The 56,444-nt window shown below is 66.6% G+C and carries 57 protein-coding genes and 3 pseudogenes (2 of these 60 cut by a window edge); 43 read left to right on the forward strand and 17 right to left on the reverse strand.

Annotation, left to right across the window (positions count from 1 at the left end; all coding sequences use genetic code 11):
- Positions 1–275 carry the 5' end (the start) of a peptide chain release factor 2 gene (gene prfB, locus D3H54_RS20900; protein ID WP_149380795.1) on the reverse strand. 844 nt of this gene lie to the left of the window's left edge, so only the first 275 of its 1,119 coding nucleotides appear in the window; the start codon lies at positions 273–275; its stop codon lies off the left edge, out of view.
- Between the two features lie 195 nt (positions 276–470).
- On the opposite strand from prfB, the gene D3H54_RS20905 reads away from it, so the two are divergent.
- On the forward strand, positions 471–1,844 hold the full coding sequence (locus D3H54_RS20905) for an FAD-dependent oxidoreductase (RefSeq protein ID WP_149380797.1): 1,374 nt from the start codon (positions 471–473) through the stop codon (positions 1,842–1,844).
- Positions 1,845–1,901: 57 nt separating this feature from the next.
- On the opposite strand, the gene D3H54_RS20910 is transcribed toward D3H54_RS20905, so the two are convergent.
- Positions 1,902–3,092, reverse strand: a complete 1,191-nt coding sequence (locus D3H54_RS20910; RefSeq protein WP_149380799.1) for an MFS transporter — start codon at positions 3,090–3,092, stop codon at positions 1,902–1,904.
- A gap of 94 nt (positions 3,093–3,186) precedes the next feature.
- Between D3H54_RS20910 and D3H54_RS20915 the strand changes: the two genes are divergently transcribed.
- From D3H54_RS20915 to D3H54_RS20925, 3 genes are all read left to right on the forward strand, one after another.
- On the forward strand, positions 3,187–3,735 hold the full coding sequence (locus tag D3H54_RS20915; protein ID WP_149380801.1) for a TetR/AcrR family transcriptional regulator: 549 nt from the start codon (positions 3,187–3,189) through the stop codon (positions 3,733–3,735).
- 42 nt (positions 3,736–3,777) lie between these two features.
- Entirely contained in the window at positions 3,778–5,016 is a 1,239-nt protein-coding gene (locus D3H54_RS20920; RefSeq protein ID WP_149380803.1) for an MFS transporter, read from the forward strand.
- A 109-nt stretch (positions 5,017–5,125) separates the two neighbouring features.
- The gene (locus tag D3H54_RS20925) at positions 5,126–6,112 is read left to right on the forward strand and encodes an IS481 family transposase (protein ID WP_149378248.1); all 987 of its coding nucleotides are present in this window, start codon (positions 5,126–5,128) and stop codon (positions 6,110–6,112) included.
- Here the strand turns inward: D3H54_RS20925 and D3H54_RS20930 are convergent, their stop codons facing one another.
- Together D3H54_RS20930 and D3H54_RS20935 are read right to left on the reverse strand one after the other, a co-directional pair.
- A complete protein-coding gene (locus tag D3H54_RS20930) occupies positions 6,113–6,520 on the reverse strand; it encodes a PPOX class F420-dependent oxidoreductase (RefSeq protein WP_149380805.1) in 408 nt (135 codons plus the stop codon).
- 7 nt (positions 6,521–6,527) lie between these two features.
- Positions 6,528–6,872 (reverse strand): hypothetical protein, encoded by a 345-nt coding sequence (locus D3H54_RS20935; RefSeq protein ID WP_149380807.1) that lies wholly within the window; start codon positions 6,870–6,872, stop codon positions 6,528–6,530.
- 52 nt (positions 6,873–6,924) lie between these two features.
- Between D3H54_RS20935 and hisN the strand changes: the two genes are divergently transcribed.
- From hisN to D3H54_RS20950, 3 genes are all read left to right on the forward strand, one after another.
- Positions 6,925–7,719, forward strand: a complete 795-nt coding sequence (gene hisN, locus D3H54_RS20940) for a histidinol-phosphatase (RefSeq protein ID WP_149380810.1) — start codon at positions 6,925–6,927, stop codon at positions 7,717–7,719.
- A gap of 137 nt (positions 7,720–7,856) precedes the next feature.
- The gene (locus tag D3H54_RS20945) at positions 7,857–9,239 is read left to right on the forward strand and encodes an acyl-CoA dehydrogenase family protein (protein WP_149380812.1); all 1,383 of its coding nucleotides are present in this window, start codon (positions 7,857–7,859) and stop codon (positions 9,237–9,239) included.
- A gap of 44 nt (positions 9,240–9,283) precedes the next feature.
- Positions 9,284–10,498: an acyl-CoA dehydrogenase family protein gene (locus D3H54_RS20950; RefSeq protein WP_036339847.1), complete on the forward strand. Its 1,215-nt coding sequence runs from the start codon at positions 9,284–9,286 to the stop codon at positions 10,496–10,498.
- On the opposite strand, the pseudogene D3H54_RS20955 reads toward D3H54_RS20950, so the two are convergent.
- A pseudogene (locus tag D3H54_RS20955) lies at positions 10,499–11,349 on the reverse strand (oxidoreductase).
- Positions 11,350–11,537: 188 nt separating this feature from the next.
- Between D3H54_RS20955 and D3H54_RS20960 the strand changes: the two are divergent.
- On the forward strand, positions 11,538–11,906 hold the full coding sequence (locus D3H54_RS20960) for a MarR family winged helix-turn-helix transcriptional regulator (RefSeq protein ID WP_286198956.1): 369 nt from the start codon (positions 11,538–11,540) through the stop codon (positions 11,904–11,906).
- Between the two features lie 3 nt (positions 11,907–11,909).
- On the opposite strand, the gene D3H54_RS20965 is transcribed toward D3H54_RS20960, so the two are convergent.
- The 4 genes and pseudogenes from D3H54_RS20965 to D3H54_RS20980 form a co-directional block, all read right to left on the reverse strand.
- Positions 11,910–14,192 (reverse strand): molybdopterin-dependent oxidoreductase, encoded by a 2,283-nt coding sequence (locus D3H54_RS20965; protein WP_286198957.1) that lies wholly within the window; start codon positions 14,190–14,192, stop codon positions 11,910–11,912.
- Positions 14,193–14,231: 39 nt separating this feature from the next.
- Positions 14,232–14,897, reverse strand: coding sequence for an FMN-binding negative transcriptional regulator (locus D3H54_RS20970; RefSeq protein WP_149380816.1), 666 nt, complete (start codon positions 14,895–14,897; stop codon positions 14,232–14,234).
- A gap of 56 nt (positions 14,898–14,953) precedes the next feature.
- Positions 14,954–16,234, reverse strand: a complete 1,281-nt coding sequence (locus D3H54_RS20975; protein WP_149380818.1) for a cytochrome P450 — start codon at positions 16,232–16,234, stop codon at positions 14,954–14,956.
- A pseudogene (locus D3H54_RS20980) lies at positions 16,231–16,445 on the reverse strand (ferredoxin). Before D3H54_RS20980 ends, D3H54_RS20975 begins: the two are co-directional and overlap by 4 nt.
- A gap of 138 nt (positions 16,446–16,583) precedes the next feature.
- Between D3H54_RS20980 and D3H54_RS20985 the strand changes: the two are divergent.
- Positions 16,584–17,183 carry a TetR/AcrR family transcriptional regulator gene (locus tag D3H54_RS20985; protein ID WP_149383659.1) on the forward strand — a complete coding sequence of 200 codons (600 nt, stop codon included), beginning with the start codon at positions 16,584–16,586 and terminating at the stop codon, positions 17,181–17,183.
- On the opposite strand, the gene D3H54_RS20990 is transcribed toward D3H54_RS20985, so the two are convergent.
- The 4 genes from D3H54_RS20990 to D3H54_RS21005 all read right to left on the reverse strand — a co-directional run bounded on the left by D3H54_RS20990 (position 17,176) and on the right by D3H54_RS21005 (position 20,584).
- Positions 17,176–18,015, reverse strand: a complete 840-nt coding sequence (locus D3H54_RS20990) for a mycofactocin-coupled SDR family oxidoreductase (RefSeq protein ID WP_149380820.1) — start codon at positions 18,013–18,015, stop codon at positions 17,176–17,178. The two genes, D3H54_RS20985 and D3H54_RS20990, sit on opposite strands and share 8 nt — an antisense overlap.
- A 120-nt stretch (positions 18,016–18,135) precedes the next feature.
- A complete protein-coding gene (locus D3H54_RS20995) occupies positions 18,136–18,936 on the reverse strand; it encodes a carboxymuconolactone decarboxylase family protein (RefSeq protein ID WP_432246370.1) in 801 nt (266 codons plus the stop codon).
- Positions 18,936–19,745 (reverse strand): mycofactocin-coupled SDR family oxidoreductase, encoded by an 810-nt coding sequence (locus tag D3H54_RS21000; protein WP_149380824.1) that lies wholly within the window; start codon positions 19,743–19,745, stop codon positions 18,936–18,938. The genes D3H54_RS20995 and D3H54_RS21000 overlap by 1 nt, the downstream gene beginning before the upstream one ends.
- Before the next feature lie 8 nt (positions 19,746–19,753).
- Positions 19,754–20,584: a mycofactocin-coupled SDR family oxidoreductase gene (locus tag D3H54_RS21005; RefSeq protein WP_149380826.1), complete on the reverse strand. Its 831-nt coding sequence runs from the start codon at positions 20,582–20,584 to the stop codon at positions 19,754–19,756.
- Between the two features lie 74 nt (positions 20,585–20,658).
- Here D3H54_RS21005 and D3H54_RS21010 point away from each other — a divergent pair, with 74 nt between their 5' ends.
- Both D3H54_RS21010 and D3H54_RS21015 read left to right on the forward strand, forming a co-directional pair.
- Positions 20,659–21,252, forward strand: coding sequence for a TetR/AcrR family transcriptional regulator (locus tag D3H54_RS21010; RefSeq protein WP_149380828.1), 594 nt, complete (start codon positions 20,659–20,661; stop codon positions 21,250–21,252).
- Between the two features lie 38 nt (positions 21,253–21,290).
- Positions 21,291–22,289 carry an oxidoreductase gene (locus D3H54_RS21015; RefSeq protein WP_149380830.1) on the forward strand — a complete coding sequence of 333 codons (999 nt, stop codon included), beginning with the start codon at positions 21,291–21,293 and terminating at the stop codon, positions 22,287–22,289.
- Positions 22,290–22,352: 63 nt separating this feature from the next.
- Here the strand turns inward: D3H54_RS21015 and D3H54_RS21020 are convergent, their stop codons facing one another.
- Positions 22,353–23,336, reverse strand: a complete 984-nt coding sequence (locus D3H54_RS21020) for an esterase family protein (protein WP_168214931.1) — start codon at positions 23,334–23,336, stop codon at positions 22,353–22,355.
- Between the two features lie 191 nt (positions 23,337–23,527).
- Here D3H54_RS21020 and D3H54_RS21025 point away from each other — a divergent pair, with 191 nt between their 5' ends.
- The 5 genes from D3H54_RS21025 to D3H54_RS21045 are packed head-to-tail and all read left to right on the forward strand — an operon-like array spanning position 23,528 to position 28,332.
- Positions 23,528–24,652 (forward strand): homogentisate 1,2-dioxygenase, encoded by a 1,125-nt coding sequence (locus tag D3H54_RS21025; protein ID WP_149380832.1) that lies wholly within the window; start codon positions 23,528–23,530, stop codon positions 24,650–24,652.
- Positions 24,652–25,836, forward strand: coding sequence for an alpha/beta hydrolase family protein (locus D3H54_RS21030; protein WP_149380834.1), 1,185 nt, complete (start codon positions 24,652–24,654; stop codon positions 25,834–25,836). The genes D3H54_RS21025 and D3H54_RS21030 overlap by 1 nt, the downstream gene beginning before the upstream one ends.
- Entirely contained in the window at positions 25,837–27,048 is a 1,212-nt protein-coding gene (locus D3H54_RS21035; RefSeq protein WP_149380836.1) for a CaiB/BaiF CoA transferase family protein, read from the forward strand.
- Positions 27,045–27,950, forward strand: a complete 906-nt coding sequence (locus D3H54_RS21040; protein WP_149380838.1) for a hydroxymethylglutaryl-CoA lyase — start codon at positions 27,045–27,047, stop codon at positions 27,948–27,950. The genes D3H54_RS21035 and D3H54_RS21040 overlap by 4 nt, the downstream gene beginning before the upstream one ends.
- Before the next feature lie 16 nt (positions 27,951–27,966).
- Complete coding sequence (locus tag D3H54_RS21045) at positions 27,967–28,332, forward strand: RNA-binding S4 domain-containing protein (RefSeq protein ID WP_149380840.1); 366 nt, start codon at positions 27,967–27,969, stop codon at positions 28,330–28,332.
- 14 nt (positions 28,333–28,346) lie between these two features.
- On the opposite strand, the gene D3H54_RS21050 is transcribed toward D3H54_RS21045, so the two are convergent.
- On the reverse strand, positions 28,347–29,228 hold the full coding sequence (locus D3H54_RS21050; RefSeq protein ID WP_168214932.1) for a cyclopropane mycolic acid synthase family methyltransferase: 882 nt from the start codon (positions 29,226–29,228) through the stop codon (positions 28,347–28,349).
- 222 nt (positions 29,229–29,450) lie between these two features.
- Here D3H54_RS21050 and D3H54_RS21055 point away from each other — a divergent pair, with 222 nt between their 5' ends.
- The 23 genes and pseudogenes from D3H54_RS21055 (at position 29,451) to D3H54_RS21165 (ending at position 51,173) form a co-directional block, all read left to right on the forward strand.
- Positions 29,451–30,110: a TetR/AcrR family transcriptional regulator gene (locus D3H54_RS21055; protein ID WP_149380842.1), complete on the forward strand. Its 660-nt coding sequence runs from the start codon at positions 29,451–29,453 to the stop codon at positions 30,108–30,110.
- Positions 30,111–30,128: 18 nt separating this feature from the next.
- Positions 30,129–31,373 carry an acyl-CoA dehydrogenase family protein gene (locus D3H54_RS21060; RefSeq protein WP_149380844.1) on the forward strand — a complete coding sequence of 415 codons (1,245 nt, stop codon included), beginning with the start codon at positions 30,129–30,131 and terminating at the stop codon, positions 31,371–31,373.
- Between the two features lies 1 nt (position 31,374).
- On the forward strand, positions 31,375–32,346 hold the full coding sequence (locus D3H54_RS21065; RefSeq protein ID WP_149380846.1) for a phosphotransferase family protein: 972 nt from the start codon (positions 31,375–31,377) through the stop codon (positions 32,344–32,346).
- Positions 32,343–32,699, forward strand: a complete 357-nt coding sequence (locus D3H54_RS31880; RefSeq protein WP_149380848.1) for a DUF6285 domain-containing protein — start codon at positions 32,343–32,345, stop codon at positions 32,697–32,699. The genes D3H54_RS21065 and D3H54_RS31880 overlap by 4 nt, the downstream gene beginning before the upstream one ends.
- A complete protein-coding gene (locus D3H54_RS21075; RefSeq protein ID WP_149380850.1) occupies positions 32,696–33,079 on the forward strand; it encodes a nuclear transport factor 2 family protein in 384 nt (127 codons plus the stop codon). The genes D3H54_RS31880 and D3H54_RS21075 overlap by 4 nt, the downstream gene beginning before the upstream one ends.
- A 23-nt stretch (positions 33,080–33,102) precedes the next feature.
- A complete protein-coding gene (locus tag D3H54_RS21080) occupies positions 33,103–33,624 on the forward strand; it encodes a YceI family protein (RefSeq protein ID WP_149380852.1) in 522 nt (173 codons plus the stop codon).
- A 51-nt stretch (positions 33,625–33,675) separates the two neighbouring features.
- The gene (locus tag D3H54_RS21085; RefSeq protein WP_149380854.1) at positions 33,676–34,080 is read left to right on the forward strand and encodes an Rv3143 family two-component system response regulator; all 405 of its coding nucleotides are present in this window, start codon (positions 33,676–33,678) and stop codon (positions 34,078–34,080) included.
- 162 nt (positions 34,081–34,242) lie between these two features.
- A complete protein-coding gene (locus tag D3H54_RS21090; RefSeq protein ID WP_149380856.1) occupies positions 34,243–34,602 on the forward strand; it encodes an NADH-quinone oxidoreductase subunit A in 360 nt (119 codons plus the stop codon).
- Positions 34,593–35,147 (forward strand): NuoB/complex I 20 kDa subunit family protein, encoded by a 555-nt coding sequence (locus D3H54_RS21095; RefSeq protein WP_083120991.1) that lies wholly within the window; start codon positions 34,593–34,595, stop codon positions 35,145–35,147. The genes D3H54_RS21090 and D3H54_RS21095 overlap by 10 nt, the downstream gene beginning before the upstream one ends.
- Positions 35,148–35,182: 35 nt before the next feature.
- Complete coding sequence (locus tag D3H54_RS21100; protein WP_286199308.1) at positions 35,183–35,809, forward strand: NADH-quinone oxidoreductase subunit C; 627 nt, start codon at positions 35,183–35,185, stop codon at positions 35,807–35,809.
- Positions 35,809–37,107, forward strand: coding sequence for an NADH dehydrogenase (quinone) subunit D (gene nuoD / locus D3H54_RS21105; RefSeq protein WP_149380860.1), 1,299 nt, complete (start codon positions 35,809–35,811; stop codon positions 37,105–37,107). The genes D3H54_RS21100 and nuoD overlap by 1 nt, the downstream gene beginning before the upstream one ends.
- Positions 37,108–37,114: 7 nt before the next feature.
- On the forward strand, positions 37,115–37,849 hold the full coding sequence (gene nuoE, locus D3H54_RS21110) for an NADH-quinone oxidoreductase subunit NuoE (protein WP_149380862.1): 735 nt from the start codon (positions 37,115–37,117) through the stop codon (positions 37,847–37,849).
- A complete protein-coding gene (gene nuoF, locus D3H54_RS21115) occupies positions 37,846–39,171 on the forward strand; it encodes an NADH-quinone oxidoreductase subunit NuoF (protein WP_149380864.1) in 1,326 nt (441 codons plus the stop codon). The genes nuoE and nuoF overlap by 4 nt, the downstream gene beginning before the upstream one ends.
- Positions 39,171–41,635: pseudogene (locus D3H54_RS21120) on the forward strand (NADH-quinone oxidoreductase subunit G). Before nuoF ends, D3H54_RS21120 begins: the two are co-directional and overlap by 1 nt.
- The gene (gene nuoH, locus D3H54_RS21125) at positions 41,632–42,858 is read left to right on the forward strand and encodes an NADH-quinone oxidoreductase subunit NuoH (protein ID WP_149380866.1); all 1,227 of its coding nucleotides are present in this window, start codon (positions 41,632–41,634) and stop codon (positions 42,856–42,858) included. Before D3H54_RS21120 ends, nuoH begins: the two are co-directional and overlap by 4 nt.
- On the forward strand, positions 42,851–43,378 hold the full coding sequence (gene nuoI, locus D3H54_RS21130) for an NADH-quinone oxidoreductase subunit NuoI (protein ID WP_149380868.1): 528 nt from the start codon (positions 42,851–42,853) through the stop codon (positions 43,376–43,378). The genes nuoH and nuoI overlap by 8 nt, the downstream gene beginning before the upstream one ends.
- Positions 43,375–44,121: an NADH-quinone oxidoreductase subunit J gene (locus D3H54_RS21135; RefSeq protein ID WP_149380870.1), complete on the forward strand. Its 747-nt coding sequence runs from the start codon at positions 43,375–43,377 to the stop codon at positions 44,119–44,121. Before nuoI ends, D3H54_RS21135 begins: the two co-directional genes overlap by 4 nt.
- On the forward strand, positions 44,118–44,417 hold the full coding sequence (gene nuoK, locus D3H54_RS21140) for an NADH-quinone oxidoreductase subunit NuoK (RefSeq protein WP_036339939.1): 300 nt from the start codon (positions 44,118–44,120) through the stop codon (positions 44,415–44,417). Before D3H54_RS21135 ends, nuoK begins: the two co-directional genes overlap by 4 nt.
- A gap of 1 nt (position 44,418) precedes the next feature.
- Entirely contained in the window at positions 44,419–46,302 is a 1,884-nt protein-coding gene (nuoL, locus tag D3H54_RS21145) for an NADH-quinone oxidoreductase subunit L (RefSeq protein WP_149380872.1), read from the forward strand.
- Between the two features lie 5 nt (positions 46,303–46,307).
- Entirely contained in the window at positions 46,308–47,873 is a 1,566-nt protein-coding gene (locus D3H54_RS21150; protein ID WP_149380874.1) for an NADH-quinone oxidoreductase subunit M, read from the forward strand.
- A gap of 35 nt (positions 47,874–47,908) precedes the next feature.
- A complete protein-coding gene (nuoN, locus tag D3H54_RS21155; protein WP_286199309.1) occupies positions 47,909–49,432 on the forward strand; it encodes an NADH-quinone oxidoreductase subunit NuoN in 1,524 nt (507 codons plus the stop codon).
- Complete coding sequence (locus D3H54_RS21160) at positions 49,432–50,190, forward strand: enoyl-CoA hydratase (RefSeq protein WP_168214933.1); 759 nt, start codon at positions 49,432–49,434, stop codon at positions 50,188–50,190. Before nuoN ends, D3H54_RS21160 begins: the two co-directional genes overlap by 1 nt.
- Positions 50,191–50,279: 89 nt before the next feature.
- On the forward strand, positions 50,280–51,173 hold the full coding sequence (locus tag D3H54_RS21165; protein ID WP_286198958.1) for a DUF4344 domain-containing metallopeptidase: 894 nt from the start codon (positions 50,280–50,282) through the stop codon (positions 51,171–51,173).
- A gap of 16 nt (positions 51,174–51,189) precedes the next feature.
- Here D3H54_RS21165 and D3H54_RS21170 read toward each other — a convergent pair whose 3' ends face one another.
- Both D3H54_RS21170 and D3H54_RS21175 read right to left on the reverse strand, forming a co-directional pair.
- On the reverse strand, positions 51,190–52,077 hold the full coding sequence (locus D3H54_RS21170) for an SDR family NAD(P)-dependent oxidoreductase (protein ID WP_149380882.1): 888 nt from the start codon (positions 52,075–52,077) through the stop codon (positions 51,190–51,192).
- Between the two features lie 13 nt (positions 52,078–52,090).
- Positions 52,091–52,693: a TetR/AcrR family transcriptional regulator C-terminal ligand-binding domain-containing protein gene (locus D3H54_RS21175; RefSeq protein WP_149380885.1), complete on the reverse strand. Its 603-nt coding sequence runs from the start codon at positions 52,691–52,693 to the stop codon at positions 52,091–52,093.
- 42 nt (positions 52,694–52,735) lie between these two features.
- Between D3H54_RS21175 and D3H54_RS21180 the strand changes: the two genes are divergently transcribed.
- The 4 genes from D3H54_RS21180 to D3H54_RS21195 all read left to right on the forward strand — a co-directional run.
- Complete coding sequence (locus D3H54_RS21180) at positions 52,736–53,875, forward strand: phosphotransferase family protein (RefSeq protein WP_149380887.1); 1,140 nt, start codon at positions 52,736–52,738, stop codon at positions 53,873–53,875.
- 6 nt (positions 53,876–53,881) lie between these two features.
- Entirely contained in the window at positions 53,882–55,021 is a 1,140-nt protein-coding gene (locus tag D3H54_RS21185) for an Rv3169 family protein (RefSeq protein ID WP_149380889.1), read from the forward strand.
- An 87-nt stretch (positions 55,022–55,108) separates the two neighbouring features.
- Positions 55,109–56,089 carry a TIGR03617 family F420-dependent LLM class oxidoreductase gene (locus tag D3H54_RS21190; protein ID WP_149380891.1) on the forward strand — a complete coding sequence of 327 codons (981 nt, stop codon included), beginning with the start codon at positions 55,109–55,111 and terminating at the stop codon, positions 56,087–56,089.
- 91 nt (positions 56,090–56,180) lie between these two features.
- On the forward strand, positions 56,181–56,444 hold the start of the coding sequence (locus D3H54_RS21195; RefSeq protein ID WP_432246372.1) for a flavin monoamine oxidase family protein. The gene runs 1,074 nt beyond the window's last position; 264 of the gene's 1,338 nt are visible here — the first part of the coding sequence; its start codon is at positions 56,181–56,183; its stop codon lies beyond the right edge, outside the window.

The raw sequence follows: 56,444 nt of genomic DNA on the forward strand, positions 1-56,444 counted from the left end.
CCCGCGCCCTCTTCTTCGGCGGCCATCTCGTAGAGCACCGGCAGATCGTCGAGACGGCTACGCAAGCCTTCGACGCGCCGCAGTTCGCCCTGGGCGTGGGAGAGGTCGCTGGTGACCCGCTGAGCGTGGCTCTGGTCGTTCCACAGATTCGGGTCGGCCGCTTCGTGTTCGAGCTTCTCGATCTTGGCGCGCAGACCGTCGACATCGAGCACTCGCTCCACTGTGGTGAGGGTGGTGTCGAGTGCGGCGATATCTGACTGACGATCGAGGTCCACGGGTCCTCAGGGTACCGGCGTCGCGACACGTTGTGATCCACGGCAGCTGCTGAGACTTCTGGGGTTGTTGAGCAGCTTGCGCGTCTAACATCACTTTCGTAACCAGGATGTGGCGCCGCACAGCCCATAACGGCGCTTCTCGACTGCGACGCGACAGCCCCTGCGCGCAGCCGGGTCCGGACAGAAAGCGCGAGGATGCGTCCTTACTATGTCGCGATCGTTGGTGCAGGCCCCTCCGGATACTTCGCGGCGGCGTCGCTGCTGAAGTTCGGCGACAGTTCCGTCGCCGCCGGCGGTCCGGATGTCCGCGTCGACGTGCTCGAGATGCTCCCGACCCCGTTCGGTCTGGTGCGCTCCGGAGTGGCACCCGACCATCCGAAGATCAAGACCATCAGCGCCCAGTTCGAGAAGACCTCGCTTGACGAGCGGTTCCGGTTCTTCGGCAACATCCGCATCGGCGAGCATGTGCAAGCCGAGGAGCTCGCCCAGAAGTACGACGCCGTGGTGTACGCGATCGGGGCGCAGTCGGACCGTCCGCTCGGCATCCCCGGCGAAGAGCTGTCGGGCAGCGTCGCCGCCGTCGACTTCGTCGGTTGGTACAACGCGCACCCGCACTTCGCGGAGATGACGCCTGACCTCTCGACCGGGCGCGCCGTCGTGGTCGGCAACGGCAATGTGGCACTCGACGTCGCGCGCATCCTGGTCAGCGATCCCCGCGAGCTCGCGAAGTCCGACATCGCCGACCATGCGCTCGACCTACTGCACTCCCAAGGGGTCGAGGAGGTCGTGGTGATCGGCCGCCGCGGCCCCCTGCAGGCCACGTTCACCACGATGGAGCTGCGCGAGTTGGGCGACCTGGAGGCCATGGCCGACGTCGACGTCATCGTCGACCCCGCCGACTTCGAATCCATCACCGACGAGCAGCTCGAGGCGGCGGGTAAGAGCGCGAAGCTGAACATCAAGGTGCTGCGCGGGTATGCCGAGACCCCACCGCGAGGAGCCAGGCGCCGCATCGTGTTCCGCTTCCAGACCTCGCCCATCGAGATCAAGGGCGACGGCCGGGTGGAATCGGTGGTGCTGGGCCGCAACGAACTCGTCGACGAGGGCGGCCGCATCGTCGCCAAGGACACCGGTGCGCGCGAGGAACTGCCCGCACAGCTCGTGGTGCGTGCGGTCGGTTACCGCGGCATCCCGACACCGGGCCTGCCGTTCGACGACCGCTCGGGCACCATCCCGCACACCGACGGCCGCGTCGAGGGCAGCGCGAACGAGTACGTCGTCGGCTGGATCAAGCGCGGCCCGTCGGGCGTCATCGGCAGCAACAAGAAAGACTCGGCGGACACCGTCGCGACGCTGGTCGCCGACCTCGACGGCCGCGAGCTCGGCGACTTCGCCGACGACCACGGCGAGACGCTCGTGAGGTGGATGCTGTCCCGCCAGCCCAGGCTGGTCACCGACGACCACTGGAAGGTGATCGACGCCCACGAGCGCGGCGCCGGCGAGCCGCACGGGCGACCGAGGGTGAAGCTCACCAGCGTGGCCGACCTCCTGCGGATCGGGCACGGCTGACGACGATCAAGCGAGGCACGAGCGTTGAGAAGTCAGCCAATTCAGCACGGCTAGCGATCACACCTCGCAGGTGTCCGGCTCACGCTCGCGGGACAGCCCGCCGACGGGACCTGCGGTGCGCGCGATCAGCGGCGTGCACGCCGCGGCCATCGCCAGGGCGGCCGACACCATGATCACCGCGAACGGGCTGTAGCTGTCCACGACGACACCGCCGATCGCGGTGCCGATGGCTCCGCCGACCAGCGCACCGCTGTTGAGCCAACCGAATGCTTCCGCGGTCGAGTGCGCGGCGATCTGATGCGAGACCATGACGTAGAGCGCGGCCAGCGCGGGCGCGAAGCCGAGCCCGGAGGCGAACAGCGCGGCGAGCTGTAGGCCGTAGCCGTCGGCAAGCCCGAACAGCACGGTGCCGGCAGCGACGATCGCCATGGACATCGACAGACCGCGGACACCGAGATGGCGGTGGCCGAACAGCACGCCGCCGAGCAGCGATCCGACGCCCGTTGCCGCGAGCGCGATGCCCGCCGAGAGGTTGTGGTTGCCGAACAGGGCGAGGACGCCGACTTCGAGCGCCGTGAACGACGCGACCAGCGCGAGGCTGGCGGCCATGGCCAGGATGACCGCACGGTTGGCCAGCACCTTGCCGAACGCGACCGTGCTGCTGACGATGGTCGGCCGAAACTGGCGGGCACTGAGCAGGAACCACACGGTCCCGACGATCGTGACCGCGGCGGAGAACAACAGCGGAATCGCCGTCGAGATCGCCGACGCCAGGAATGTCGCAGCGACCGGACCGATCACCCAGATGAGCTCCTGGGCGGTGGTGTCGAGCGCGAACAGCGCCCGTAGCCCCTGGCCGGGGACCATCTGCGGGTACAGCGCGCGCACCGCAGGCAGCAGCGGCGGCACCGAAGCGCCGATGAGGAACCCCAGCACCATCAGGAATGTCGCGGGGACATGGATGAAGGCCAGCGCCAACATGCTGACGCCGTTGATCAGCGCAGCCGACACCAGCGTCGGCATCATTCCGATCCGGCCGAGAAGGCGCGCCGTCATGGGCATGGCCACCGCTTCACCGATGCTCGTGCACGCCACGACGGCGCCCGCCACCGCGTACGACCCGGTACGGGCCTGTACGTGCAGCAGGATCGCCAGCGACAGCATGCCCAGCGGCAGCCGCGCGAACAGCTGTGAGGCGGTCACATTGACCACGCCTGGAACTCGAATGAGCTCTGCGTAGGCGCGCACGGTTATCTCTCCATCGAATGAGGTTCGGGTACTGCACAATCTCCCCAACTGTACCGTCCGGACGGTACAGTCCGAAAGTCGATAAACTCGGCCGATGACGACCTCGCGCGAGCGCATCCTCGATGCCTACGCCGACGCGCTGGCCGTCGACGGCGAGCGCCTCGCCACGCTCGATGCGGTGGCTGCCCGGGCCGGCGTGTCCAAGGGCGGACTGCTCTACCACTTCCCGTCCAAGGACCAGCTCGCCGAGGCACTCTGCGAGCGACTGATCGCGCTGGCCGCCGACGACGTCGACAAGATGCGCAACGCCGCGGACGGGCCCGCGCGGCACTACATCCGCACCTCGCATTACGCCAACACCCCCCTGGACCGCACGCTGGTCGCGGTGGCACGGCTCCAGCAGGCCGGTGACCCGCGCGCGCGGGCGGCCATCGAGATGATCTCCGATCAGTGGCTGAGCGTGCTGACCGAGGCGCTCGGTGACCGTGACGTCGCGCGGACCGTCAAGCTCATCGGCGACGGGCTGTACCACCACGCGTTGTTCAGCGTGCTCGGCGGACCGCCGCGCACTGAACTCGACGAGGGACTGCTGGCGGTCATCGATCGGCTCATCGACCAGAGTTCGGACGCGCCGCGACCCTGAGTGCCGGGTTGCACACAGGCAGGGTCGGCACAATGTGACCCAATGGCGAGCACCGATCGGCGACCATCGACACGATCGCTGCGCGCGCTCGATGGGCTGAACTTCTTCCTCGCCGATGTGCGCGACGGCCTCGGCCCGTATCTGGCCATCTACCTGCTCGCCACCCGTGGTCCCGCACACGGCTGGGACGAGGCGACGGTCGGCAGCGTGATCACCATCTCCGGCCTGGTCGGCCTCGTCGTCCAGACGCCCGCGGGTGCGCTGATCGACCGAATACCGCACCGCCGAATGGTTCTCATCGTCGCGGCTGTCGTCGTGACGGCCAGTTGCCTGTGCCTGCCCGCCGTGCACGGCTACGTCGCGGTGACCGCGACCCAATCGGCCGCGGCCGCCGCCGCGACCGTCTTCGGCCCCGGCATCGCGGCGATCAGCCTCGGGCTCGTCGGCGGCCGGCTGCTGACGCGCCGGATCGCGCGCAACGAGGCGTTCAACCATGCGGGCAATGCGGCGTCCGCCGGCATCGCTGCCCTGCTGGCCATCCAGTTCGGTCCGGTGGTGGTGTTCTGGCTGATGGCGGTGCTCGCTCTACTCAGCGTCGCCTCGGCCGCCCGTATCAGGGACGCGGAGATCGACGAAAGCCTGGCGCGAGGCCTGACCGCCGACCACACGGTCCACCGCCGCGCCAGCAGCTGGAAGGTGTTGTTCACCAGCCGAACCCTGCTGGCCTTCGCCGCCGTGGTGTTCGTGTTCCACCTCTCCAACGCGGCGATGCTGACCTCGGTCAGCCAGCTCCTGGTTCGGGTCGCGGGCAAGGACAGTGCCACGTCGTTGACAGCGCTGTGCGTACTCGCCGCGCAGCTCGTCATGGTTCCGGTCGCGATCGTCGTCGGGCGCACCGCCGACTCGTGGGGCCGAAAGCCGATCTTCGTGGCGGGTTTCGCCGTGCTGGCCGTGCGCGGCGTGCTCTACACCGTCTCGGACAACCCGGTGTGGCTGGTTGCCGTGCAGACGCTGGACGGCGTGGGCGCCGGTATCTTCGGGGCCCTGTTCCCGGTGGTGATCGCCGATCTGACCGCGGGTACGGGTCACTTCAATGTGACCCAGGGAGCTCTGGCCACGATTCAGGGCGCCGGGGCCGCGATCAGTGCCGGACTGGCCGGGGCGTTGATCGTCGCCGCCGGCTACCACACGACGTTCATCACGCTGTCCGTCATCGCGGTCGCCGGGATGGCGCTCTACCTCACCGCGGTCCCCGAGACGAGGCCGCCGGCGCAGCGCTAGTTGTACTGACCACGGACGTTAAGTACGGCGTGGCGTAGTGACATGACGAAGACCTCCGAGTGAAGTGCGAGCTGCTTAAGGAACGCACCAACTCACTCCGGAGGTCTTCATGGTCCACCGTAATGCCCCCTTGTCCGAAACCGGTCGTCTGCGGCTGGCACGTTGCGTTGTCGAGGATGGCTGGACGCTGCGACGGGCGGCCGAGCGGTTCCAGGTTGCGGTCACTACCGCTGCGCGCTGGGCCCGCCGCTACCGCGAACTAGGCGAAGCCGGCATGGCCGACCGCAGCTCACGCCCACATCACAGCCCTAATCAAACCCCCACACGCACCGAGCGGCGCATCATTAAAGTCCGAGTACTTCGACGTTGGGGACCGGCTCGCATTGCTTATCTGCTGGGACTGAATGTCTCGACTGTCCACAACGTGTTGAGGCGCTACGGCCTAGCCAAGCTGCGGTGGCTGGACCGGCCCACCGGGCGAGTTATCCGGCGGATGGAGTCAGCCAGCCCCGGCGACCTGGTGCATGTCGATGTCAAGAAGGTAGGCAAGATCCCGGCTGGCGGCGGATGGCGCATGTTGGGCCGCAGCGCAGGAAATCATCACTCCCGCAAGGACAGAAGCATAGGAACTGGCAGCGACCGTTCCGGGCGGCGTGGTTATCACTTCTTGCACACCGCCATCGACGCTCACTCCCGGCTGGCCTACTCCGAACTGCTAATCGACGAACGCAAAGACACAGCTGCTGACTTCTGGCAAAGGGCTAACGAATGGTTCAACGCATGCGGCTTCACCGTACGGAAAGTGTTGACAGACAACGGCTCCTGTTACCGATCCCACTCATTCCGAGATGCACTCGGGCAGATCGAACATCGTCGAACCAAACCCTATCGACCCCAGACGAACGGCAAGGTGGAGCGATTCCACCGAACCCTTGCCGATGAATGGGCATATGCGCGGCTCTACACCAGCGACGCCGAACGGTGCGCGGAGTTCCCTCGCTGGCTGCATACCTACAATCACCATCGCGGCCACACCGCACTCGGCGGCCAACCACCCGCCACCCGCGTACCTAACCTCTCAGGTCAGTACAGCTAGTCAGCCACGGGCCGGCGTGGTGATCGACTCGGCGGCGATGGTGACGATGACGCGCGTCTCATCGGGATTCCCACTGAAGTTCGGATACGGGATGCCGAGGTACTTCTGCGAGATCTCGTCGATGCTTTCGCGGCCCCCCTCGGTCGTCGTCGACAACACCCGACCGCGGACCGCGTAGAAGCGGTTGACGTCGTCGGGATCGACGACATTGACCGCGACGCGCGGGTCGCGGGCCAGGTTGCGGGCCTTCTGCATGCCCTCGACGATGTTGATGACGACATGCTCGCCGTCGGTGGTCACCCACGTTTCGGTCAGCTGCGGCGAACCGTCGGGCATGAGCGTGGCCACGAAACAGGGGCTGGGGCGCCGCAACAGCGCGAGGAGCCCGTCGGGAAGGGGTTCGGACATCGGGTTCCTAACTGTAGGACTGCGGGGGCGCCGGCTGATCCGGCGGCGCCACGAACCAGTTGTCCGGGTTCTTCGGCGAGTACACCACCGGGATGAGTTGGCCCATGGTCGGCCAGCTGTCCACATCGACCGCCATCCGCTGGTACACCACATGCTCATTGACAGTGGGTCCGTTGATGACACCACTGATCGTGACGAACTGGTCGCCGGTGGCGTCCGGGCGCGGACTGACCCCGGTGACCAGCAGCGTGCCCTGGACCACCTCGCCGCGCGGGCCGCGGCGCATCAAGCGCGGCGCCAGAACCAGGACCAGCGCACCGACGATCAGCAGTATCACCGCGAATTCCCACATGCGGCCATGGTAGGACTGCTGCCATGAGCGAAACTTTCGGTGCGAATCAAGAATGAGCGGCCAGGATGTGCAGGCAGACCTGTCGGTGGCGTTGCAACTCGCCGACCGCGCCGACGCGATCACCCTCGACCGATTCGGGGCGCTGGATCTGCGGGTCGACACCAAACCGGACCTCACCCCCGTCACCGACGCCGACGAGGCGGTCGAGGCCGATGTGCGCGCGGGCCTGTCCCGCGATCGCCCGGCCGACGCGGTGCTCGGTGAGGAGTACGGCGGCACAGCGGAATTCCACGGCAGGCAGTGGGTGATCGACCCGATCGACGGCACCAAGAACTTCGTCCGCGGCGTACCGATCTGGGCGACCCTCATCGCGCTTCTCTCCGACGGTGTGCCGATCGTCGGCGTGGTGAGCGCGCCGGCCCTGAACCGGCGCTGGTGGGCCGGCCTGGGGTTGGGCGCGTTCGCGCGCACCGGGGACGGGCCGGCCCGGCCGTTGTCGGTCTCCGGGGTAGCCGACCTGGGTTCGGCCAGCCTGTCGTTCTCCAGCCTGTCCGGGTGGGCGGATCGCGGGCTGCGTGAGCAGTTCATCGGGTTGACCGATGACGTGTGGCGGGTGCGCGCCTACGGCGACTTCTTCTCCTACTGCCTGGTCGCCGAGGGCGCGGTCGACATCGCCGCCGAACCCGAGGTCAAGCTATGGGACCTGGCGCCATTGGACATCCTGGTGCGCGAAGCCGGAGGCAGCTTCACCAACCTCGACGGACAACCCGGCCCGCATGGCGGGCATGCCGTGGCCACCAACGGGCTGCTGCACGCCGCAACGCTCGCGAGCCTGACCGGCTGCTAGTAGCCGGCTGGCGGCGCTGGTGTGACAGACCCAACAGAATTCGCGATGCGAAGCGCTTCCGGCGCCTACCTTACTTTGGAGTAAGATAGGCTCAGCGAGATCTGACCAGCACGCCCACCATCGACGAGGCTGCCACCATGACGAACACTCTTCCCCCGAAATCCGCCAGTGCACGGGCCCGCGACAGCGCGGTCGGGCAGTACAAGCACAAGCGCTCCCTCACCGACATCGGGCTGGCGCTTGTCACCCCGCTGATGGGGCAGGACTTCCTGGACCGCTACCACCTGCGCGACCCGCTGAACCGCGGCCTGAAGTACGGGGTCAAGCAGGCGTTCTCCACCGCAGGCGCGGCCACCCGGCAGTTCAAGAAGGTTCAGGGCATCGGCAAGGCGCCGGCCCGGCTGCGACCCAGCGGCGCAGACTATTTCGACCTCACCCCCGACGACGACCAGAAGATGATCGTCGCGACGGTCGACGAGTTCGCCGAGGAGATTCTGCGTCCGGCCGCTCATGACGCCGACGACGCCGCGACCTATCCCGCCGATCTGATCGCCAAGGCCGCCGAGCTCGGCATCACGGCCATCAACATCCCCGAAGACTTCGACGGCATCGCCGAGCAGCGCACCACCGTCACCAATGCCTTGGTGGCCGAGGCACTCGCCTACGGCGACATGGGCCTTGCGCTGCCGATCCTGGCGCCCGGCGGTGTCGCCTCGGCACTGACCCATTGGGGCAGCGCCGACCAGCAGGCCACATATCTGGCCGAGTTCGCGGGCGAGAACGTGCCGCAGGCGTGCGTGGCGATCGCCGAACCGCATGCACTGTTCGACCCGACTGCTCTGAAGACGACCGCGGTGCGCACCCCGAGCGGCTACCGCCTCGACGGCGTGAAATCGCTGGTTCCCGCCGCCGCGGACGCCGAATTGTTCATCGTGGCAGCGCAACTCGACGGCAAGCCGGCGTTGTTCATCGTCGAAGCCTCCGCCGCCGGCTTGACCGTCACCGCCGACCCCAGCATGGGGATCCGGGCCGCGGCGTTGGGCCGGGTGGCATTGGACAAGGTGTCGGTACCGCTGTCGGCCCGCCTCGGCGAGGACGGGGCCACCGACGCGGACTATTCCGAAGCAATTGCGTTGTCCCGCTTGGGCTGGGCCGCGCTCGCGGTCGGCACCTCGCACGCGGTGCTCGACTACGTGATCCCCTACGTCAAGGAGCGCGAGGCATTCGGCGAGCCGATCGCCCGCCGCCAGGCCGTTGCGTTCATGTGCGCCAACATCGCCATCGAACTCGATGGCCTGCGGTTGATCACCTGGCGCGGCGCCGCCCGCGCAGAGCGTGGCCTGCCGTTCGCCCGCGAGGCCGCGCTGGCCAAGAAGCTGGGCACCGACAAAGGCATGCAGATCGGCCTGGACGGAGTGCAGCTACTCGGTGGCCACGGCTTCACCAAGGAGCACCCGGTGGAGCGCTGGTACCGCGATCTGCGGGCCATCGGCGTCGCCGAGGGTGTCGTTGTTCTCTGAGGTCTCTGTAACCGCCGACCGGCTAACGAACGGAAAAGACTGACATGGCAATCAATCTCGAACTGCCGCGCAAGCTGGAAGCCGTCATCGAGAAGGCACACCAGGGCGCCGCGGAGATGTTGCGGCCGATCTCACGGAAGTACGACGTCGCCGAACACGCCTACCCTGTCGAATTGGACACGCTGGCAACGTTGTTCGAGGGAATCTCGGAAGCCAACACGATCTCGTTCGCCGGCACGGAGGCATTCCGCGACAGCGACGACGGCCCGAAGGGAAACATCAACGGCGGCAACATGTCCGCGTTGCTCAATGCCCTGGAGATCTCCTGGGGTGACATCGCGCTGCTGCTGTCCGTACCCCGCCAGGGTCTCGGTAACGCCGCGATCTCCGGCGTGGCCACCGACGAGCAGTTGGAGCGGCTGGGCAAGAACGTCTGGGCTGCCATGGCGATCACCGAACCGTCATTCGGCTCGGATTCGGCGGCGGTGTCGACGACGGCGGTGCTCGACGGCGACGAATACGTGATCAACGGCGAGAAGATCTACGTCACCGCCGGTTCCCGGGCCACCCATATCGTGGTGTGGGCGACGCTGGACAAGTCCAAGGGCCGGGCGGCGATCAAGTCGTTCATCGTGCCGCGCGAGCACCCCGGGGTCACCGTCGAGCGTCTCGAGCACAAGCTCGGCATCAAGGCCTCCGATACCGCGGCCATCCGGTTCGAGAACGCCCGAATCCCCAAGGAGAACCTGCTGGGGAGCCCGGAGATCGAGGTGGAGAAGGGCTTTGCCGGGGTCATGGAGACCTTCGACAACACCCGGCCGATCGTGGCCGCGATGGCGGTCGGAGTGGCCCGTGCCGCCCTGGAGGAACTGCGCACGATCCTGACCGAGGCCGGCGTGGAGATCTCCTACGACAAGCCCGCCCACGTCCAGAGTGCGGCCGCCGCGGAATTCCTTCGGATGGAAGCCGACTGGGAGGCCGGCTACCTGTTGACCGTGCGCTCGGCGTGGCAGGCCGACAATGCGATCCCGAATTCCAAGGAAGCCTCCATGGGCAAGGCCAAGGCCGCCCGCGTCGCCAGCGACATCACTCTCAAGGCAGTCGAATTGGCCGGAACCGCAGGCTATTCCGAGCAGACGCTGTTGGAGAAGTGGGCTCGCGACTCGAAGATCCTGGACATCTTCGAAGGCACGCAGCAGATCCAGCAGCTGGTGGTCGCCCGCCGCCTGCTCGGGCTGTCCTCGACCGAACTCAAGTAGTCACGCGACCGCGGTCAGCTCGCGCTGGGTCTGTTCGTCGAGTTCGATCCCGGCGACGGCGAGGTTCTGCTCCAGGTGGTCCAGCGAGGACGTCCCGGGGATGAGTAGCACGTTGTCGGCAACGCCCAGTGTCCATGCCAGTGCGATCTGCGCGGGCGTGTGACCCAGCCGTTCGGCCGCGCCGGTGATGAGGGGATGCGACAGCACCGGATTCACCTCGTGGAACGCCGAGCCGAGCGGGAAGAACGGGACGAACGCGATGCCGCGGGCCACACATTCGTCCAGCACGGGCTGCGAAGATCGGTCCACCAGATTGAACGGATTCTGGACACACACGATGTCGGTGAGTTCCAGCGCGTGCAAAAGCTGCTCGTGCGTGACGTTGCTCAGTCCGACTCCGGCGATCAGGCCCTCGTCGCGGGCGGTGATCATCGCACCGAGCTGATCGGTGAACCGCGCATCGGGTTCTGACTCCATCACCCGCAGATTGACCGCGGCCAGCCGCTCGACACCTAGGGTGGTCAGGTTCTCCTCGATCCCCGCGCGTAGCTCATGCGGCTGGTTGTAGGGCAACCAATCCCCTGGTCGTCCCGGCGTGCACCGACCTTGCTGACCAGGGCCAGGTTCTCGGGATACGGATGCAGCGCCTCGCGGATCAGTTCGTTCGCCACATCGGGCCCGTAGAACTGCGAGGTGTCGATGTGATCGACGCCGGCGTCCACGGCGCGGCGCAACACGGCCAGTGCCTGCTCGCGATCCCGCGGCGGGCCGAATACGCCGGGCCCGGGCAGCTGCATGGCGCCGAATCCGACGCGGTGGACGTCATAGCCGGCCAACGCAAAACGTGTCATGGGGATCCTCCAGTCGGAAAGAATAGATTGAAGTCAAATTGTTTGATCTCAAACTATCTTGCTGGCGCGTTACGCTTCCTGTCAACCCAGGGAGGTGAAGCCACATTCCACACTCAGCACACGGCGCCGAATCCCGTCAGCGCGCCGCCGCCCTCGCCGACGCCTTCGGCCGCGCCGGCAAGACATTGGTGCGCGCCCTCGACGAGCGGCTCGGTGACCACGGTGTGTCCACCCCACGATCAAAGGTGTTGTTCGAGGTGGATCGCTGCGGTCCGGTCCGGCTTACCGACCTGGCGCGCACCGTCGGCATCACTCAAGGCACCGCCTCCACCCTGACCGACGCGCTCGTCCGGGAAGGTCTGATCGAACGCTGCGCCGACGACTCCGATCGCCGGGTGACCCTGCTGAAGACCACACCCACCGGCCGGCAGCAGGCGCAAGCCTGGGCGAGCGCGTACACCGCCGCTGCCGAGGAACTGTTCGGAATCCTCTCCGGCGAGGAGCAGCTGGCCCTCACCGAACTGCTGCAACGCCTTGCCGACTCGATCGACGGCTGAACCTCAGCCCGTCGCCCGGACCTGACAGGGCACCCCGTTGACAACCTGAGTGTTGCTGGGGACGTCGAGCAGATCAGGCGGGTTGAGCAGGTTGGAGTTCACGCCGGGATGTTCGTTGGCGACGCCCAGTCGGCTGCCCGGCAGGCCATGTCCCCAGCCGTGCGGCAGGGACACCACCCCGGGCATCATGTCGTCGCTGACCTCCACGGGCACAACCACTTTCCCTTCCGATGTGCTGATCTCGGCCAGCTCGCCGTCACCGATCCCGACGCGGCGGGCATCGTCGGGGTGCATCAGCAGCGTGCATCGGTCCCGCCCACGCATCAGCGCTGGCACATTGTGCAGCCACGAGTTGTTCGACCGCAGATGCCTGCGACTGGTGAGCAGCAGCGACTCCTCGGCGCGGTCTATCCGCGCCCGCAATCGGGGCACGTCATCGGCGAACAGGTCGTGCATCAGCTCGATGGCCCCCGACGGCGTGGTGACGGCTGAGTCCAGCCGGCCGTCCTGCAGTTCGCCCAGCCGCAGGCCGTCGGGGTGCGTGCGCACCTCGTCGAGGGTCAGGCCGTCGGGATTGGCGCCCAGACCGTCACCCCAGGGACCGAGTCGGATGTAGAGATCGTATATACGCTCGGGCCCTTGACCTTTCAGAATGCTCATCACCTCGGCCGGATCGCGTCCGCTCAGCGGAGTGCCCGGCTGAGTGCACATGGTGGCGACCAGACCACCGGTGTAGAGGTCGTCCATCGCCGGGACGTCGACGTCGGCCATCGGGGTGCCCAGCAGTGCGCCCGAAAGACGTAGCAGCACTTCCCATTCCATTGGCCGAGAAGGATCCGGCGCAAACAGCGGCTCCGACCACTTCAGGCAGGAGGCGACGGCGTAGATCCAGTACAGATCGTCGGCGTGCGGACGCTCCAGCGGCGAGAGCCCAGGGAAGATGACGTGGGCATGCCTGGTGGTCTCGTTGAGCCAGTTGTCCACGCAGATAAGGGCATCCAGGGACGCCAGCGCCTCGTCGAGCCGCCCGGCCGCCGGCGCAGAGATCGCCGGGTTGCCCGCGACCGAGATCATGGCGCGAATGCGCCCGTCGCCCGGGGTGAGGATCTCCTCGGCCAGGCAGCTCACCGGGAATTGGCCGAGCACCTCCCCGACCCCGCGCACACGCGACGCGAAGCGGCCGAACTCCCAGCGCGGGCCCGGCTGATCGGGTGGCTTCATGAACATCGGCGAGTACACCGCCGGGGTCGGGAACACCGCTCCCCCGCGCCGGTCGACCGCACCGAGCGCGGTGTTCAGCACGAACACCAGCCAGGTGGACAAGGTGCCGAATTCCTGGGTACAGGCCCCGATGCGGCTGTACAGCACGGGATTCGACGCCGATGCCAGATCGTGTGCGAGCTCGCGGATCGTCTCGGCCGGGATTCCGCTCGGCCCTTCAACGGCTTCCGGGGTGAACGGGTCGGCCAGGGCGATCACCTCGTCGAGCCCCTGGACCCGGCCGTCGAGATGCGGATGGGCACGCAGCAATCCGTCGGCAGCCAGCGTCCGCAGAACCGCGAAGAGCACCAGGGCGTCGGTGCCAGGACGGATCGGCACCCAGTCGGTGGCGCGCTGCGCGGTCTCGGTGCGGCGAGGGTCGATGACCACCACCCGACCGCCGCGGTTGCGGATGCCGGTCAGATGACCGACGACGTCGGGCGCCGAGAGCATCGATCCCTGCGAGGCCGCGGGATTGGCGCCGATGACCACGAGGTGGTCGGTGCGGGCCAGGTCCGGGATCGGTGCGTTCCACATCCCGCCGAAGAGCAGGGTGCCGACGACGTTCAGCGGCCACTGGTCGACCGTGCCCGGCGAGTAGTACGCGCCCATCCCGGCCGCCGCGCCCATCCCGACCAGGGCGCCGATGTACGAACTCAAACCCAGGTTGTGCGCGACCGGATTGCCGACATACACCGTGACCGCCCGCGCGCCGTCGCTCTCCAGCACCGGACGAAGCACCCGCTCGGCTTCGGCGAACGCCTCGTTCCAGGAGACGGCGACGTGAGTTCCGTTCGGCTGCTTGACCATCGGCGACCGCAGCCGGTCCGGATCGTCGTGCAACTGCCCGAGGACCGTGCCCTTGGGGCAGATGTGCCCTGCCGACCACACGTCGTCGGGGTTGCCGCGGATGTCGGTGACCCGGTCCTCGTCGACCGTGACTCGCAACCCGCACATGGCCTCGCAGAGCGGGCACGTCACCCGGTGGACAACGCTGCCGGCCTGACCCGACTTGTGTCTGGACACCTGTCCATGTTAGGCCGCCGTGTCAGCCCGGCACAATGGTCAGGGCTGTCCCCGACCGGCACGCCAGTCGCCGATCGCCGACAGTCGCCGCCGCTGCTGGGCGGCGGCGCGGGCGTCCAGGGCGCGGTCGCGCTCCTCGAGGCGGCCGATCACCCGCTCTCGATGCTCGACGGGATTGGCGTCGTCGTACTTGAACTTGGCCTCGACTCGCTCGACCGCGAGTCGCACGCCGCGGATGCCGGGCAGCATCCGGCCGTACGGGTCCTGAGCTTCGGCCACCTCGGCATGGCGGCCTTCGGGCTGAAAGTCGGCAAGCTGAGACCGGAGGATCTCGACCTTGCCGTGCGGATCATCGATGATCGTTGGGCGACAGACGAATTGGACGGATGCGTAGTAGCTGGTCGGCACTCCGTCCTCGTCGGGACCGCCGGCCTTCGCACGCCAGTAAGTCGGGATGTAGGCGTAGTCGCCGATCACCGCGACTCGCACCTCGGCGGCTGCTTCCAGATGTGGCCAGACCGGATTGGGCCGCGCCAGGTGGATCAGCAGCTCCGCACCGGCCACCGTGAAATGGGTGGGCACCAGCACGGGGGCCTGCGCGGGGTCGACGTTGTTGACCGCGAGGACTCCGAATCGGTCGGTCGACGCCAACCAGTCCCGCCATTCGGCGTCGTCCAGCGCGGCATCCCAGGGATGGATCAGCATGTCCACCATTGCATCAGGCAAGGCAAGAGATTTACAGCTGGACGGGTTCCCCGCCTTCAGTCGACGGGCGCGAAGGTGAGATGCAGCTCGCTCAGGCCGCGCAGCAGAAATGTCGGCTCGTACCGGTATCGACGGGCGCCGGCGGGTCCGTGCTGGGTCTCGTCGATGGCGATGTCGGTCATGCGGTCCAGCAACCGGTTCAGCGTGACCTTCGCTTCAACACGGGCGAGCGGCGCGCCGGCACAGGTGTGGATGCCGCGGCCGAACGTGATGTGTTCGCGGATATTCCGGCGATCTAGGTGGAACTCGTCAGGTTGGGAGAACTTGCGCGGGTCACGGTTGGCCGCACCCAGGCAGAGCATCAGCACGGTGCCTGCCTTGATCTCGACGCCGCCGAGAGTGGTGGTCTTGCGGGCCAGCCGGAAGTCGACCTTGGTGGGGCTTTCGATGCGCAGCGACTCCTCGATGAAGTTGCCGATCAGGCTGCGGTCGGCGCGCAGCTTGTCCTGGAGGTCCGGACGCTCGGCCAGCACCCGGGTCGAGGCGCTGAGCAGTTTGACGACGGTCTCCTGGCCGGCGGCGAACAGAAATGTCGCCGCCCGTACCACGTCGACGACGTCGGGCGTCGTACCGTCCGGGTACGTCGCTGCGGCAAGGGAATTCAGTACGTCCTCGCGGGGATGCTGTCGCCGGTCGTTGATGTAGCCGGTGAACTTGCCGTCAAGCCACTCCAGCGGGTTGACCGCGACAGGTGTGTGATCCAATGCGCCGACGGCACTTCCGGGTTCCTTGCCGGCGCCGAGGCTCGCCCGGAACTCCGCCCGGTCATCCTCCGGCACACCCAGCAGGTCGGCGATCACCAGCGTCGCGAACGGCTTACCGTACTCGGTGAGCAGCTCACACCTGCCGTTGCCGATGAACTCGTCGAGCTGGCGATCGGCCAACTCCCACATGAAGTCCTCGTTCTCTTTCAGTCGCGCGGGGGTCAGCAGGCGGCTCAGCAGCGAGCGGGCGCGCGTGTGCGCCGGAGGATCCATCACCACCATCATTTCGTTGATGGGGAACAGATGTCGGTGCGCTTCGATCTGTTCGGAGATGTCGTCTCCCTCAGGCTCGAATGGCAACGGCGGGAACGGACCGCCGATGGCGTTGACCGCCGAGAATGTCTCATAGTCTTTGAAGGCCGCGACTGCCTCGTCGTAGCCGGTCACGGCCACGACTCCATAATTCGGCTCGCGAAACACCGGGTTCTGCGCACGCAGGTAATCCAAGTACTCGTAGGGATCCTGGGCGATGTCCTGGTCGGAGAAGTAGTCCGCTGTCGCGAAATCGGTCATTTTTGGCGGCCTTTCATGATGCTGATGGCTTGGCGGGGGCAGGCCGCCACCGCGGCCTCGACCCGCTCGCGGGCGCCATCCGGGGGGTTTCGACGCACGTGGCCAGGTCGTCGGATTCGACGTCGAAGACATCCGCAGCCAGCTCGACACACAGCGCATGGCCTTCGCACAGGTCCCGGTCCACCCGTACGCGCCAGTGAACAGCGGCCAGCGAGCACCCCTTCCATATTTGATCGATCGATCAAATTCCGCATTGGGTCATGCTTACCACGCCCGGAAATCGGGGGTCAAGAGCCGCGCCGAATGGCCTGCTGGCCAAGCGAGTAACTCTCCTGAGAAGATGACCGCTATGGCGCCGACACCGAAGAGTAAAGACAAGGACGCCGGCGCGCGGGAACGCCTGATGGAGGCGACCGCTCACATCATGCGCGAGGAGGGGTACGCCGCCGCGACGTCGCGGCGCGTATCGGCGCGTGCGGGGGTCCGATCCGCATTGGTGTACTACTACTTCCCGACGATGGACGACCTGTTCGTCGCCGTGCTACGGGCGGGGTCGGATGCGTCGCTGGCGAAGATGCGTCAGGCGATCACCGCCGACGAGCCGCTGCGTGCGTTGTGGTCCATCAACACCGACCCGCGGTGGACCGGCCTGTACGCCGAGTTTGTCGCACTGGCCAACCACCGCAAGGTGATCAGCGCCGAACTCAAGTCCTACGCCGAACGCGTCCGGGACATCGAAACCGCCGCTGCGACGGTCGCTCTGCGCGCACGTGGCATCGACCTCACCGAGTTTCCGCCGGTCGCGATCTCGATGCTCGTTGCCCAGACTGCGCGCAGCCTGTGCAACGAGAGCGCGATCGGGATGACCGAGGGTCACGAGGAGCTACGAGAACTGGTAAACCGCTACCTGGATCTGGTCGCCTCTACCGATGGGGCGCAAGCTACTTGAGCATGCTTCCGCCGTCGACCGTCATCGGCAGGCCGGTGACGTAGCGTGACTCGTCAGAAGCCAAGAACAACACCGCATTACTGATGTCGACCGGCTCGACCCACCCGATCGGCAGCACGTGCATCATCTGGGCCACGACGGCCATGTCGTCGGCGCCCGGGTTCTCCAGGTCCGGGCGGAACAGCTTCATCGTGCCCTCGTTCATGAACAGCGGGGTGTTCACATTGGTCGGATGCACCGAGTTCACCCGGATCGAGTGGTGCCCTAGCTCGACGGCGAAAGTCCGCATCAGCCCGACCACGCCATGCTTGGCGGCGATGTAGTGGCCGGTGTGCGGGTAGGCCTTCAGACCGCCGACCGAGCTGGTCAGGATGATCGAACCACCGCGGCCACCCGAGATGAGATGCGGAACAGCCGCTTTCACGCTCTTCCACACGCCGGACAGGTTGACGTCGATCATGTCGTTCCAGTCGGCTTCGCTGGTGTGGTCGAGTGTCTGGCCACCGTTACCGATGCCGGCATTGGCCACGATGACGTCGAGGCGGCCCAGCTGCTCGACTCCGCTGTCCACGGTGGCCTTCACGGCTGCGTAGTCACGAACATCGACCTCTGCGGTGACCACCCTGCGGTTGAGGTTCTTCACCAGATCGGCCGTCTCGGCCAGGTCGTCCGGCGTCGGTGCCGGGATGTCCTCATTGCTGCTGATGCGCTTGCACACATCGATCGCGATGATGTCAGCGCCCTCCTCCGCCAACCGGACCGCGTGGCTGCGGCCCTGGCCGCGCGCAGCGCCGGTGATGAAAGCGACCTTGCCCTCGACTCTTCCAGCCATGAAAACCCTCGTCTCCGAAGAACCTGACGCGCACCCCGCGCCGGACGATTATTCGACGATCAGAAATTTGATCGATCGATCAATACTGTGGCAGCGGGGCGTGCTCGTGTCAAGGTCAGCTCACGACGAACCGGCTTCGCTGCGCCGCTCCTCGAGCACCCGTTGTTGTTGATCTGCGATGGCCTGATTGAGACGAGATGCCTTGGGCCAGCCGTAGTACGCCGCGAAGTGCAGCGCCAGTTCGTCCATCTCGGCGAACGACAGGTCACGGCTCTTCAACGCGGCGTACACGTGGCTGAGGATCGGAACCTCAGCGTCCTGGAACGCCACGCACGCCAGCGTGATCAGTCGGCGTTCCCTCATCCCGAGTCCGGGGCGCAGCCACATCTCACCGAAAACGAAGTTCAGGATCCCCGCTCCGGAGTACGGGTTGTCGCGGATGGGCGCGAACGGAATGCAGTTGATCTCCTTGAAGGACTGCTCTCCGACCACCAGCCGAATCTCGGGATCGCTCGGCGTAATCAGCGGCAGCAGTGGGTCCGGCGGCGGCGGAGCCTGGCCACGGTCTCGATGGATCCGCTCCCACTGGTCATCGACCACCATGTTGAACCACGACGCTTTCGGCCAGCCGGCGTACACCGCGAAATGCAACACCGCTTCCCGCATTTCGGTGATCGATACATCGCCGCTGTTGAGAGCGGCGTACACGTGGTCACGCAATGGCGCCTCGGCATCGGCCGCCGCCACGCACGCCAGGGTGACGAACCGCCGGTCGCGGCGGCTCAACCCGGGACGGCGCCAGACCTCGCCGTAGACGAAGTCGATCAGCCCGGTCGCGGCAGGCGTGTCATCCTGCGGCGCAGCGAAAGTCATCACCTCGGCGAACGCACGCCGACCACGCTCGCGTCGGTCGGCGTCCATCATCGGATCGTCACGCCGGCGTCGACCTTGAGCTCGGTTCCCGTCACGTAGCGGGATTCGTCGGAAACCAGGTACAGCACCGCATTGCTGATGTCGATCGCGTCGACCATTACCACCGGCATCGCATTCAGGAAGATCGGGACCAGATCGGGTCGCCCTTCGCCAAGCACCCGGTGAAGTGACTCCGGGCGCATACCCGTCTCGACGCCGGTCGGATGCACCGTGTTCACCCGAACACTCACCGCGGCAAGCTCATTGGCCAACGCTCGACTCAACCCGACGACACCGTGCTTGGCAGCCGTATATGGCAGATGCAGGGGGGTACCCTTCAGCCCCGCTGCCGAGCTGATGTTGACCAGACTCCCACCATGCGTGACCAGGTGCGGCAGCGCCGCGGCACACGTGTTCCACGTACCGATGAGATTGACGTCCAACACCGTTCGCCACTGCTGCGGGGTGGTGGCATCCCAGGCCCCCACCGTGAGCACGCCCGCGTTGGACACCGCCGCATCCAGCCCGCCGAGTTGCGCCACCCCGTCGTCGACTGCAGCGGCCAGCGCTGCGGCATCGCGCACGTCGACCACATGGGTGACCGCCCGCCGGTCGTGTTGCTCCACGAGCCGGGCCGTCTCCTGCAGGTCTTCGCGCGAGGACAGCGGATACTCCAACTCCGGCAACGATTCACAGATATCTACCAGGATCAGGTCGGCACCCTCTTCGGCCAGCCGCACCGCATGGCTGCGGCCCATCCCACGAGCAGCCCCGGTGACCAGGATCCGCTTACCGGCGACCCGTCCACTGTGTTCCACAGAAGCTCCTAGAGTTTGTTGGTGAATCCCGCATCGACGGGGAAGGTCACCCCGGTGACGTATTTGGCCTCATCGCTGACCAGGTAGGCGATCGCCGCGCTGATGTCCTCCGGTTCCAGGAGGTCTACCGGCATGGGGTTCTGCAGGTGCGGTCCGCCGTCGGGGTAATTCTCCAGAAAGGCGGTCATCGCGGGATTGACGGCCATCATGGTGCGTACCGCGGTCGGATGCACCGTATTGACCCGAATGCTCTGCGGTGCAAGCGCATTGGACAATGTGCGCATCAATCCGACGAGACCGTGTTTGGAGGCCGCGTATCCCAGTCCGCCACCTTGCACTCCACCGAATCCCCGCAGTCCGGCCGTCGAGCTGGTGAACACGATCGACCCGCCCCGCTGCCCGGCGAGCAGGTGCGGGATCGCGGCCTTGGCGGTGTGAAACGCACCTGCCAGGTTCACGTTGAGGACATCGGTCCACTGCTCGAGCTCTTCGTCGATCGTCAACTCACGGAAGGCCATGGTGGCGATGCCGGCGTTGGCACACACGATGTCGAGGCGGCCGAACTGCTCGACACCGGCATCCAGCGCGGCATTAACCGCGTGGAAGTCGCGGACGTCGGCAACCGCGGCAATCATCCTGCCCCCCTTGGCTTCCACGAGTCCGACGGTTTCGTCGAGCTCGGTGCGGCTGGCCATCGGGTAGCCGTTGGAGGGGATGTCGGCACAGATGTCGATGCCGATGATCCGGGCCCCCTGCTCGGCCAGGCGGATGGCGTGACTGCGGCCCTGGCCACGAGCAACACCAGTGATGAACGCGACCTTGCCGTCGAGAGATCCCACTTGATCCGCCTCCACTCAGTAACCAGGTTACTGCGGTACAGTAACCTGGTTACTCACCGACGGCAAGGGCATCCGTGGACAAGGCAGAGAAGACGAGCGGGACCGATGTCGACAGTCGCGACCGGATCATCGACATCGTCGTCGACATCCTGGAGACCGAGGGATACGACGCGGTGCAGCTGCGCGAGGTCGCTCGGCGATCCCGCACGTCGCTCACCACGATCTACAAGCGCTATCCCACCCGGGACCACTTGATCCTTGCCGCGCTCGAGTCGTGGATGGATGAGCACCGCTACGCCGGCCTGAGCCAGCAGCACCACGATCCCGCCGAGTCCGTCTACGACGGGATGATGCGCGTGCTCGGCACCATCTTCGAGCCGTGGGAACGGCATCCCGAGATGCTCAAGGCCTATTACCGCTCCCGGTCGGCCACCGGACGCGAACTCCTGCTGCACCGCGGGCTCGACAACGTCGTCCCCGCGGCGATGGAGGTACTCGACGGCGTCGACGAGGACTTCGTCGCCGATCTCGACACCGTCTTGGCCACCGTGATTTTCGGCCTGTCCGGACGCTTTGCCGCCGGTGAGATCGCGATCACCGACATCCTGCCCACCATCGAACGAACTGTCCGGTGGTTCACCGCCGGCTACGAGGCGACCCGCGAGTAGCCCGTCTGTGGCTCGTCGGTGGGCGCTACCGTCTTGGCATGGATTCTTTTCAGGCACTGCTGGCACGTCAGGACGGCGATCAGATCACCGCGTCGATCGAGACGCTCGACGCCTCCGAACTCCCACCCGGCGACGTGACGATCCGGGTCGCCTATTCCAGCGTCAACTACAAGGACGCGCTCGCACTGACCCCGAAGGGCGGAGTCGTCCGGGACTACCCGATCGTGCCCGGCATCGACCTCACCGGTGAGGTCGTGGAGTCCGACTCCCCCGACTTCGCCGTCGGTGATCAGGTCCTGGCGCACGGCTACGCGATCGGCACCGGCCACCACGGCGGCTATGCCGAGTACGTCCGACTGCCCGCCGATCAGGTTGTCGCGTTGGGCTCGCTGACACCACGGGAAGGCGCGGCGATCGGAACGGCAGGCTTCACCGCCGCACTGAGCGTCGAGGCCCTGATCGCCCATGGCATCACCCCCCAGGACGGCCCGATCGTCGTCACCGGCGCCACCGGCGGTGTCGGATCGGTCAGTGTGGACCTTCTCGCAGCCGCCGGATTTCAGGTGGTGGCCTCCACCGGCAAGGCCGAGGCGGCCGACCATCTCAAGGCCCTGGGCGCCGCGGAGGTCATCGCACGCCTGCCCGAGGACCCGGACGCCAAGCCACGCCCGCTGGGCAAGGCTCGCTGGGCGGGTGCCGTCGATTGCGTCGGCGGCGCCACCCTGGCCGATGTGATCAGCACTCTGGAATACGGCGGGGCCGTGGCGGCCAGCGGGCTGACCGGTGGCCCGGGGCTCAATACGACGGTGTTGCCGTTCATCCTGCGCGGGGTGTCACTGCTGGGCATCGACTCGGTGCTGCTGCCCATCGGTCCGCGCCGCGCGCTGTGGGAGCGCCTGGGCGGTGAACGCAAGCCGCGCCACCTCGACGACGTCACCCACGAGGTCGACGTCAAGGACGTCATCGAGGTGATCGACCAGGTGCGGGCCGGAAAGTACTCGGGTCGTGCGGTGGTGCGGGTCGCCGGCGGCTTCTGAGGTGAACAACAAAGCGGGCCACCGGTTTTCACCGGTGGCCCGCTTCGTTGACTTACGACCGCGTTACGCGGCGCCCAGGGTCCTCTGGAGATCGGGCTTCATCGCCTGAAGCTCGCGACCCCAGTAGGCCCAGTTGTGGGTGCCGTTGTTGGGGAAGTTGAACACACCGTTCTTGCCGCCCGCGGCGATGTAGTTGTCGCGGAAGGTCTCGTTGGTGCGAATCGTCAGACCCTCGAGGAAGGTGGCCGGCAGGTCGCCGCCGCCCAGCTCGTTGGGCTGGCCGTTACCGCAGTAGATCCAGATGCGGGTGCCGTTGGCGACGATCGTGGGGATCTGCACCATCGGGTCGTTGCGCTTCCAGCCGCTGTTCGGATCCTGCGTCGGGCCCCACATGTCGTTGGCCTTGAAGCCGCCGGCATCACCCATGGACAGGTTGATCAGGAACGGCCACGAACCTTCAGACGGGTTCAGGAAGCCCGACATCGAGCCGGCGTAGATGAACTGCTGCGGGTGGTACACCGACAGGATCAGCGAGGCCGAGCCGGCCATCGACAGACCGATCGCGGCGCTGCCGGTGGGCTTGACGTCCCGGTTGGCCTGGAGCCACTGCGGCAGCTCCTGCGTCAGGAAGGTCTCCCACTTGTAGGTCTGGCAACCGGTCTTGCTGCACGCCGGCGAGTACCAGTCGGCGTAGAAGCTGGACTGTCCGCCGACCGGCATGACGATCGACAGGCCGGACTGGTAGTACCACTCGAACGCCTGGGTGTTGATGTCCCAGCCGTTGAAGTCGTCCTGCGCACGCAGGCCGTCGAGGAGGTAGACGGCGGGCGAGTTCGGGCCGCCGCTCTGGAACTGGATCTTGATGTCGTGACCCATGGCGGGCGACGGAACCATCAAGTACTCCACCGGGAGCCCCGGACGGGAGAACGCGCTCGCAGTTGCCGATTCTCCGACCAGGCCGATCAGGCCCGGAAGAGCCGCAGCCGCGACAGCAGCGACTGCCAATCGACGCGGCAGGCCGCGCACCTTGTCAAACAAGGACTTCACCAATCCACCCCAGCTTTCTATGACCCCGGTTCTCGGATTCAGAGTTGAGTAAAACACGTCGTCTCGAACCTGTGAAAGTCCGCCACGTTACCCAACTCGTTGGTTGGGGGTTGTCACGGGGATAAACAAAAACTAATGTCACTTTTAGTTTTCTGCTTGCCAGCACCTCGACGCCGATCTCGGGAGATTCCATGGAATCCTTCACTCACCTGCGCAAAGGCACCACTCCGCGGCGAATCCACGCCGATCTCGACGGCCTCAAAGACGACGAACTGGGCCGGGGCGGATTCACCGGCCGCACCGCCAATATCTACCGCCGTAACGATCCCACGACATTTCGTGCCAGCGGCCCCCTGCGTCCGCTCGATCTGCTGTCCAGTGAGCTCAAACCAAGCGATGCGACCGACCCCGCGGGCGCTCCCCTGCTGCTGTTCTCCAATGACGACTGCCGCATCTCACTGAGCCGGCGCGAGGCCGCCATGCCGTTCTATGTGCGCTACGTCGACGGCGACCTGCTGTCCTTCGTCCATGAGGGCAGCGGTCGCCTGGAAACCGAGTTCGGCCCGTTGGACTACCGCACCGGCGACTGGATCTATATCCCGAAGGCGTGCACCTGGCGACAGACACCCGCTTCCGACGGTCCGGCAAGCACCTGGCTGATGATCGAGGCCACCGACGAATTCCGCGTGCCTCCCGCCGGCCCGCTGGGCCGGCACTGGCCCTTCGACCCGTCCCAGGCCGTCGTCCCGGACCCGGCGCCGATCGACGACGGCGACGGGCCCCACACCGACGGTGAGTACGAGGTGCGGCTGTATCACCGCCCGATCGACGGCGTCGAGACCACGACTCTGCGCTATCCCCACAACCCGATCGACGTCGAAGGCTGGCGCGGCGACAACTACGCCTTCACCTTCAACATCGACGACTACAACGTGATCACCTCCGATAGCGTGCACCTGCCGCCGATGGTCCATCTCTTCATGGAGGCGACGGGCGTCTACGTGTGCAACTTCCTGCCGAAGCCGGCCGAATCGGTGCCCGGCACCGAACGCACGCCCTGGTATCACCGCAACGTCGATTTCGACGAGATCGCCTTCTTCCACGGCGGCTCGCTCTACGGCATTCCGATGCCACCCGGACTGATCAGCCACGCCCCGCAGGGCGTGCACCACGGTGCGCCGGAGAAGGCCCGCGAACGGGCCCGGCGAAAGTTCGACGATTTCACCCGCGTGGACTGGAAGGTCATCGCGATCGACACCCGGAGGCGTTTGGTGCCGTCACCCGAAGTTCTGGCCAACGATCTGGGGCAACACTGATGGTCACGCCGGTCAAGCGCGCCTATGAGCGCATCCCGTATCTGATTGCCTACCAGAACACTTCAGCCGTGCGGGACGTCTACGGCGGGGTCGCCGAGTTGGTCGTGCTGGAAAGCTATCTACTCAAGCCGACCACCCCCTCGGATACCGTGCTGGTCTTCATGCACCCGATCGGCGGTGGCGCCTACCTGCCGATGATCAACGCACTGGCGCGGGCGGGGCATCACGTCATCTACTGCAACAGCCGCTTCCGGGGCACCGACTCAGGGCTGCTGATGGAGAAGGTGGTCGAGGATCTCGGCGAATGCATCAAGGACGCCAAGGATCGGCTGGGCTACGCCAAGGTGGTCCTGGCGGGGTGGAGTGGCGGTGGCTCGCTGTCGGTGTTCTATCAGCAGCAGGCGCAGCACCCGACGATCACCGCCAGTCCGTCCGGTGACGGTCCGGATCTGACCAAGCTCGGCTTGCTGCCCGCGGACGGCATCATGCTCCTGGCCGCGCACATCAGCAGGCACGGCACGATGACCGAGTGGATGGACGCGTCCATCCTCGACGAGAGCGACCCGACCAAGCGCGACCCGGAACTCGACCTGTACAACCCGGACAACCCCAATCAACCGCCGTACACCCAGGAATTCCTGGAGCGCTACCACCAGGCGCAGATCGCCCGGAATCGGCGAATCACCAAGTGGGTCAAGGACAAACTGGCCGCCCTCAAGGCCGACGGACGGCCCGACGACGAATTCTGCTTCGTCGTGCACGGCACGATGGCCGATCCGCGCTGGCTCGACCCGACCGTCGACCCCAACGAGCGCGCACCCGGCACCTGCTATCTGGGCGACCCGCAGGTGGTCAACATGAGCCCCGTCGGGCTGGCACGGTTCTGCACCCTGCGCAGCTGGCTGTCACAGTGGAGCTATGACGACGCCAACGGGGACGCCGTGAAGGCCGGCCCGGACATCGCGGTGCCGGCACTGGTCATCGGCAATCTCGCCGACGACGCCTGCACGCCCAGCCATACCCGCCGGCTGTTCGAGGCCATCGGGCATCCCGACAAGGAGATGCACGAGATCCCGGGTGCCAACCACTACTACTCCGGGCCGGACCAGAAGGAGACGCTGCGCCAGGCCGTCGGGATCGTCACGGACTGGCTGGTTCGGCACGACTTCGCGAAGGTTGACTAAATGGGTGATCACGTCACAGGTCCGCTGGACGGAATCCGGGTCATCGAGGTCGGCACGCTGATCTCCGGACCGTTCGCGGGCCGACTGCTCGGCGACATGGGCGCCGAGGTGATCAAGGTCGAACCGCCCGGCGCTCCCGACCCGCTGCGCACCTGGGGTCAGGCCGAGTTGGACGGCCACCACTTCTTTTGGACGGTGCACGCCCGCAACAAGAAGGCGGTCACCCTCAACCTCCGGGAAGCGCGGGGCCGCGACCTGTTCCTCGATCTGGTCGCGAAGTCCGACATCATCGTCGAGAACTTCCGGCCCGGCACGCTGGAGAAGTGGGGCCTCGGTTACGACGTTCTGCGCGAACGCAATCGGGGCATCATCCTGGTCCGGGTGTCCGGTTACGGGCAGACCGGTCCGGAGTCGGCGAAGGCCGGCTACGCCTCGGTCGCCGAGGCGGCCAGCGGGTTGCGCCACATGAACGGCTTCCCCGGCGGGCCGCCGCCGCGCCTGGCGCTGTCGCTGGGCGACAGCTTGGCCGGGATGTTCGCCGCGCAGGGCGCGCTGGCGGCGCTGTACCGGCGGACCGTCACCGGTGAGGGGCAGATCGTCGACGCGGCACTGACCGAATCGTGTCTGGCGGTGCAGGAGTCGACGATCCCCGACTACGACATCGGCGGCGTGGTGCGCGGACCGTCGGGCACCCGGCTCGACGGCATCGCCCCGTCGAACATCTACCGCAGCGCCGACGGCAGCTGGGTGGTGATCGCCGCCAACCAGGACACCGTCTTTCGGCGGTTGTGCGCAGCGATGGGCCAGCCCGAGTTGGCCCAGGACGACCGATTCGTCAATCATGTTGCGCGCGGACGCAATCAGGACGAGCTCGACGCGATCATCGGTGACTGGGCGGCGACCCGCGAGCCCGGCGACATCATCAAAACGCTGAGCGAGGCGGGCGTCATCAGCGGACCGATCAACACCGTCGCCGAAGTCGTCACCGACCCGCAGCTGCTGTCCCGCGGCATGATCGCCGATCACTGGGACGAACGTATCGGCCGCAATGTGAAGGGCCCGGGCGTGGTTCCGGTGTTGTCGGAATCCCCCGGCACCATCCGATCTGCGGGCTCGTCGCGGCCCGGACAGCACAACGGTGAGGTGTACGGTGAACTTCTGGGCCTGCGGTCCGAGGAGATCGCCGATCTGGAGTCTCAGGGAGTGCTATGAGCAACCTGCCCGGCCACGTCACGATCCGCGAGGTCGCGCTGCGTGACGGCCTACAGATCGAAGACCCGATTCCGTTGTCCGCCAAGCTCGAACTGCTCGCGGCGATCGCCGCCACCGGCGTTCGGGAAGTCGAGGCGACAGCCTTCGTCTCCCCGTCGAAGGTGCCCGCGCTGGCCGACGCACCGGAGTTGGCCGCCCATCTCGGCGACTACCCCGAGATCGACTTCTCCGCACTCGTGGCCAGTCCGAACGGTGCCAAGCGGGCCATCGCCGCCGGGCTGCGTTCCGTTGAATACGTGGTGTCGGCGGCCGACGCCCACAGTCGCGCCAATGTCGGCCGCAGCAGCGCGGACGCCACCGCGCAGATCGCCGACATCGTCGCGATTGCCCACGACTCCGGGGTCAGCGTCGAGGTCATCATCGCCACCGCCTGGGACTGCCCCTTCGACGGCCCGACCCCACCGCAGCGTGTCCTCGACATCGTCGACGCCGCTTGCGAATTCGGTGCGGACCGCCTGGCCATCGCCGACACCATCGGCACCACCACGCCGGGGCGGGTCACCGCGCTGCTGGATCAGGTCGCTCCGCGCATCGGTGACCTGCCGTTGGGTGCTCACTTCCACAACACCCGCGGCACGGGGCTGGCCAGCGCGTATGCGGCGGTCGCCGCCGGTGTGACACGGCTCGACTCGTCGGTGGGCGGTCTTGGCGGCTGCCCGTTCGCGCCGGGGGCGAGCGGCAACATCGCCACCGAGGACCTCGTATATCTGTTGCGTGACAGCGGAATCAGCGTCGACGTCGACCTGGCTGCGGCGATCAACGCGGCAGCCGTCGCCAGATCGGTGGTCGGCCACGATCTGCCCAGCGCACTGCTGCGCGCCGGCGACCGGATCACGAACTGAGCTGACACCGCGCCTCATGGAATCGACTCGGGTGGATCGGTGGCTGTGGGCGGTCAGGCTGACGAAGACCCGCCCGGACGCCGCCGCGGCGTGCCGAGGCGGGCACGTCCGGGTCAACGACCGGTTGGCCAAGCCCTCGACGACGGTCTCTCCCGGTGACGAGGTGCGCGCACGCGTCGGCGACACGACGAGGATCGTCGAGGTCGTCCGGGTGATCGCCAAACGGGTGGGCGCGGCCGACGCCGTCACCTGCTATCTGGACCGCACGCCCAAACCGCCCAGTGTTCCCGCCGTGCCAGTGGCGGCGCGTGATCGCGGAGCCGGCCGGCCGACCAAGCGGGACCGCCGCGCGCTCGACAAGTGGCGTGCGAGCCAGTGGTGAGCTGAGCGGTCGCGCTACTTGCTCAGCGTGAACTGGCAGACGTCGGTGTAGCGGTTGCGGAACAGGTCCGCGCACCCGGTCAGGTACTTCATGTAGCGGTCGTAGACCTCTTCGGACTGGATCGCGATCGCCTCATCTCGGCGCGCCTCGAGTGCCGCCGCCCACAAATCGAGGGTCTTCGCATAGTGCTGTTCCAGGGACTGGACGAGATCGGTTGTGAAACCGGCCTTTCCGGACAGATCCTTGACGATGTCGCGGGTCGGCAGGTGGCCGCCGGGGAAGATCTCCACCGAGATGAACTTGAAGAACCGCAGCAGGCTCATCGTGATGGGCAGCCCACGTGCCTCCATCTCGGCCCGCGGGATCTGCATGATGGAGTGCAGCATCATCACGCCGTCGTCGGGTAGGGCGTCGTAGGCGAAGTCGAAGAACGCGCTGTAACGGTCCGCCCCGAAGTGCTCGAAGGCCCCGATCGACACGATCCGATCCACCGGTTCGTCGAACTGCTCCCAGCCGCACAGCAGCACGCGGCGGCTACGCGCGGTGTCCATCTCCGCGAACGCGCGTTCGGCGTGAGCCTGCTGATTGCGGCTCAGGGTCAGCCCGACGACATTGACGTCGTACTTCTCGATCGCACGGCGCATCGTGGCGCCCCAGCCGCAGCCGACGTCCAGCAGGGTCATACCGGGCTCCAGACCCAACTTGCCGAGCGACAGATCGATCTTGGCGAGCTGCGCCTCCTGCAGCGTCAGATCGTCGCGCTCGAAGTAGGCGCAGCTGTAGGTCTGGGTCGGATCGAGAAAGAGCCGGAAGAAGTCGTCGGACAAGTCGTAGTGCGACTGAACGTCCTCGAAGTGTGGCTTCAGGTGTGACGTGGTGCTTGCTGGGTGTGACAAGGAAGGGCCTCTGACTTTTCGGCTGACATTCGTGCAGCTCCAATTGCTCAAGAGCCTCCCCGACCACTCGTAAGCGTACGCAACGATGTCAAGCTGACGTTGCCAGGAGCAGTGTTGAAGCAGGTCAGCTTCGGAATTCACGGTCGCGAGAAGTCTTGCCAAGCGTCAGAACGAAAAGTAACGTCAGCTTTAGTTTCCCATCAGAAAGCACGGGGGCCAGCCATGGAACCGTCTCGCCGTTCGCGCAAAGCGGACCGGACCGCCGACGGACCGCGCGAACTGAGCTCCAAGGGTCGCCAAACCCGCCAAGCCATCGAGGACGCCGCCCGAAAACTCTTCGCCGAACGGGGTTTCCACGGCACCACTCTGGTCGACATCACCTCGGCGGCGGGCAGGTCCCCCGCGGTGTTCTACCGCTATTACGACGACAAAGAGGACCTGCTGGCCGCACTGGCCGGTTCGTTCCTGCACGACGTCGTGCTTCCGTCCGGCCTGCGACTGCATCTGCCCGAATCCCCGGACGACACCCACTTCTTCGTCACCGTGGTCAGCGCCTACTGGGACATGTTCAAGCAGAGCATCGGTGTCATGGTCGCCGTCGACCAACTCGCCGCCACCGAACCCCGGTTCGCCGCCCTGCAGAACCAGTTCCGTCAGTTCGGTATCGACATCGTCGCCGCGTCGGTGCTGCGCGCCCAGGAGCACGGGTACGCGGCCGGCCTGCAACCCGAGCACACCGCCTTGGCGATCGCGCTGCTGTTCGAACAGTTCACCACCGTGTGCCTGCGTCCCGACAGCGCGGGCCTGGGTCTGCGCCTGTCCGACAACGACGCCGTGACGACCCTGTCTACCATTTGGAAGAAAACGCTCTACGGCTATTGATTTGATTAGGAGATCAGCGTGGATTTCTCTCTGCCCGAACACCTTACGACCCTGTTGGCCGAAATGGATGCGTTCATCGAAGCCGACATCAAGCCCCTCGAGCGGGAACACATCCAGTACTTCGATCAGCGTCGCGAGTTCGCCCGCACCGACGTCGAGAACGGTGGCATTCCCCGCCGGGAGTGGGAGGATCTGCTCGACGAGATGCGCCGGCGAGCCGATAAGGCGGGGTGGTTGCGGTACGGGCTGCCGTCGAAGTTCGGCGGCCGGGACGGCACCAATCTCGATATGGCGGTGATCCGGGAACACCTGGCACACAAGGGGCTTGGCCTGCACAACGATCTGCAGGACGAGTCCTCGATCGTCGGCAACTTCCCGCAGGTCATCATGATGGACCGGTTCGGCACCGACGACCAGAAGAGCGAATGGATCGAGGCGATGCTGACCGGCACGCGGTCCATGGCGTTCGGACTCACCGAACCGGACCACGGCTCGGACGCCACCTGGCTGGAGACCCGCGCCGTCCGCGACGGCGACGACTGGGTGATCAACGGCAACAAGCGGTGGAACACCGGTGTGCACCGGGCCACCCACGACCTGGTGTTCGCGCGCACCTCCGGCGAGGCCGGTCAGGCGCGCGGCATCACCGCGTTCCTGGTTCCGTGCGACGCCGAAGGGTTCGAGGTGCCGTACTACTGGTGGACGTTCAACATGCCCACCGACCATGCCGAGGTCGTCCTGCGCGACGTGCGGATCCCCGCCGATGCCGTCCTCGGCGAGGTCGACCATGGCCTGGAGGTCGCCCAGACCTTCCTGCACGAGAACAGGATTCGCCAGGCGGCAAGCAGCCTCGGCGCCGCCCAGTACTGCATCGACCGCGCCGTCGACTATGCCGGCAAGCGGGTGACGTTCGGCAAGCCACTGTCGGTCAACCAGGCCGTGCAGTGGCCGCTGGTCGAGCTGCAGACCGAGGCTCAGATGGTGCGACTACTGGTCCGCTACGCGGCCACCGAACTCGACCGCAATCATCACCTCGAGGTGTCCGACAAGGTGTCGATGGCCAACTACCGCGCCAACCGGCTGGTGTGCGAGGCGGCCGACCGGGCCATGCAGGTGCACGGCGGAATCGGCTACAGCCGTCACGAACCGTTCGAGCACATCTATCGGCACCACCGCCGGTACCGCATCACCGAGGGCGCCGAGGAGATCCAGATGCGTCGCGTGGCCCAACGGATGTTCAAGTTCGGCAAGCCGGCTCGCTGACATGGCCGCCGAGACGCTGGCCGCGGATCTGGCCGACCTACTGCGCCCGCTGCTCGGTCCCCAGACCGACGTGGACAACCTGCGCGCGTTGACCGGTGGGGCCAGCCGCACCACCTGGGCGTTCGACGCGGTCACCGGATCGCAGCGCCGCGCACTGATTCTGCGCACCGGGCCGCCGGATGACGTCCACGCCGGGATGGAACTGGAGGCGGCCGTCCAGGCGGCGGCCGCCGCGGCCGGCGCGCCGGTACCCGAGATCCTGGTCGCCTCCGATTCGGTTGAGGCGCTGGGTAATCCGTTTCTGATTTGCGGTGAGATCGCCGGCGAGACCATCGTTCGGCGTATACAACGCCAGCTCGACGATGACGGCAGGGCGAAGCTGCTCCGGCAGTGCGCGCAGGCGCTGGCGGCGATTCATCGCGGCGCGGCCGACGCCCCCGGCCTGGCCGAGCAGGACCAGATGGCGGAGTGGCACGGGCGCCTGGACGAGATGGGCGACACCACAGCGACATTCGAGTGGGCGTTTCGATGGTTGGCGGCCCACCGGCCGCCGGCGTCGCCGCTGCGGCTTGTGCACGGCGATTTCCGGATGGGCAACCTGATCGTCGACGGCTCGGATCTGGCGGCAGTACTGGACTGGGAACTGGTCCACATCGGCGAGATCTACGAAGATCTGGCCTGGTTCTGCATCCGGGCCTGGCGGTTCGGCGCCCCGTCGAGCATGGCAGCCGGTGGCCTGGGCAGTATCGATGATTTCGTCGCAGCGTATGAGGAAGCCGGCGGTGCGACCGTCGACCGCGCGACGTTGCGGTGGTGGCTGGTGCTGGCCACCCTGCGCTGGGGGGTGATCTGCCGATTCCAGGCCGAACGGCACCTCAGCGGCCAGACCCGGTCGGTCGAGCTGGCCGCGATCGGCCGGCGGGTCTGCGAGACCGAATGGGATGTGCTCGACCTACTGGAGGGTGCGTCGTGACCGGACTCAACGGACGGCCCACAGCCGCCGAACTCGTCGCCGCCGTCGCCGAATTCCTCGCCGGTGACGTCCGGTCCAACACCACCGGGTCGGTCAACTTCCACGCCCTCGTCGCCGTCAACGTCTTGCGCACCGTGGAACGCGAATTGCTCGACGAGACCGCCGCCGAACCGCAGGCCGCTCTCGAGGGGCTCGGCTATCGGGACGAAGCCGCGCTGGCCGCGGCCATCCGCGCCGGGGAGCTCGACAGCCGCGGCGACGAGGTGATGCGCTGCCTTCGCGCCGTGGTCAAGCACCGGGTGGCCATAGCCCACCCCGGATACGACTCACCCGAAGGAGGTTCGCCGTCGTGACCACCGAGAGCCAGATCCTGCAGGCCGCCGACCGGCTGTTCGCCGCGATCACGCAGGGCGATGTCGGCGCGGTGGCAGCGTTGTGGGCCGACGATGTCACCGTCTGGCACACCGGCGACGAGCGCGACAGCGACAAGGCCCGCGCTCTCAAGGTGATCCGGTGGTACGTCGGCGCCACCACCTACCGGCACTACGACGTGCTCGACCGGCAGGTGTTCGACGGTGGCTTCGTCCAGCAGCACATTCTGCGATGCACCAACACCCGCGGTGAAGACGTGGCCTTGCGGGTATGCCTGATCGTGAAAGTCGGAGACGACGGCCTCATCCGGCGAATCGACGAATACCTCGACCCCGCCGACCTGGCACCGCTGCTGACCTGAGGCCACGGCGAAAAGGAGATCAGATGTCCGCGCTGCAGACGTTGCTCGACGACTCCACCACGGCTCGGCAATGGCAGTTGGTGCCCGCGCGATCCTCCGTGCGGTTCACGAACAAGACCTTCTGGGGTCTGCTCACCGTCACCGGCGAATTCACTGATGTACGCGGTGACGGCCAGCTCGGCGCGAATGGCGCGGTCACCGGCGAACTCGTGATCGGGGCCGCGTCGCTGAAGACCGGGATCGGGAAACGCGACGAGCACCTTCGCTCGGCGGATTTCTTCGACGTCGAGAAGCATCCGGAGATCCGCGTCGCCGTCACCGGCGTCGACGGTGACACCCTGCTCGCCACCCTGACGGTGCGCGGCACCACCCGCCCGCTGCGGTTGCCGCTCACGTTCAGGCTGCTCGGCGACGGCACCGTACAACTGACGACCCAGACGACGATCGACCGAACGGAACTCGGTGTCGACGGCAACATGATCGGCATGATGCCGGCCACCACCACGCTGCTCGCCGATGTGGTCTTCGCACCAAAGGCCGAATAGAACCTGCCGAACGCCCTAGGCGGCAGGGGTTTTCGCAGTAGCATCGGCTGCGTGTCTCGCCCGGGCGCACGGCCCCTCCACGTGCTGGTCTACAGCAGCAATGCCCGCACCCGCGATGAGGTGCGCCTGGCGTTGGGCAAGCGGGTCCACCCCGAACTCCCGGATCTCACCTACACCGACGTGGCGACCGGGCCGATGGTGATCCAGCTGATGGACGCCGGCGGATTCGATCTGGTGATCCTCGACGGCGAGGCGGCTCCCGTCGGCGGGATGGGCATTGCCAAACAACTCAAAGACGAGATCGACGACTGCCCGCCGGTCCTGGTGCTGACGGGCCGATCCGACGATGCGTGGCTGGCCAACTGGTCGCGCGCCGAGGCCGCGGTGCCGCACCCGATCGACCCGGTGCGACTCGGCGAGGCGGTCGTAGGTTTGCTGCGCACATCCGTGCAGTGACTTAAACGCCAATTACGCTGTCGCCCTTGCCATCTCGGACCGAGAGTGGCCGCGCTCAGCTATCGAAGACATCCTAACGAAAATGCGTCGAGCCACGTCTCAAGATCGGTAGGCTGTGTCTTAGCTCACATCTCCAGCCCAAGCGAGGAGTGACACAGCTTTATGAATTTGTATCTGCCCATCCTGGTGCTGGGTGTCATCGCGGCCGCGTTCGCGGTGGTCTCGGTGGTGATCGCGCTGGTGATCGGGCCTCGGCGGTTCAATCGGGCCAAGCTGGAAGCCTACGAATGCGGGATCGAACCGGTGGCCGGAGAGGCGGCCGGTCAGCGTTTCCCGATCAAGTACTACCTGACGGCGATGTTGTTCATCGTCTTCGACATCGAGATCGTGTTCTTGTATCCGTGGGCGGTCTCCTTCGATTCGTTGGGGACGTTCGCGCTGGTGGAGATGCTGATCTTCATGGCGACGGTGTTCGTTGCGTACGGGTACGTGTGGCGCCGGGGCGGTCTGGAATGGGACTAGAGGAGGCGCTGCCGGGCGGCATTCTGCTGTCGACGGTGGAGAAGGTCGCCGGGTTCGTTCGCAAGGGGTCGTTGTGGCCGGCGACGTTCGGATTGGCGTGTTGCGCCATCGAGATGATGGCGACGGCAGGCCCGCGGTTCGACATCGCCCGCTTTGGCATGGAGCGGTTTTCGGCCACTCCCCGGCAGGCCGATCTGATGATCGTGGCCGGCCGGGTGTCGCAGAAGATGGCGCCGGTGCTGCGGCAGGTGTACGACCAGATGGCCGAACCCAAGTGGGTGCTGGCCATGGGGGTGTGCGCGTCCAGCGGCGGCATGTTCAACAACTACGCGGTGGTCCAAGGGGTGGATCACGTGGTGCCGGTGGACATCTATCTCCCCGGGTGCCCGCCGCGGCCGGAGATGTTGTTGAACGCGATTCTGGCGTTGCACGCCAAGATCGCCGAGATGCCGTTGGGGGTGCACCGCGCCGAGGCCGTCGCCGCCGCCGAAAAGGCCGCGCTGGCCGCACCGACCACCTTGGAGCTCAAAGGGCTGCTGCGGTGAGCGACGAGGGCGAGGTCATCGGTGTGCGCCGGGGCATGTTCGGCATCAATGGCAGTGGCGACACGTCCGGGTATGGCCGACTGGTCCGCGAGGTCGCCCTGCCCGGCAGCACACCGCGGCCCTACGGTGGCTATTTCGACGACGTGGTCGACCGGTTGGCCGAGGTACTGGGCGGCGACGCGTTCGGTGCGGCCGTCGAACGCATCGTCGTCTTCCGCAACCAGCTCACCCTCGAAGTCCGCCGCGAACACCTGCTGACCGTCGCCCGGGCGTTACGCGACGACGAACGGTTGCGCTTCGAATTGTGTTGCGGGGTTTCAGGTGTGCATTATCCGCAGGACGCAGGCCGGGAGCTGCACGCGTACTATCAGCTGCTGTCGATCACCCACAACCGCCGGGTGCAGCTCGAGGTGGCCTGCCCCGATGCCGATCCGCATGTGCCGTCGCTGTTTTCGGTGTATCCGACGGTCGACTGGCATGAGCGCGAGACGTATGACTTCTTCGGCATCGTCTTCGACGATCATCCCGGGCTGACCCGGATCGAGATGCCCGATGACTGGGTGGGCCACCCGCAGCGCAAGGACTACCCGCTGGGCGGTGTGCCGGTCGAATACCACGGCGCCCAGATTCCGCCGCCCGACGAACGCAGGTCGTATCACTGATGACCACCGACGAGAACGTGATCGTCCTGGGCGGCCAGGACTGGGAGGAAGTCGTTGCCGCCGCCCGTCAGGGTGAGGCCGGCGAACGCATCGTGGTCAACATGGGTCCGCAGCACCCCTCCACCCACGGGGTGTTGCGGCTGATCCTGGAGATCGAGGGCGAGACGGTCACCCAGGCGCGCTGCGGGATCGGCTATCTGCACACCGGGATCGAGAAGAACCTGGAGTACCGCACCTGGACGCAGGGCGTCACCTTTGTGACCCGGATGGACTATCTGTCACCGTTTTTCAACGAGACCGCCTACTGCCTGGGCGTGGAACAGCTGCTGGACGTCACCGATCAGATCCCGGAACGCGCGAGCGTGGTGCGGGTGATGATGATGGAACTCAACCGCATCTCAAGCCATTTGGTGGCGTTGGCCACCGGTGGCATGGAGTTGGGCGCGATGACCCCGATGTTCTTCGGCTTCCGCGAGCGCGAGCTGATCCTGTCGGTGTTCGAGGCAATCACCGGGCTGCGGATGAACAACGCCTACATCCGCCCCGGCGGGCTGGCCACCGATCTGCCCGACGACGGACCCCAACGCGTGCGCGATCTGCTCAAGATCCTGCCGGGCCGGTTGCGTGAGCTCGAAGACCTGCTCACCCAGAACTACATCTGGAAGGCCCGCACACAGGGCATCGGCTATTTGGATCTGACCGGCTGCATGGCGCTGGGCATGACCGGACCGGTATTGCGGTCCACCGGACTGCCGCACGATCTGCGCAAGACCCAACCCTATTGCGGCTATGAGAATTACGACTTCGACGTCATCACCGATACCGGCGCGGATTGTTACGGCCGCTATCTGATCCGGGTCGGCGAGATGCACGAATCACTGAAGATCGTCGCCCAGTGTCTGGACCGTCTGGAGCCGGGTCCGGTGATGATCAGCGACAAGAAGCTGGCCTGGCCCGCGGATCTGCAGCTCGGCCCCGACGGTCTCGGGAACTCCCCCGCCCACATCGCCAAGATCATGGGCACCTCCATGGAAGGCTTGATCCACCACTTCAAACTGGTCACCGAAGGCATCCGGGTGCCGGCCGGCCAGGTGTACATCGCGGTGGAATCCCCTCGCGGCGAGCTGGGGGTGCACATGGTGTCCGACGGTGGCACCCGCCCGTACCGGGTTCACTACCGCGACCCGTCGTTCACCAATCTGCAAGCGGTGGCAGCGATGTGCGAAGGCGGCATGGTCGCCGACGTCATCGCCGCCGTCGCGTCCATCGACCCGGTCATGGGAGGCGTAGACAGGTGAGGGTCAGATGACAATTGATCTCGTATTGGGTCCGCGCCCCGATGAGCCCGGCCCGCCCATCGGCGGACCCAGCGCCTACCCCGCCGAGGTGACCGAGCGCCTGAGCGCCGATGCCGCGGACATCATCGCCCGCTACCCCCAGGCCCGTTCGGCGCTGTTACCGCTGCTGCACCTGGTCCAGTCCGAGGACGGCTACCTCACCGGCGCCGGAATCACGTTCTGTGCCCGACAACTCGGCCTGACCGAAGCCGAGGTTGCCGCCGTGGCCACCTTCTACTCGATGTACCGCCGCACCCCCACCGGGGACTACCTGGTCGGGGTGTGCACCAACACGCTGTGCGCCATCATGGGCGGCGACGCCATCCTGGATACCCTGGAGACCGAACTCGGCATCCATGCCGGGGACACCACCACCGACGGGCGCATCACCCTCGAGCACATCGAATGCAATGCCGCCTGCGACTACGCCCCCGTGGTCATGGTCAATTGGGAATTCTTCGACAACCAAACCCCGGCCAGCGCACGACAACTCGTCGATGACATCCGCGCGGGCGAGCCGCCCCAGGCCACCCGCGGGTCGCGGGTGTGCTCGTTTCGGGACACCGCCCGCACTCTGGCCGGGTTGTCCGGCGATGTCGCTTCGGGTGGTGGCGCCCCGGGTGACGCGACACTGGCCGGCCTTCGGGTGGCCCGCGAGTTGGACATGTCGGCGCCGGCGTCCGGCGAAGGCGAGGCACCATGACGCCCGCGACGCCGCTGACCCCGGTTCTCAGCCGGTTCTGGGACCAACCCGAACCGTGGACGCTGGAAACCTACCTGCGCAACGACGGTTACCAGGCGTTGCGGACGGCGCTGGGCATGAAGCCCGACGACGTGATCGCGACGGTCAAGGAATCCGGGTTGCGCGGCCGTGGCGGCGCGGGTTTCCCGACCGGCACCAAATGGTCGTTCATCCCGCAGGACGCCACCGGAGCCGGGGCCAAGCCAAAGTACTTGGTGGTCAACGCCGACGAGTCGGAACCCGGTACGTGTAAAGACATTCCGCTGATGCTGACCACTCCGCATTTCCTGGTCGAGGGTGCGATCATCGCCGCCTACGCCATCCGCGCCCGGCATGCGTTCATCTATGTGCGCGGTGAGGTGGTGCCGGTGCTGCGCCGGCTGCAGGCAGCGGTGGCCGAGGCTTATGCGGCCGGTTACCTCGGCACCGACATTGCCGGCTCGGGGTTCGATCTGGACCTGATCGTGCATGCCGGCGCGGGTGCCTACATCTGCGGGGAGGAGACCGCCCTGCTGGACTCGCTTGAGGGCCGTCGTGGCCAGCCGCGCCTGCGCCCGCCGTTCCCCGCAGTCGCGGGACTGTACGCCTGTCCGACGGTGGTCAACAATGTCGAATCCATCGCCAGCGTGCCGCCGATTCTGCTGAATGGGGTCGACTGGTTCAAGAAGATGGGTTCGGAGAAATCGCCTGGCTTCACGCTGTATTCGTTGTCGGGTCACGTCACCACTCCCGGTCAGTACGAGGCCCCGCTGGGGATCACCCTGCGCGAGTTGCTCGAGTACGCCGGTGGTGTCCGCGCCGGCCACGAGTTGAAGTTCTGGACGCCCGGCGGGTCGTCGACGCCGCTGTTGACAGCCGAACATCTCGACGTGCCACTGGATTACGAAGGTATGGCGTCGGTCGGCTCGATGCTGGGCACCAAGGCGCTTCAGATCTTCGACGAGACCACCTGTGTGGTGCGGGCGGTGCGGCGCTGGACCCAGTTCTACGCCCACGAATCCTGCGGCAAGTGCACGCCGTGCCGAGAGGGCACCTACTGGCTCAGCCAGATCTACGAGCGGCTTGAGACCGGGCGCGGCACCGAGGCGGACATCGGCAAGCTTCTCGACATCTCGGACACCATCTTCGGAAAGTCGTTCTGCGCGTTGGGTGATGGTGCCGCATCGCCGATCATCTCCTCGATCAAGCACTTCCGCGACGAGTACGAGGCGCATCTGGGCGGCAGCTGCCCGTTCGACCCGTACGCCTCGATGCTCGCCGCACCGGAAGGGGTGGGTGCCTGATGACGCAGATCTCGGAGACCGGGACCAACGAGGCGCCGCCGGTGGAGATGGTCACCCTCGTCATCGACGACGTCGAGGTGTCGGTGCCCAAGGGCACCTTGGTGATTCGGGCCGCGGAGTTGATGGGGGTGCAGATCCCCCGGTTCTGTGACCATCCGTTGCTGGATCCCGTCGGGGCGTGCCGGCAGTGCCTGGTGGAGGTGGAGGGTCAGCGCAAGCCGATGGCCAGCTGCACCACCACCGTGTCCGACGGCATGGTGGTGCGCACGCAGTACACCTCCGAGGCCGCGGACAAGGCGCAGCACGGGGTGATGGTAGCTGTTGCTGATCAACCACCCGCTGGATTGCCCGGTCGTGGCGACAAGGGTGGCGAATGCCCGCTGCAGAATCAGGGCCATGTCCAACGGCCGGGTCGAAACCCGATTCGAGGACATCAAGCGGCACCTTCCCGAAACCGATCAACCTGTCCGCCAGGTGCTGCTGGAGCACGGGAGCGCTGCGTGCTGTGTGCGCGCTGCACACGGTTTTCCGAACAGATCGCCGGTGACCCGTTCATCTCACTGCTTGGAACGCGGTGGCGCTGCAACAGGTTCGGGATCTGGCCCGGGGGAACCCTTCGATTCCTACTTCAGCGGCAACACCGTCCAGATCCTGCCCGGTCGGCGCTCTGACCGGAACTGCCTATCGATTCCGGGCCCGCCCGTTCGATCTGGGTGTCCAGCCCCAGCGTCTGCGAACACTGCGCCTCGCGGGTGTGCCCAGCGCACCGATCACCGCCGCGGAGTGGTGCTGCGCCGGCTGGCCGGCGACGACCCGGAAGTCAACTGAGGAATGGAACTGCGACAAGGGTCCGCTGGGCCCTTCACCTACACCCGGGTCGGTGACGCGCATCACCACCCCGCTGGTGCGCGACGAGAACGGTGCGCTGCGGCCGGCGTCCTGGTCGGAAGCCATCGCGGTGGCCGCCGCGGGTCTGCGATCGCGGACGTGCCGGAGTTCTGGTGGGGCGGCAGGGCGACCGTCGAGATGCCTACGCCTATGCCAAATTCGCCCGGATTGTGCTGGGCACCAACGACTCGACCTTCCGCTCTCGCCCCCACTTCGGCGGAAGAGCGGGACTTCCTCGCCGCCCGGCTGGGCCGGGCACCACGCCGTCCGTTATGCGGACCTGGAAGCCGCACCCATGGTGGTGCTCGCCGGGTTCGAGGCCCGAGGACGCGAATCCCCGATCGTGTTCCTGCGGCTCGCGCAAGGCGGTCCGCAACACGGCCTGCGGGTCGTGAGCATCGCGCCTGATGGTGTCCCGCGGGTCGGACGACAGCTCGCGGCACAGGTGGTTGCCTCACCGCCCCCGGTGACGAGGCGCGCGCCCTCGAGGCGCTGGCCGACGAGCTGCCCGTCCGGGGCGGTCCATCCTGGTCGGCGAACGGCTGGCCACCAGTGCCGGTGCGCTGTCGGCGGCGGCCCGGCTGGCCGACCGCACCGGGGCCCGGCTGGCCTGGATCCCCCGCCGCGCCGGTGACCGCGGTGCCGTCGAGACCGGCTGCCTGCCCAACCTGTTGCCCGGCCGGCAGGCCGACCGCGAATGACGTTGTGCGCCAGCAGCTTGCCGACGCCTGGAATGTCGACGAGCTGCCCTCGGAGCAGGGGCAGGGAGTACCGCCGACATTCTCGTCGCGGCGGCCGGTGGCGAACTTCGCGCACTGCTTGATTCGGCGGCGTCGACGCTGTTGAAAACCCTGCCGGACCCGCCGGCCGCACTGGCGGCGTATCGAGTCGGCCGGCTTCGTCGTCAGTCTGGAGTTGCGGGAGTCGGCGTCACCGGACTTGCCGACGTGGTCTTCCCGATATCCCCGGTCGCCGAGAAGGCCGGTTCGTTCCTGAACTGGGGAGGGCCGGCTTCGTCCGTTCGAGCCCGCGCTGTCCTCCAACGCCTTCCCCGACCTGCGAGTGCTGCAGATCCTGGCCGACGAGCTCGGCGTTCGGACCTCGGGTTCCGCACCGTCGAGGAGGCCCGCGCCGAGCTGAGAGCGCTGGGCGGGTGGGACGGTGCACGGCCGGCTGCGCCCTCGGTGACGCCGAAGGATCCGCCGCCGCTGGATTCTGACGAGGCGGTGCTGGCCGGCTGGCGGGTCTTGCTCGATGACGGTCGATTGCAGGACGGCGAGCCGTTTTTGGCGGGGACCGCGCGCCCGTCGGTGGTGCGGTTGTCGTCGGCCACGGCCGCCGGGATCGGTGCGGTCGACGGCGAGGTGGTCACTGTGTCGACGGGCCGCGGCGAGATCGCTCTGCCACTGGTCATCACCGAGATGGCCGACGGGTGGCTGTGCTGCTCCACTAACTGCCGCGGCAGGCGTGCGGGGTGGTGTGGCTGCCGCTGAACTCGCCCGGCAGCGCGGTGTACCAGCAACTCGGTGTCATTCCGGGCACCGTGGTACGCATCGAACGGGAGGCCGGCGCATGATCCCGCCCGATCTGAGTGTGTTCGGCCACGATCCGTGGTGGCTGATCCTGATCAAAGCGGTCGCTGTGTTCGCCTTCCTGCTCCTGACCGTTCTGGTGGCGATCCTGCTGGAACGCAAGATCCTGGGCCGCATGCAGATGCGCTACGGCCCCAACCGGGTGGGACCGTTCGGGTTGCTGCAGTCCCTGGCCGACGGCATCAAGCTGGCGCTCAAGGAGGGGCTCACCCCCGCCGGGGTGGACAAACCCATTTACCTGATGGCGCCGGTCATTTCGGTGATCCCGGCGATCATGGCATTCGCGGTGATTCCACTGGGTCCGGTGGTGTCGGTGTTCGGCCACCGCACGCCGCTGCAGCTGACGGATCTGCCGGTGGCGGTGCTCTACATCCTGGCGGTCACCTCGATCGGGGTGTACGGCATCGTGCTGGCGGGCTGGTCCTCGGGCTCCACCTACCCGCTACTGGGTGGTCTGCGGTCCAGCGCCCAGGTGATCTCGTATGAGATCGCGATGGCGCTGTCGTTCGCGGCGGTGTTCCTCTACGCCGGCACTATGTCCACCTCCGGGATCGTCGCCGCCCAGGAACACACCTGGTATGTGTTCCTGCTGCTGCCCAGTTTCGCGGTGTACGTCACCTCGATGGTCGGCGAGACCAACCGGGCTCCGTTCGACCTGCCCGAGGCTGAAGGCGAACTGGTGGGCGGGTTCCACACCGAATACTCCTCACTGAAGTTCGCGATGTTCATGCTCGCCGAATACGTCAACATGACCACCGTCTCGGCGCTGGCCACCACCCTGTTCCTGGGCGGTTGGCATGCGCCGTGGCCGATCAGCCTGATCGACGGCGTCAACACCGGCTGGTGGCCGCTGATCTGGTTCGTGGCCAAGGTGTGGACGTTCCTGTTCGTCTTCATGTGGCTGCGCGCCACCCTGCCGAGGCTGCGCTACGACCAGTTCATGGCACTCGGCTGGAAGCTGCTCATCCCGGTCTCGCTGGTGTGGATCATGATCGTCGCCGTCCTGCACACCATCGGCCACACCGGCATCATTCCCAACCTCGTCGCCGCAGCGGTACTGCTGCTGGCCGTGCTGGCCGCAAACTCGCTGCGCAACAAACTGATCCGGCGCAACACAGCGCCGCCTCCCGCCGCGGTCGAAGGATCGTTCCCGATACCGCCGCTGCCCGGCTCGCCGGCACCGAGCAAGGAGAAAGCAGATGCCTAAATTCCTCGACGCGGTCAAAGGTTTTGGCGTGACCTTCGGGACCATGTTCAAACACCCCATCACCGAGGAGTATCCGGAGAAGCCCGGGCCGGTCGCGCCGCGCTATCACGGCCGCCACCAGCTCAACCGCTACCCCGACGGACTGGAGAAGTGCATCGGCTGCGAGCTGTGCGCCTGGGCGTGCCCCGCCGACGCCATCTATGTCGAAGGCGCCGATAACACCGAGGAGCAACGCTTTTCACCCGGCGAACGCTACGGGCGGGTCTACCAGATCAACTATCTGCGCTGCATCGGCTGCGGGCTGTGCATCGAAGCCTGCCCCACCCGCGCGCTGACGATGACCAATGTCTACGAGATGGCCGACGACAACCGCTCCGACCTCATCTACGGCAAGGACAAACTGCTGGCCCCGCTGCAGCCCGGCATGGCGGCGCCCCCGCACGCGATGGCACCCGGTGCGACCGACGACGACTACTACCAGGGCCGGATCACGCCAAGCGAGCAGGAGGTGACCGGGTGACCGTGACTCTGCTGGCCGCCGAAACCCTCACCCGCACCTCCACTCCCGAGACCATCGCGTTCTGGATCCTTGCCGTCATCGCCGTGGCCGGCGCGATCGGAGTGGTCGCCGCACCCAAGGCGGTGTATTCGGCGATCTTCCTCGCAACCACGATGATCGCGCTGGCGATGATCTACGTCGCGCAGGACGCGCTGTTCCTCGGGGTCGTGCAGGTGGTGGTCTACACCGGCGCGGTGATGATGCTGTTCTTGTTCGTGCTGATGCTCGTCGGCGTCGACTCCTCGGAGTCGTTGGTGGAAACCATTCGGGGACAGCGTGTCGCCGCGATCGTCGCGGGTCTCGGGTTCGGCATCCTGCTGATCGCCGGGATCGGCAACATCGCCACCACCGGATTCGTCGGGCTCACCGAGGCCAACGCCGGCGGCAACGTGCAAGGCCTGGCGACACTGATCTTCACCCGCGATCTGTGGGCGTTCGAGTTGACCAGCGCGCTGCTGATCACCGCAGCCCTCGGCGCAATGATCCTGGCCCACCGGGAGCGCTTCGAGCGGCGAAAGACTCAGCGCGAGATGGTCGTCGAACGCTTCCAAACCGGCGCGCGGGCCACGCCGCTACCCAACCCTGGTGTCTTCGCCCGTCACAACGCCGTCAACACGCTCGCTCGCCTCCCAGACGGCACCGGCGATCAATCGTCGGTCAGCACCATCCTTCGTGCCAACGCAGGCGAAGACAGTCAGCGATGAACCCGGCCAACTACCTGTATTTGTCGGCGCTGCTGTTCACCATCGGCGCCGCGGGAGTGCTGTTGCGCCGCAACGCGATCGTCATGTTCATGTGCGTCGAGTTGATGCTCAACGCCGCCAACCTGGCGTTCGTGACCTTCTCGCGTATGCACGGCCATCTCGACGGCCAGGTGGTGGCGTTCTTCACCATGGTGGTCGCCGCCTGCGAAGTGGTGGTCGGCCTGGCCATCATCATGACGATCTTCCGGACCCGACGCAGCGCCAACGTCGACGACGCCCACCTGTTACGGCACTGACATGCAGACACTGGTGTGGTTGACCATCGCCCTGCCTTTGGCCGGCGCGGTGATCCTGTTGCTGGGGGGTAAAGCCACCGACGCGTGGGGGCATCTGCTGGGCTGCGCCGCGGTGATCGGCGCGTTCGCCTGCGGCGCGGTGCTGTTCACCCATCTACTCGGTCTGCCCGGTGAAGACCGGACCGTGCACGAGGTCCTGTTCTCCTGGGTGCCGGTCGGAGTTCTGCGGGTGGACTTCGGCCTGCAGCTCGACGCACTGTCGATGTGCTTCGTGCTGTTGATCACCGGCGTCGGGGCGCTGATCCACATCTACTCGATCGGCTATATGAAAACCGATCCCGGCCGCAGGCGGTTTTTCGCCTACCTCAACCTGTTCGTCGCCGCGATGCTCCTGCTGGTGCTTGCCGACAACTACCTCGGCCTCTACATGGGTTGGGAGGGTGTGGGTCTGGCGTCGTATCTGTTGATCGGATTCTGGTCGCACAAGCCGAGCGCGGCCACCGCGGCGAAGAAGGCGTTCGTGGTCAACCGGGTCGGCGACATGGGTCTGGCGATCGCGTTGATGGTGCTGTTCGCCACGTTGGGCTCGGTCACCTTCAGCACGGTGTTCAGCGCGGTGCCCCAGATGACATCAGGTGCGTTGACCGCCGTCGGTCTGCTGCTGCTGCTCGGGGCATGCGGCAAGAGTGCGCAGGTGCCGCTGCAGTCCTGGCTGGGGGACGCCATGGAGGGCCCCACCCCGGTGTCGGCCTTGATCCACGCCGCCACCATGGTCACCGCCGGCGTCTACCTGATCGTCCGCTCCGGCCCGATCTTCACCGCCGCGCCCGCCGCCCAGACGGCCGTCGTCACCGTGGGTGCGGTCACCCTCTTGTTCGGGGCGATCATCGGCTGCGCCAAAGACGACATCAAGAAGGCCCTCGCGGCCTCCACTATGAGCCAGATCGGCTACATGGTGCTCGCCGCCGGCCTCGGACCCGCCGGCTATGCGGTGGCCATCATGCATCTGCTCACCCACGGTTTCTTCAAAGCCGGCCTGTTCCTCGGCGCCGGCTCGGTCATGCATGCCATGGACGACGAAACCGACATGCGTCGCTTCGGCGGCCTGCGGACGCTGCTGCCCGTCACCTTCGTCACCTTCGGGCTGGGCTACCTCGCCATCATCGGCGTCCCACCGTTCGCCGGGTATTTCTCCAAAGACGCCATCATCGAAACCGCCCTCAACAGCGGCGGACTCAAAGGATTCCTCCTCGGCGGCGCCGCCCTGCTCGGCGCCGGGATCACCGCCTTCTACATGACCCGGGTGATGCTGCTGACGTTCTTCGGGCAGCGGCGCTGGAAACCCGACACCCACCCGCACGAATCCCCCACGTCGATGACAGCACCGATGATCGTCCTCGCGATCGGCTCGGTCGGCGCCGGGGCGCTGCTCGCCATCGGCGGCACCCTGGAACGCTGGCTCGAACCCGTCGTCGGCCATCATGAGGCCGCACACGTCTTTCCGGCCTGGATCATCACCGTCACCGCATTGGGCGTCGTCGCGATCGGCATCGCGGTGGCCTACCGGCAGTACGCGAACCACAAGGTTCCCGAGTCCGCGCCGTTGGATGTTTCCGCATTCACCGTCGCGGCTCGCAACGACCTCTACGGTGACGCGTTCAACGAGGCGGCGTTCATGCGGACCGGCCAAGAACTCACCAAAGGCCTTGTCGCCGTGGATGAGAAGGGCGTCGACGGGGTGACGCAGGGGCTCGCATTCGCGGTCGGCCGGTTCTCGGACCGCCTGCGCCAGGTGCAGACCGGGTACGCCCGCTCCTACGCGCTGTCCATGTTGGCCGGGACGGCGCTGGTGGTCGCCGCAGTCCTCTTCACGGCGTGGAGGTGAGTGGCATGACGAACGCCCCCTGGCTGACCATCCTGTGGGCCATCCCGGTCATCGGCGCCGCGCTGATCATCGTGCTGCCCGCCTCGCTGCGGCAGTTCGCGAAGTACGCCGGCGTGGTGGTGTCCCTCGCGGTTCTGGCGCTGTCACTGATGCTGGCCGTGCGATTCGATCCGGCCGGCCAACAATTCCAGTTCGTCGAAAACCATCCGTGGATACCGTCGTTCGGCACCGGATACATTCTCGGCCTCGACGGGATCGCTCTGGCTCTGGTGGTGCTCACCGCTGTGCTGGTGCCGATCCTGCTGATCGCCGGCTGGAACGACGCCGACGACCGGCCCGGGCTGTCCGGCCGGTCAGCGCACAGCTACATCGCGCTGACGCTGGCCGTCGAGGGCATGGTGATGATGTCGCTGGTCGCCCTGGACATCTTGCTGTTCTACGTGTTCTTCGAAGCCATGCTGATCCCGATGTACTTCCTCATCGGCGGGTTCGGCGGCGAGAACCGGTCCAAGGCCGCGGTGAAGTTCTTGCTGTACAACCTGTTCGGCGGGTTGATCATGCTGGCCGCGGTGATCGGTCTCTACGTCGTGACCTCCGCCAGCAAGGCGTTCGAGGCAGGAACGTTCGACTTCCGCGCCATCACCGACGCCGTGGCCACCGGGAAGTTCACCATGAGCCCCGGCATCGCCAACGCGCTCTTCCTCGGTTTCATGTTCGCGTTCGCGGTCAAAGCTCCGCTGTGGCCGTTTCACCGGTGGCTGCCCGACGCCGCCGTCCAGGCCACGCCCGCATCCGCGGTGTTGATGATGGCCGTGATGGACAAGGTCGGTACATTCGGGATGCTGCGCTACTGCCTGCCGTTGTTCCCCGACTCCGCAACATATTTCCGCCCGGTCATCGTCGCGCTGGCCGTGGTCGGCATCGTCTATGGCGCCGTCTTGGCGATCGGCCAGACCGACGTCATGCGGCTGATCGCCTACACCTCGATCAGTCACTTCGGCTTCATCATCCTCGGTATCTTCGTGATGACCAGTCAGGGCCAAGCCGGCTCAACCCTGTACATGGTCAACCACGGGATCTCCACCGCCGCACTGTTCTTGATCGCCGGGTTCCTGGTCAGCCGCCGCGGCAGCCGCCTCATCGCCGACTACGGCGGAGTCCAGAAAGTCGCACCCGTGCTGGCAGGCACCTTCCTGGTGGCAGGCCTGGCGACGCTGTCGCTACCGGGACTCGCGCCGTTCATCAGCGAATTCCTGGTCCTCATCGGCACATTCACCCGCTACCCGGCCTTCGCCGTCATCGCGTCGGTGGCGCTGGTGCTCTCGGCGGTCTACATACTGTGGCTCTACCAGCGGATGATGACCGGGCCCGTGACTGACGGAACCGAGCGGGTGCGGGATCTGCGGCCACGAGAGCTGCTCGTGGTGGCGCCGCTGATCGCGCTGTTGATCGGCCTCGGGGTGTACCCGAAGATCGCGCTGGATGTCATCAACCCCGCGGTGACCGCAACACTGACATCGATTCATCAACCCGACCCGGCGCCGACGGTCGCAGAGGGGGCCCGCCCGTGAACGCGCCCAGCATCGAATACAGCCAAGTCTCACCGATGTTGATCGTCCTCGGCGTGGCCGTCGCCGGAGTGCTGGTCGAGGCGTTCGCACCCCGTAAGAGCCGCTACCCCACCCAAGTCGCTCTGAGCCTGGCCGGCCTGGTGGCCGCGTTCGTCGCCGTGGTTCTGCTGGCTCGCGATATGCACGGGGTCGGCCAGTCCGCGGTGGTCGGCGCGGTCGCGGTCGACGCCCCCGCGCTGTTCCTGCAGGGCACCATTGTGTTGATCGGTGTGCTCGGCGTGTTGTTGATTGCCGAACGCCGCACGCCGGCCGAATTCGAGGTCAGCTCGGCCACATTGGATGCCTTCACCCCCGATGCGTCAACGGTGCCGGGCAGCGTCGCGGAAAAGATCGCCACCAAGGCGGCCTTGGTGCAGACCGAAGTGTTCCCGCTGACCATGTTCGCGGTGGCCGGGATGATGCTGTTCCCGGCCGCCAACGACCTGCTGACGATGTTCGTGGCGCTGGATGTGTTCTCGCTGCCGCTGTACCTGATGTGCGGGCTGGCTCGCCGGCGGCGGCTGCTGTCCCAGGAATCTTCGCTGAAATACTTTCTGCTGGGCGCATTCTCGTCGGCATTCTTCCTCTACGGCATCGCCCTGCTGTACGGCTACGCGGGCACTTTGAGCCTGCCCGGCATCGGGCGCGCCATCGATGCCGGCACCGACGACTCCACCCTGGCGCTGATCGGCGCGGCCCTGATCGCCGTCGGTGTGCTGTTCAAGGTCGGCGCGGTGCCGTTCCACTCCTGGATCCCCGACGTCTACCAGGGCGCTCCCACCCCGATCACCGCGTTCATGGCGGCCGCCACCAAGGTTGCCGCCTTCGGCGCCATGCTGCGCATCTTCTACGTCGCACTGCCCGGCCTCAACCACGAATTACGCCCCGTCCTGTGGGCGGTGGCGATCCTCACCATGGTCGTCGGCACCATCACCGCGGTGACCCAGACCGACGTCAAGCGCATGCTCGCGTATTCAGCTGTCGCGCATGCCGGTTTCATCCTGACCGGCGTGATCGCCGCCAACCCGCCAGGGCTGTCGGCCACCCTGTTCTATCTCTTCGCCTACGGGTTCTCCACCCTCGGCGCCTTCGCCGTGGTGAGCGTGGTCCGCGACGCGGCCGGGTCCGAGGAGACCGACATGTCGCGCTGGGCGGGACTGGGCCGACGCTATCCCCTTGTCGGCGTGGTGTTTTCACTGTTCCTGCTCGCCTTCGCGGGTATACCGCTGACCAGCGGGTTCGTCAGCAAGTTCGCGGTGTTCAAGGCGGCCGGGCAGGGCGGTGCAATCCCGCTGGTGGTGGTGGGCGTCATCGCCTCGGCGATCGCCGCGTACTTCTACGTGCGGGTGATCGTGCTGATGTTCTTCACCGACCCGCCACAGGACGCCCCGGAGGTCGTCACGCCCGGCTCGTTGAGCGTCGCAACCATCACCGTGACGGCGGCCATCACGTTCGCACTCGGTGCGCTGCCCCAGCCGCTGCTCGACCTCGTCGACCATGCGGCTAGATTCCTGGATTGATGATTCTTCTCAGTGAGGACCACGGTGCCGTCCGGGTTTTGACGATGAACCGCCCCGAGGTGCGCAATGCGTTGAGCACTGAGCTGTTCGAGGCGCTCTATGCCGCCCTCGGTGCGGCCGACGCCGACGAGTCGGTGCACGCCGTGGTGCTCACCGGCACCGATCCGGCGTTCTGCGCCGGCGTCGACCTCAAACAGGCACAGAGCCTGGGCATGGACTATTTCGGCCGGTTCGACAAGATGAACTGTATGAACGCCATCGTCGAGCTGAGCAAGCCCGTCGTCGGGGCGATCAACGGTGCGACGTTCACCGGCGGCTTGGAGATCGCGCTGGCGTGCGACTTCCTGATCGCCTCGGAGCGCGCGGTTTTCGCCGACACCCATGCCCGGGTCGGGATCCTTCCCGGCGGCGGGATGACCGCGCGCCTGCCTGGAGTGGTCGGATCCGCGATGGCGCGACGGCTGTCGATGACCGGCGAGGTGGTCGACGCCGCACGGGCGGAGAAGATCGGACTGGTCACCGAAGTCGTTGCCCACGAACAGCTTCTGCCCCGCGCACTGGAGCTGGCCGGCCAGATCGCCGAGGTGCCCGGGCCGGTGATGTCGGGTCTCAAGGAGATCTACCGCACCGGGACCGCGGCGGTCACCGGGCCCGCGTTGAATGCCGAGCGCGCGGTGGCCGCCGACTCCCACGTCGACACCGAGGAGTTGGCCGCGCGTCAGCGAGAGGTCGCCGAGCGCAACAAGCGGCAGATGTAATCTCGCCCAAACCGACATTTCGCAGCCAATGTGCGAGTAGTTCGCAGCAAAACGTCGATCTCGGCGTGTGAATGATTGAATATTGTCTCGTGACAGACTGCGTTCGCGGCGGTGCGGCCCTCCTCGGCCTGGTGTTACTGGTCAGCGCCTGCGGAAACTCGGGATCGCAACCCGATCAGCTTCGCGAGTCCACCGCCAGTCCGTCGACGGCGGAGGCCAATCCGGCGCAGTCGGCCGACCCGGCCGAGCCGTCCGTGCCCGGCAAGGCCGATGCGTCGGGCTCGATGATTCCCCGGTACGACGAGGCCAACTCGCCCGAGGCCAAGACGGGCCGCGATATCCAAGAGCAGGCCGACCTCCTCAACCATCTCGCGAACAGCGTCAACAACACACTCACACTGCCGCACGACATCCAGTTGGTCGGTAAGCAGTGCGATACGGCCAACGCGTGGTGGGATCCAGCCGACAACTCGGTGACGCTCTGCTACGAAGAAGCGACGGAGGGTCTGGAGATCTACACCAAAGCCGGTGATGCCGATCCGAGGGCGTCCACCGTCAATGGCGAGATCGCCACCTTCTACCACGAACTCGGTCACATGGTGATCAGCCTGTACGACCTGCCCATCACCGGCCGCGAAGAGGATGTCGCCGACCAGCTTTCGGCCTACATACTGTTGACGCCGGGGCCGGACGGCAAGGTGGACCCGGCCAATGTGCAGGCCATCAAAGACTCGGCACGTGAATTCCAGGGCTACGCCGAAGCCGCCGGTGAACTCGATGACACCGACCTCGCCGGTGGCCATTCGCCGAACAAGGTCAGGGCCTTCAACATGGAATGCTGGCTCTACGGGTCGAACCCGGCCGCCAACGGGGACCTGGTCGGCGAGGGCCATCTTCCCCAGAGCCGGGCCGAGCTATGCGAGGACGAATGGGACAAGCTGAGCCACGCGTGGAGTCAGCTGCTGGGCCCGCACTTGAAGTAGCTGCGTCGGTCGTCCGCTAACCCAGCGCGGACTCGGTGTTGGTGAACGGTGCGAAGCTGCCGTCGAGCGCTTCGAGGTGACCGATGGTGCGGCCGGTGACGACGTTCGGGTCGACGAGGGCCAGTTCGACTGCCGCACGGGCGAACTCGTCGTCGGGTGACACGCTGGCGAAGTCGGTGCGGTAATAGGACAAGCCCGGCGTCGGAATCGGCCGAGACGGCGCCAGCGCGTTGACCGCGATGTTGTGCCGCTGCAGATCGTAGGCCGCACACCAGGTCAGGTGCTCCAGCGCGGCCTTGGATCCGCCGTAGCCGGGCAGCACCCCGCCGGTGAAGTTCTGGTACGGACCGTCCCCGGGCACCCGGGAGGCCACCGACGTGACGTTGATGATCGAGCCGACACCGGCGGCGAACATGTCGGGGCACACCAGCTGCATCAGCTCGTAAGAGGCGAATACACCGATCTCGAAATGTCTGCGGTAGGCACTGGGCGGGATCGTGACGAAGCCGGGCCATTCGGCGTTCGCTGCCGCCGGCGCGCTCTTGGGCTTCGCCACCTTCGGTGCGGCATCCGGCTTGGGCGGACGTCCCGGCGCGGTGAACGCGGCGTTGTTCACCAGAATCGTGATGGGCCCCAACGCCGCCCGGGCTTCGTCGACCAGCCGGGGAAGGTCGTCGCGCTCGAGGAGGTCGGCGGCGATCGCCACAGCCTGTCCACCGGCGGCTTCGATGGCCGCGACGGTGTCGCCGATGGTGCCCGGTAGCCGGTCGTCCCACTGCTGTTGGGTTCGGGCCACCACCGCCACCGCGGCACCCTCGGCGGCCAGCGCCAGGGCGGTCGCGCGGCCAAGTCCACGGCTCGCGCCGGTGACGATGGCGGTTCGGCCGGCAAGTCGTCCAGTCATCGCACTCCTCGACTCATAGCGCGACCCCGTGGACGAGGATCGCCGCGGTCTGGTCGACCCAGTTCGCGTCGAGAACGTCGTCGGGGCGCAGAAGCAACCGCATCATCGTCGCACCACCGATCAGTTCGATGAGACGTTCGGGGTCGACGTCGGCGTGGACTTCGCGGCAGTGCACCGCTTCCACCAGGCGATCCCGCACCGCGGCGAACACTTCGGTGAACCGGGACATCACGCGGGCGTTCAGCGCCGCGTCGGCGCTCATGTCCGCGATCAGCCCGGGCAGCGCGGCGCGCACCACCGGGCTGGTGAACACGTCGCGGGTGGCCGAGAGCATCGCGCGGATGTCGGCCGAAATATCGCCGGCCGGTGTCGTCAACGCCGTCGGCGCGGTGGGGAACGCCGCCTCATGGACCAGCTCGGCCTTACTCGACCAGCGCCGGTACAAGGCCGTCTTCGTCGTGCCCGCCCGTTCGGCGACGGCCGCCAAAGTCAGATTCGGATAACCGATTTCGACAAGGAGCTCCGCGGTGGCACGCAGTATGGCAGCGTCGATACGCGGATCACGGGGCCTCCCCGGGACCACAGTCTTGTCAAGCGAAGACGCTTCTGCTTTCATAACGCTACCCACCGTATCGTAATAGGGTTGGAGAGGACAAAGGTGACCAACCAACCGTCTGTAGAAACCGACCTCGATCGGTTGCAACGTTCCGGTCGTGACGTCAGCACCGTTCCCGCTCTGCTGTCGGAATGGCTGTCGACCGTCATGCCCGGTGGTGTCACACCCGACGTGACCGTCGAAAGCGGCATCGACTCCAACGGCATGTCCTCGGAGACGATCATCCTGACCGGCCGCTGGCAAGAGGACGGCAGACAGGTCGAACAGAAGTGGGTGGCCCGGGTGGCACCCACGTCCGAAGACGTCCCGGTCTTCATCACCTACCGGATGGACCATCAGTTCGACGTCATCCGGCTGGTCGACGAACTGACCGACGTGCCGGTGCCCAAGGTGCGCTGGATCGACCCGACCGGCACCGTGCTCGGCGCCCCGTTCTTCCTGATGGACCACGTCGACGGCGTCGTCCCACCCGACGTGATGCCGTATACGTTCGGCGACAACTGGTTCGCCGACGCCCCGGCCGAGCAGCAGCGTGCGCTGCAGGACGCGACAGTCGAGGTTCTGGCCAAGCTGCACTCGATTCCCAACGCCGCCGACACATTTGGCTTCCTTGCCGAGGCCGTGCCCGAGGGTGACACCCCGCTGCGTCGCCAATTGAACTGGCTCAAGGGCTGGTACGAGTTCGCCGTACCCGACATCGGCCGCTCGCCGCTGGTCGAGACCGCTCTGACGTGGCTGGAAGACAACTTCCCCGCCGATGTCGCGGCGGGCGAAACAGTGCTGGCATGGGGCGACTCGCGGGTCGGCAACGTCCTCTACGAGGACTTCCGGCCGATCGCGGTGCTGGACTGGGAGATGGCGACGCTGGGTCCGCGCGAGCTCGACGTGGCGTGGATCATCTTCGCGCACATGGTGTTCCAGGAACTCGCGGGCCTCGCCGGGATGCCCGGACTGCCGGACGTGATGCGCGAGGCGGACGTTCGCGCCACCTACGAGAAGCTGACCGGCGTCGAACTCGGCGACCTGCGTTGGTTCTACGTGTACTCCGGGGTGATCTGGTGCTGCGTGTTCATGCGCACCGGTGCGCGGCGCGTGCACTTCGGCGAGATCGAAAAGCCAGAGGACGTCGAGTCGACGTTCTACCACGCCGGACTGCTGCGCCGGCTCATCGAGGAGGCATAGTCGCCAATGCTCGGACCGCTCGACGAATACCCCGTCCACCAGGCACCGCTGCCGATCGCCTGGCCGAACTCCTCGGACCGGAACTTCTACGACCGCAGCTATTTCAACGCCCACGACCGCACCGGGGACATCTTCTTGATCACCGGCATCGGCTACTACCCCAACCTCGGGGTGAAGGATGCCTATGTGCTGGTTGCTCGCCGCGGAGGCGGCAGATACGGCGGAAGCGGTGATACGCAGACGGCGGTCCATGTGTCTGACGCGATCGACCAGGACCGGCTCAACCAGCACTGCAACGGCTACCGCGTCGAGGTGATCGATCCGCTGCAGAAGGTGCGGATCGTCATGGACGAGACCGAGGGTATGGCGGTCGACCTCACCTGGGAGGGGTTGTTCCCGGTCGTTCAGGAGCAGCCGCACATCATGCGTCAGGGCAACCGGGTGACGCTGGATGCGCAGCGGTTCGCCCAATTGGGTTCCTGGGCAGGGCATATCGTCATCGACGGCCAGGAGATCGCCGTCGACCCGTCGGTATGGATCGGCAGCCGCGACCGGTCGTGGGGTATCCGCCCGATCGGCGAGGCCGAGCCCGCCGGTCGCCCGGCCGACCCGCCGTTCGAGGGCATGTGGTGGCTGTATGTTCCGATGGCCTTCGAGGACTACGCGATCGTCATCATCATCCAGGAGGCGCCCGACGGCTTCCGCTCGCTGAACGACTGCACGCGGATCTGGCGCGACGGCCGGGTCGAGCAGCTGGGCTGGCCGCGGGTCAAGATCCACTACCGCTCCGGCACACGCATCCCGACCGGCGCGACCATCGAGGCCACCGACGCCAACGGTGCGACGCTCCGGTTCGATGTCGAGTCCAAGCTGCCGGCACCGATCCACGTCGGCGGCGGCTACGGCGGCGACTCGGATTGGATCCACGGCGTGTGGAAGGGCGAGAAGTTCGCCGAGCGGCTCACCTACGACATGAACGATCCGGCCATCATCGGACGCTCCGCATTCGGCGTGATCGATCACGTCGGGCGTGCGGTGTGCCACGACGGCACGTCGTCGGCCGAGGGCTGGGGCCTGTTCGAGCACGGCGCGCTGGGCCGCCACGACCCGTCGGGCTTCGCCGACTGGCTGACGGTGGCACCGTAACCACCCTTCCCGCCCAAACCGACGTTTCGCAGGGAAAGTACGAGTAATGCCCTGCAAAATGTCGATCTCGATCGCTAGGTGAGAACAGTGAAAGTTCTGACGGCTCTCTTCGGGCCGACCGATGCGGTCGATCGTGCCCGGGCTCTGCGGGATGCCGGTGCCAGCGGGGTCTTCACATTCGAGGGCCCGCACGACGTGTTCGCGCCGCTGACGCTGGCCGCCGGCGTCGGTGGGCTCGACCTGATGACCAACGTGGCAATCGCGTTCCCGCGCAACCCGATCCAGTTGGCCCACCAGGCGTACGACCATCAACTGCTTGCGCAGGGGCGATTCATCCTCGGACTGGGCACCCAGGTGCGGGCCCAGATCGAGAAGCACTACGGCGCGGCGTTCGACAAGCCGGTCGCGCGGATGCACGAGCTGGTCCGCGCGCTGCGGGCGATTTTCGCCACCTGGGAGACCGGCGAGCGACTGGATTTCCGCGGCGAGTACTACCGGCACACCCTGATGACGCCGATGTTCAATCCTGGTCCGAATCCCTTTGGCCCGCCGCCGATTTACGTCGGTGCGCTCGGTCCTCGGCTGACCCGGGCCACCGCGGAGGTGGCGGACGGACTGCTGGTGATGCCGTTCGGCTCGGCGAAGTTCCTGCGGGAGTCGACGATGCCTGCGGTGCGCGACGGGCTGGCCGCGGCCGGACGGACCGAGTCGTCGTTCGCGGTCGTGCCCGAGATCATCCTGTCCGCGGGTGAGGATCACGACGCGACGCGGCGGCTGCTGGCGTTCTACGGGTCCACCCCGGCGTACCGCCCGGTGCTCGACATCCACGGCTGGGGCGACCTGCAGCCCGAACTGAATTCGATGTCCAAACAAGGCAAATGGCAGGAGATGGCCGGCCTCATCAGTGACGAGGTGCTGCACACCATCGCGGCGTGCGGCACGCCGAAGCAGATCGCCGCGCACATCCGGGACCGGGTGGACGGCGTCGGTGACACCGTCTGCCTCTACCAGCCAGGGCCGATCGCCACCGACACGCTGGCCGAGATCGTCGACGAGCTGGCCCGCTAGCCGCCGAAGTCGACGTTCTGCACGCCACCACTCGCCCTTTCACGGCCAAACGTTGGTTTGGGCGAATGGGACAGGCAACACTGGTGGGGTGGTGGGTTACGACGTAGTGGTGATCGGCGCGGGCTTCGCAGGCCTGGCAGCCGCGCGTGAACTTGTCAAGCACGGGCACGAGGTGCTGGTGCTGGAGGGCCGGGACCGGGTCGGCGGACGCTCGAGCACCGCATCACTGGCCGGTGTTCCCGTCGACCTCGGCGGGACCTTCGTCGGCCCCACCCAGGACGCGGTGATCGGGCTGGCCGAGGAACTCGGCTGCCCCACCGAACCGACCTACAACCAGGGCGCCAACCTCATCCGG

This window comes from Mycobacterium sp. ELW1 (assembly GCF_008329905.1).
Classification (GTDB): Bacteria; Actinomycetota; Actinomycetes; order Mycobacteriales; family Mycobacteriaceae; genus Mycobacterium.

What these genes read in the sequence shown, in the direction of transcription:
- D3H54_RS20950 (WP_036339847.1), top strand. Translation starts at nt 9,284, where the DNA reads ATGGCAATCAATCTCGAACTGCCGCGCAAGCTGGAAGCCGTCATCGAG.
- nuoI (WP_149380868.1), top strand. Translation starts at nt 42,851, where the DNA reads ATGCCTAAATTCCTCGACGCGGTCAAAGGTTTTGGCGTGACCTTCGGG.
- D3H54_RS21035 (WP_149380836.1), top strand. Translation starts at nt 25,837, where the DNA reads ATGGGTGATCACGTCACAGGTCCGCTGGACGGAATCCGGGTCATCGAG.
- D3H54_RS21040 (WP_149380838.1), top strand. Translation starts at nt 27,045, where the DNA reads ATGAGCAACCTGCCCGGCCACGTCACGATCCGCGAGGTCGCGCTGCGT.
- D3H54_RS20920 (WP_149380803.1), top strand. Translation starts at nt 3,778, where the DNA reads ATGGCGAGCACCGATCGGCGACCATCGACACGATCGCTGCGCGCGCTC.
- D3H54_RS21080 (WP_149380852.1), top strand. Translation starts at nt 33,103, where the DNA reads ATGTCCGCGCTGCAGACGTTGCTCGACGACTCCACCACGGCTCGGCAA.
- D3H54_RS21045 (WP_149380840.1), top strand. Translation starts at nt 27,967, where the DNA reads ATGGAATCGACTCGGGTGGATCGGTGGCTGTGGGCGGTCAGGCTGACG.
- D3H54_RS20975 (WP_149380818.1), bottom strand. Translation starts at nt 16,234, where the DNA reads ATGACCGATTTCGCGACAGCGGACTACTTCTCCGACCAGGACATCGCC.
- D3H54_RS21055 (WP_149380842.1), top strand. Translation starts at nt 29,451, where the DNA reads ATGGAACCGTCTCGCCGTTCGCGCAAAGCGGACCGGACCGCCGACGGA.
- nuoH (WP_149380866.1), top strand. Translation starts at nt 41,632, where the DNA reads ATGATCCCGCCCGATCTGAGTGTGTTCGGCCACGATCCGTGGTGGCTG.
- D3H54_RS20935 (WP_149380807.1), bottom strand. Translation starts at nt 6,872, where the DNA reads ATGTGGGAATTCGCGGTGATACTGCTGATCGTCGGTGCGCTGGTCCTG.
- D3H54_RS21025 (WP_149380832.1), top strand. Translation starts at nt 23,528, where the DNA reads ATGGAATCCTTCACTCACCTGCGCAAAGGCACCACTCCGCGGCGAATC.
- D3H54_RS20905 (WP_149380797.1), top strand. Translation starts at nt 471, where the DNA reads ATGCGTCCTTACTATGTCGCGATCGTTGGTGCAGGCCCCTCCGGATAC.
- D3H54_RS21185 (WP_149380889.1), top strand. Translation starts at nt 53,882, where the DNA reads ATGCTCGGACCGCTCGACGAATACCCCGTCCACCAGGCACCGCTGCCG.
- D3H54_RS20985 (WP_149383659.1), top strand. Translation starts at nt 16,584, where the DNA reads ATGGCGCCGACACCGAAGAGTAAAGACAAGGACGCCGGCGCGCGGGAA.
- D3H54_RS20945 (WP_149380812.1), top strand. Translation starts at nt 7,857, where the DNA reads ATGACGAACACTCTTCCCCCGAAATCCGCCAGTGCACGGGCCCGCGAC.
- D3H54_RS20970 (WP_149380816.1), bottom strand. Translation starts at nt 14,897, where the DNA reads ATGCTGATCCATCCCTGGGATGCCGCGCTGGACGACGCCGAATGGCGG.
- D3H54_RS21030 (WP_149380834.1), top strand. Translation starts at nt 24,652, where the DNA reads ATGGTCACGCCGGTCAAGCGCGCCTATGAGCGCATCCCGTATCTGATT.
- D3H54_RS20990 (WP_149380820.1), bottom strand. Translation starts at nt 18,015, where the DNA reads ATGGCTGGAAGAGTCGAGGGCAAGGTCGCTTTCATCACCGGCGCTGCG.
- D3H54_RS21065 (WP_149380846.1), top strand. Translation starts at nt 31,375, where the DNA reads ATGGCCGCCGAGACGCTGGCCGCGGATCTGGCCGACCTACTGCGCCCG.
- nuoD (WP_149380860.1), top strand. Translation starts at nt 35,809, where the DNA reads ATGACCACCGACGAGAACGTGATCGTCCTGGGCGGCCAGGACTGGGAG.
- nuoL (WP_149380872.1), top strand. Translation starts at nt 44,419, where the DNA reads ATGCAGACACTGGTGTGGTTGACCATCGCCCTGCCTTTGGCCGGCGCG.
- nuoN (WP_286199309.1), top strand. Translation starts at nt 47,909, where the DNA reads ATGTTGATCGTCCTCGGCGTGGCCGTCGCCGGAGTGCTGGTCGAGGCG.
- D3H54_RS20925 (WP_149378248.1), top strand. Translation starts at nt 5,126, where the DNA reads ATGGTCCACCGTAATGCCCCCTTGTCCGAAACCGGTCGTCTGCGGCTG.
- D3H54_RS20930 (WP_149380805.1), bottom strand. Translation starts at nt 6,520, where the DNA reads ATGTCCGAACCCCTTCCCGACGGGCTCCTCGCGCTGTTGCGGCGCCCC.
- D3H54_RS21150 (WP_149380874.1), top strand. Translation starts at nt 46,308, where the DNA reads ATGACGAACGCCCCCTGGCTGACCATCCTGTGGGCCATCCCGGTCATC.
- nuoK (WP_036339939.1), top strand. Translation starts at nt 44,118, where the DNA reads ATGAACCCGGCCAACTACCTGTATTTGTCGGCGCTGCTGTTCACCATC.
- D3H54_RS21015 (WP_149380830.1), top strand. Translation starts at nt 21,291, where the DNA reads ATGGATTCTTTTCAGGCACTGCTGGCACGTCAGGACGGCGATCAGATC.
- D3H54_RS21095 (WP_083120991.1), top strand. Translation starts at nt 34,593, where the DNA reads ATGGGACTAGAGGAGGCGCTGCCGGGCGGCATTCTGCTGTCGACGGTG.
- D3H54_RS21175 (WP_149380885.1), bottom strand. Translation starts at nt 52,693, where the DNA reads ATGAAAGCAGAAGCGTCTTCGCTTGACAAGACTGTGGTCCCGGGGAGG.
- D3H54_RS21170 (WP_149380882.1), bottom strand. Translation starts at nt 52,077, where the DNA reads ATGACTGGACGACTTGCCGGCCGAACCGCCATCGTCACCGGCGCGAGC.
- D3H54_RS21100 (WP_286199308.1), top strand. Translation starts at nt 35,183, where the DNA reads ATGTTCGGCATCAATGGCAGTGGCGACACGTCCGGGTATGGCCGACTG.
- D3H54_RS20915 (WP_149380801.1), top strand. Translation starts at nt 3,187, where the DNA reads ATGACGACCTCGCGCGAGCGCATCCTCGATGCCTACGCCGACGCGCTG.
- nuoE (WP_149380862.1), top strand. Translation starts at nt 37,115, where the DNA reads ATGACAATTGATCTCGTATTGGGTCCGCGCCCCGATGAGCCCGGCCCG.
- hisN (WP_149380810.1), top strand. Translation starts at nt 6,925, where the DNA reads ATGAGCGGCCAGGATGTGCAGGCAGACCTGTCGGTGGCGTTGCAACTC.
- D3H54_RS20995 (WP_432246370.1), bottom strand. Translation starts at nt 18,936, where the DNA reads ATGGACGCCGACCGACGCGAGCGTGGTCGGCGTGCGTTCGCCGAGGTG.
- D3H54_RS21160 (WP_168214933.1), top strand. Translation starts at nt 49,432, where the DNA reads ATGATTCTTCTCAGTGAGGACCACGGTGCCGTCCGGGTTTTGACGATG.
- D3H54_RS21090 (WP_149380856.1), top strand. Translation starts at nt 34,243, where the DNA reads ATGAATTTGTATCTGCCCATCCTGGTGCTGGGTGTCATCGCGGCCGCG.
- nuoF (WP_149380864.1), top strand. Translation starts at nt 37,846, where the DNA reads ATGACGCCCGCGACGCCGCTGACCCCGGTTCTCAGCCGGTTCTGGGAC.